Below are 57,671 nucleotides of genomic sequence, written 5' to 3'. Positions count from 1 at the left end.
AAACATATTTTGTAAATTGCTGACTATCAATCTTTGACCCAATCCAGTTACCAAGTGGTACAACGATAAAAAGTAGCGGAATAATGGCTGCCAAAAGTTTGACCACTTCCATGCTCCACATTCCTGATCCAAGTTTTCTTAATACGACTAAAGTTCCCACACAGACGAAGTGTCCTTGAAGGATGCCGCGCAATTTATCAGCATCCCATTTTTTAGCGGTTCCATAGACGACGATCGGTACGCCATGACTATTGAAAGATGCTCCTAAAATTCCCGAGATAATTCCAGCCACATAGTCGTATTTATCGCTAAGCTGCAAGCTTTTTTGACTAGGGTGTCTCAATGCATAGAGGTTGTAAACTCCGTACAAGATAATGAAACTTCCCAGGACTTTCATGATGATAATTGGTGAACCGAGTTTAATAATCAAAATACCTACAGGAATACCCAGCAATGAACCGAGAACAAGTCGTTTCAAGGTAGGCAAATCAATGTGCTGACGGTACTTGATTGCTACTGGAATAGCGACTAGAAGACCGAGTGCCCCAATTAAAGCAGTAGAGGTTTGGATATTAAACGAAATTAAGGCCAATAGAGGCATAGTTACGAGTGCTTCTCCGAAACCAAACACAGTTCTCATCAAGGCCCCAAACAGAGCAATCAGTACTACGAGTATGTAAGTCATTAAATAAATCTCTCCTTATTTTTTTACTAATCATAAATAAGAGTGACAACCTTTTTTAGCTGTCACTCTTATTTTGTAAGCTGATTTTTAATTAGAGAATTGGTGATAACAATCTGGAGAACCGTTGCTTGAAGTGGAGCCAAGCACCTTGTTCTTTGATTATATCTGGAGTCAAAAGAATCGAATCGTCCATATCTTTTTCAAAAGCCCGAGCAATTTGATGAGCTACCTTGGCATCATAAATAAAAGCGTTGGCCTCAAAGTTCAAGGAGTAACTTCTAAAGTCATGATTCATTGAACCAACGGAACAAATTTTGCCATCAAAGACAGAAGTCTTCGAATGTAAAAAGCCTTTTTGATAACTGTAGATTTTGATACCATAACTCGTCAGCAAGTTAGCGTAATACTGAGTAGCCCGATAGATAAAGGGATGATCAGGCATACAAGGAATCATGATCCGGACATCAACACCTGATCTGGCAGCAATCGTTAAAGCTGTAAACATAGGATCATCTGGGACTAAATAAGGTGACTGAATCCAGACACTCTTCTTAGCTGATACGATCATATCAATGAAGCCATCCTTAAGGATCTCTTCTCGACTATCAGGACCATCAGTAATGATTTGGATAGGTAAATTAGCGTCCGTATTAAATTTATCGGATGGGAAGTACTTTTCAGTAAAGGCTAACGGCTTAGCATTTCGGTCTAGTGAAGCATTCCAATCTCTGAAAAAACGTTCCTGCAATAGCAAGGTAGCCGGACCAAAGATCCTAGAATGGGTGTCTCGCCAATAACCGAATTTTTCAGTTGTATTAACATATTGATCACCAACATTGAAGCCACCGACCCAACCAAATTTACCATCAATGACAACAATTTTTCTGTGCAAGTGATAGTTGAGTCGAGTTTTGGCAATGACGTTTTTTGAAGTGATGAAAGGTAAGACCTCGCCACCAGCAGCTTGGAAAGTCTTGAAATATTTAGGCTTAGTCCCATTAGATCCCCATGGATCGTAGAGTAAGCGGACTTCCAGACCCTCTTTGGCTTTTTGCGTCAAAAGTTCTAGGAATTCATCCCCAATGTGACTTTTGATGAAAGCATAATATTCAACGTGGACGGTTTCTTTGGCGTTTTTAATGTCTTCAAACATCTTTTCAAATTTAGCTTTACCATCGAAGAAAAGTTCAATCTCGTTGTGACGTGTCAGAGGAGCTTCCTCAGTCTCATTAAAGAATCGAATGATATGTTCTGCATAGCGCGTTTCATCGTACCGTGAGGCGTTTTGAGGTCGCTTTTGAGCAGTGATCGCCATTTGCTTCAACTGACTTAAACTGTAGTGTTCCTGTTTGCTAATATTAAAGATTTTTTCTTGAGCAATCCCACGACCCAAGAAGGCGTAAATTAGGAATCCCACAATTGGTAACAAGACCAGCACTAAGATCCAAGCCCAAGTAGTAACAATATTACGAGGTCGATGGAAAACTGTAATCAAGGCTGAAATGGTATTGACTGTTAAGACAATGAGAACTAGCCAGATGATCCATACATCAATCATAAAATAAATTCCCCTCTATTATTCTTACTAGAAAGTTTACTTCAAAAAACTAATAAAATCTAATTTTTACGGCTTTTAAGAAAAATAAAAAAGCCGTTTGCACGGCTTTCATTAATTTCGATTGTTACCAAATATTAAAATTAAACGTAATAGCTGTAGAGCAGTTGAAATAACCGCTGCTACATATGTTAATGCAGCTGAGAATAAAACTTTTCTGACCATTGGCACTTCATCGCTGTCGAGAATGTCTCCTGAGCTTAAAATACTAATAGCTCGGTTGGAAGCATTGAATTCAACTGGTAAAGTTACGACTTGGAATAAGACGACTAGAGCAAAGAGCCAGATTCCGATGGTGATCAATGTGTGGTTCATTCCTAAAAGGGCACCAATAATGATCAAGGGAATTGATACATTCGATCCTAAATTGACGGCTGGGACTAGAGCAGCTCTCATTCGCATAGGAGCATAGCTGGTCTGATCTTGAATCGCATGTCCACATTCGTGAGCAGCGACACCGATGGCCGCAACTGAAGTTGAATCATAAGTCGATTCAGATAAATTTAAAGTCTTATTGCCAGGATTGTAATTATCGGTCAGTTTACCACCGACACGATTGATTTGAATATCTTGTAAGCCCGCACTATCCAGAATATATCTGGCGGCATCAGCACCGCTTTTACCACGATGACTGGTGAACTGATCATATTTTTGGAAATTATGATTTACGTACCAGGATGCCCAGAGACTGATGACTAAACCAATCAGAATCAATAAATAGCTCGGACCAAAACCATAACCATATCCGTACATATATGTTAACTCCTCTTTAATGTATTGTTGTTAGAAGTATTATATCCATTATTTGTGAAGTTTTCTTGAAAAAGATGATCAAGTTGATTAATTTTGATTGTTTTTAAAGCCAGTTGGTCTTTGACAAAGCTTAAAAGTCGATCGGCAATCTCTTGCTTTTCCGCATTCGTCAAAGTTTTAACAGTGACCATTAAGGCGGCAGAATGCTGATTCAAATCAAGGTCGCTCAAAGAGATCTCAGCTACGATTTCGTCATGGTGTTTCCGATTCAAAAACCAGTAGATACCTTCATTCCGCATGATAACTTTGGCGGTATTAGAAATATATTCTGTCGTCGGATCGATCTGCATACCCAAGAATTCACTTACAGCTTTTAAATTAAAATGGGTTGGAAAATCCCAAAAGAAATTTTGGGTGATGAAAGGTCGATAAGACTTCATTTTTATCTCAGACATTGAAACAACTTCTCCCTTTTACAAACAAATTACTCAACGAGCATACTCTTCTTAGCACTCTTGTGTAGCTTGTGGATGAATGGTTTGAGCTTTTCAGTCGTAAGTAGACCTAATAAGTAGAAGGCTACACCAAAGGCTATTAATATAATAATATCTTTCGTGGCATTAGGCCAATATATTCCACCGACAGCTTCACGGATCAAGTTGACCGCATAAGTAAATGGCAAGTACGGATTAATAAATCGGAAGAACCCATCTGACAAGACTACTGGGAAGTTTCCACCGGCACCAGAGATGGACAGAACTAAGATGATGATTCCTAGGCCTTTACCGACGGTCCCAAACATCTGAACTAGTGAGTAGAGAATGGAAATAAAGACTAGACTGACCAGCATACAGAATACTACCAGCAAGACTTTTTCCTTGGTATAAGCATGCAGAATGTATAAGTTACCCAGAGCTGCGGCAATGGCTTGAAGTTGATTCAAAAAGCCAAAGGTCAAGAAACGGCCATTAAATCTTTGCTTAAAGGTGTAACGCTGTTTTTGACGTTCATTGAGTTCAAAATGCACTGTGAAGACACTGGAAAGCAATAATGCACCGACCCAAATACATAGCGCCAAGTAGAATGGAGCACTAGCTGAACCGTAATTTGGTACGTCATACAAGTTATCCTGCTTCAACTTAACAGGGTTAGAGAAGAAGTCGGATTCCTTATTCGCATCGGATTTCATCAATTTGATCAAGGCGTCTAAATCGACATTCTTTTCGCCTTTCTTGAGCAAGGAAGCGGAATGATGAATATCTTTCTTCAACTGTGGCCAATCATTTTCGATGAAGTTGTTGGCAGTAGATAGAGCTTGTTCAAGTTCAGGTGTCTTGGAGTTGACCAAGTTCAAAGTTGTAGTCAATTCATTTTCGATCTGAGGCAATTGATATTGTACAAAGAACGTTGCTGTGGCCAATTTCTTTTTGAGGGTAGGGTAATCATTATTGTAGAAATCATTAGTTAAGTTGATTCCGGTAATAATATTACTCATATTGCCGTTCAGTAATTGATTGGCATCGTGTATTTCATTGCCCACGGCAGGTAATTGTTTTTGATACTTTTGCAGATAAGTTAAAGCTGTTTCTAGGATACCCTTGGTATTGTTCAAAAGACCAGGAACAGCAGGGATGATGTCCGTGTTGATATCGCTTAGAGTTGTTCCAGCATCTTTTAAGAAGGTCGAAATACTACTAATAGTGCTAGATACACTATCCATAATATTGAGACCCTTCAAGGTATTGATACCATCGGCTATCTTATCAGCCTGTGTTTGTAGATCAGCTAGTTTAGCCTGCAATTGAGTTGTATCCAAGCTGTCATAATTGTCCAAAATGTCATTAGCTTTGGCAGCTAAAGTATCATTCAAAGCAGACAAGTCATTTAAGTGTTGGATTGGCTTATCCAAAGCTGTAGTTGGATCTTTGCCAAGTTGTTGAGCAACATTGTTGTAAAGTGTTTGTAAGTCAGACAATGAAGAAGCAATCTGCTTACTTACAGTTGATAGTTGAGTTGCATCGTCAGCTACATTTTGAATTACAGTCTTTAATTGTTCTTTAAGTTGTTGATTGGTTGGGTCATCTTTGATCTTATCAATCAACTTACTGATATTTTGCATTGAGTTACTGATCTGAGTAGCAATATTAAAGATCATCGACAATCCTGTATCAATGGTAGTTTTGATCACTGGTATAGCCTGCTGGATCTTTGGAATCAGTTCATTGTTGGCTTTTTCAACAGCACTTTGCGCATCTTTACCAAGTTGTTGCACTTCAGGCATTACTTTTTGAACTTTTGTAATCACGGAAATACCATTTTCAACTTGATTTATGCTGTTGGTCATTAATCCAGAGATTTTTCCAAAGTCATTGTCGACTTCATTGATCTGTGAACCAGCGTTTTGAATTTCGGGGATTTTTGTCTTAAGGTCCTTGGCAGCAATCCCACCAGCATCTGCTAGAGGCAAGAAATTATTCAAATTAACCAATTTTTGTGCATCTTGATTCAATAGTGGCAAGTAACCGTACATATCGTTGGCTTCTTGTAACTTCTGGTTCAAGTTTGGAACTAAGGTGTTAGCCTTTTGGACTTTGTCCATAATACTTTGTAATTCAGGCATATTATCATTGGTCGTGATCAATAAAGCCGATAGACGTCTTAACATAGGTAGATTATGTTGTAGATCACCACCGGATTTGTTCAGTACGCTAGTTATCGTTTTACTGATAGTTCCGACAAACTCATCTGAGATAGTATTTTGTAACGTCGTTGCACCTGTCTCAGTCAGCTTCGGGGCAATGGCGTTTATCTTCTGATTAACTTTGAAGACCAGCGTAGGTTTCTTGATATTACCAGATAAGAAACTAATGATATCCTTCGAAAAGTTTTTAGGGATATAGATACCAGCATAGTAGGAACCGTCTTTTACCCCTTGATCAAGTTTTTCTTTGGAACTGACAAAAGTCCAGCCCAATTTGTGATTCTTTTTTAGATTGGAAATCAGTTGATCACCAATTTCGATTTTTTGACCTTGCAATTCAACAGCTTGATCATCTGAATAAACTGCGACTTTCAGGTCACTAGTGTTGGAATATGGGTCCCATAAGGCCCAGACGTTGAACCAACAATAAAGACATGGCAAAATGACCAGTGCCAACATGAGTAATGTCGCTGGTTTTGATTGTAATGTCCGTTTAATATCTAGTCTGAATAGCTCCCAAGCTTTGATAGAAATCCCCTCCAAATTCCTGTTAAAACTGAATGCCGTTATATAACGCTAGGATAACGGATTGTTGTAAATAAATCCATTAACAGTGTCTAAGATTTCCGAATCATCGTGAAGCATTGAATGCTCAGCGGTTGAGCCTTTAATTAAATATTCAGTGTACTCCTTGACCCTTGGTTTAAGGATGTAGGAGATGGATTTGGCTGAAGTCACTGAAATGTATTTGTCGCTGTTTGAGTGGTCATCAACATTACCAAAAATATTTATAACACGAAGATCATCTGAAACGTTATTACGGTTAACAAAGATTCTAAAATATGTTGGACTCATAAATGCTGGACGTCCATTTGGTTTGAGACGATTAATATTAGGTAAGTCGCCTAAACCAATAATTCCATTGAATGGTCCAGCAATGAGTACTAATTTCTTTAGCCTTGGCATGTATGAACGCATTTTTTCACGTAAACTTGTCAGTACTAAAGCTACGGCACCTAAAGAGTGCCCAATTGCGTCATAGGTTTCAAACTCGTGTTTTGTCCGTAAATCGAATAAGAGTTTTAATAACCAATATTCCATCTGGTTGCTGCCAACCCATTTATTTTGAAAAACCACTTGAACAATAGGATGTTCATCCTCAGTCCAGATTCCTTCATATGTGATTTTGCCACGCCAGTTGATGGTGGCTTTAAGGAACTGGTCTTTTTTCTTACCATTACAGTTCAAAGCTGATTCAATCATTTTCTGTGTCGTATAATCCCCACCCCGAAAACCGTGGATGTAGAGAATTGGCCATTGCCCATTTTTCATAAATTCACCCCAACAAGATATTATTATATAATTATTATTGAGAAATTTTAACCAAATGAGGTATGACAATTGCAAAAATATTATGCAGTAAGACGTGGAAAGAAACCAGGTATCTATTTGACCTGGGCAGAATGTAAAGCCCAAGTCGATGGATTTTCGGGTGCGAGATACAAAAGTTTCACTGATCGAGCCCAAGCTGAAGCCTTTTTGGGTGGCAAGGATTCTTACATTAAGAGTACAACGAAATCAAAATTGAAACCACAAACAGAAGCAAATAAGCGAAAAACTTTAGATATTGCAGATTTTGAAACTGTCGTTTATACCGATGGTGGTTCCAGAAATCATGGTAATTTTAAAGGTGGACACGTCATGACATCGGACAAAGGTGCCTGGGCCTACCATATCAGCAATCATGGTGAAACATTTGAAGGTACGGCAGGTGAATTTGGTGCAACTAATAACCGGATGGAGATAATGGCCCTAATCCAGAGTATTAAACGATTAAATGAATTAAAAATCAATCAACAAAATACGATATTTGTCTTAGATTCTCAATATGTATTGAATGCAATCACCAAGGGATGGCTCAACGGCTGGAAAAAACGCGGTTATAAAAAAGCTGATGGAAGTGTCCCTGCAAATGTTGAATTATGGAAAGAATTAGATGGGTTGTTACCAACTATTCCACAAAAGAGCTTTGAATGGACTAAAGGTCACGCACAGAATATCGGTAATAATCGAGTTGATGAATTGTTGAATGAGACGATGGATAAGATGTAATAGGAAATGATCAGATAACCGAGATTTCAGCAGTCAAATAAAAAAAGCCCACAAAGTTAAAATAACTTTGCGAGCATAAATTACTTTTAATGGAACAAACCGCTAAAGAAAGATACGATACTATCCCAAATTCTTTGTAAGAAGTTACGATTTTCTTGAGTATTTAAATTGTTGAAGATGTTTTTAGCTTTACTCATGATATCGTTACTCAATTTTGAAGCTTGTTCTTTAAAGTTGGAATTCTTCAAAGCTCCAGAATCTCTAATTTGGACCATCAAATTGATAATTTGTTGTTTTTGATTGTCAGTAATGATGTTTTGAAGATTATTCTTTTGTAAGTTGTTATTAACAATTGTAGTAATTTGGTTGACGGTAATATTGCTACCTTCTTTAGCCATGTCTGATTTAATACCAGCAACGGCATTGTTTAGTTGTTTGTCAGTATAACCATCGGTACCCTTATTGGCGTCAGTAATGCCACTCAAAACGTTCATTTCTTTTTGAGCTGCGTTAACTTGGCTCTGATTCAAAGAATCACCACTATTAGAATAAGCGGCATAGATACCAGCTAAGGCACCAGAACCATCGATTGGGGTAGCGGATGTTACATAAATATTGGCATCGCTGATACCTGCTGTAACAGCGGCATTCCGATATTGATCGGCAGTAATAGTTGTAATATTGTTTTTACCATTATAATCGACGATTTTGACATTGATACCAGAACCGGATGATGTCTTTTGAATCAAAGCAGATGACCAAACTCCAGAGTTACTTGTAAATGAATTACCACTTGGATTTAAGTATTTCACTAGAGTATCGCCGGTAACGGTAATTGTATTGTAATTGCTACCGCCGCTAATTTGTGAAGACAAGGCATTGATTGTTCCTTGCTTTTGGTCAGAAGTTAAAGATGTACCTAAGGTCATAACTGGCTGGTCGCTTAAACTATCAGCTTTAACATTTTGTGCTGAAAAAACTCCCAGTGTAATCACAGATAATAAACCTAATAAAATAATGTTTAATTTTTTCAAGGCTATATCCTCCTTAACGCTAATTAAACCAAAAATGTGTGAATAATTCGAGAATTTATAAAAAAAATTTCTTAAACCTAAAGCTGAAATGGTTTTCTGCTTGGGATTGTGCTATTCTATAGGTTCTAGGAATACGCTTAAATAAGAAAAAAATAAAGGATTAGGTGAATAACAATGAAAATTGTCGTTCTTTCAGGTGGAAGAAGTACGGAAAGAAATGTTTCTTTATCTTCCGGAGTTAAAATCACCAACGCACTTCGTGGCAAGGGTTATGAAGTAGCTTATATTGATTCATTTTTAGGTAAGGATGTTGCAGAAGATCAAATAGACGATCTCTTTACAACTGAACCAGAAAGCGAAAGCAAGTTGATCATTGATGACGAAGTTTTAACTGATGAAAAGATCAACGCTCTTAGAACTGACGGTACTAGAGGGTTACTTGGCCCCAACGTATTAAAGATTTGCCAACATGCTGATATTGTTTACATGGGCTTACATGGTGAAGATGGTGAAAATGGTAAGATGCAAGCTGTTTTCGATGTCTTTGATATCAGATATACCGGAAGTGGTACGTTAGCTTCTGGTTTAGCAATGGATAAGAAATATTCTAAAGAAATTTTTGTTCAAGACAATATCCCAACTGCTAAGTATACAACTACTAAGACAGCTAAGATTTTGTCAGAAGATATTCCATTCAACTACCCAATGGTTGTTAAACCTTCCAATGGTGGTTCAAGTGTCGGAACACATATCGTCGAGAATGCAACAGAATTGAGAGAATCAGTTGCTGATGCTTTGAGATTCGATAGCGAAGTTTTGATTGAAGAATATATCAAGGGCCGTGAATTTTCAGTTGCGATTGTTGATGGCTTGGTTCTTCCAGCGGTTGAAGTTACTGTTGATACTGGTTGGTATGACTTCCAACACAAGTTCCAAGAAAATAATGTTACACACTTTATCACACCACCAAATAACTTAGACGATGAAATTCATAGCAAGATGCAAGCTTTGACAAAGAAAACTTTCGAAGCTTTGGGCATGAGTAATTACGGCCGTGTCGACTTCTTACTTCGTGATGGTCAATTGTATGTCATGGAAGCTAACACACTTCCTGGTATGACACCATTGTCATTGATGCCAAGAGAAGCCGAAGCAGCTGGTATTTCATATGCTGACTTGTGTGAAAGAATCATTAAGAGCAAAGTTAAGTATTACGAAGATAGAAAATAAACGTAAGCCGTTAATTCAATTTTGAATTAGCGGTTTATTTTTTTGAGTGTAGAATAAAGAGGGAAAGATATTAAAAAAATTAGATTGCGAGGAAGTTTGCTTATGACAAGAAGAATTGGAATTATTGGTATGGGTAATGTTGGTGCAGCTTGTGCGCACTATATCGTTGCTGGTGGTTTTGTCGATGACTTAGTATTGATCGATCAGAACGAGAAGAAGGTTAAGGCAGATGCACTTGATTTTGAAGACGCTATGGCTAATTTGCCTTATCATACAAACATCTTTGTAAACGATTATTCACAATTAGACGATGCTGATATTATTATTTCAGCAGTCGGTCATATCAGTTTGATTGGTGGCGATCATCCTAATCGTTTTGGCGAACTAAAACCAACTGGAGAATCGGTAACTGATGTTGCTAATAAAATCAAACAGACTAAGTTCCATGGAATTATGGTAGTTATTAGTAATCCTAATGATGTTATGACTTCAATGTATCAACAAATCCTTGGTTTCCCTAAAGAACGTGTCATTGGTACGGGAACGCTTTTGGATTCAGCGAGAATGAAACGTGCAGTTGGTAACGCCTTTTCTGTCGATCCCCGTTCAGTTGAAGGTTATAATTTGGGCGAACATGGTAACTCACAATTTACTGCTTGGTCGACCGTAAAAGTTATGGACCAACCAATTGAAAAATTGGCTAAAGAGTCAGGATTAGATTTGGAAAAAATCAATGAAGATGTCAGAATGGGTGGCTTCACAGTCTTTGATGGTAAAGGCTACACCAACTATGGTATTTCTACAGCTGCTGTCCGCCTCTCATTAGCCATCTTAAATGATGCAAAAATCGAATTACCAGTTTCAAACTATCGTGAGGAATATGGCGTTTACTTATCATATCCAGCTATCGTTGGCCGTGAAGGTATTCTCAAGCAATTGCAATTGGACCTTCCTCAAGAAGAGCTAGATAAACTTCAATATTCAGCCGATTATATTAAGAAGAATCTTAAATAGAGAAGATTGCTTAATTTCAAAATATTATGAATTCCCAGTGGATAACAACTGCTGGGATTTTTTTGTTGCCAAAATGGCTACAATTTAACTAATTAAGTTAAATTAATTATTTTTTAATGAAATTAGAGTATAATGTCAAATACAACTTAAGTTTGAATGAGAGGTAATTTTATGACAAGAAAAGTAGCAATTATTGGAACAGGTAACGTTGGTGCAGCTTGTGCACATTATATCGTTTCAAGTGGTTCCGTTGATGACTTAGTAATGATTGATATTAATGAGAAAAAAGTGAAGGCGGATGCCTTGGATTTTGAAGATGCGATGGCCAATTTACCATTCCACACCAATATTTTTGTCAATGATTACTCTCAATTAGATGATACTGAAGTAATTATTTCAGCAGTCGGAAATATTAAACTGCAAGATCGTCAGACACCAGATCGGTTTGCGGAGCTTGATTTTACTAGTAAAGCAGTTGAAGACGTCGCCGAAAAAATTAAAGCTACTAAATTTCATGGCAAAATTGTGGTAATTAGTAATCCTAATGATGTGATGGTTTCTATTTATCAGAAAATTACTGGTCTACCAAAAGAATGTGTCATGGGAACAGGAACCTTGCTTGATTCTGCACGAATGAAACGCGCAGTTGGTGCAGCGTTACATGTTGATCCACGTTCGGTTGCAGGATATAACTTGGGTGAGCATGGTAATTCACAATTTACTGCTTGGTCAACGGTTAAGGTTCTCGATCATTCAATTACTGAATTGGCACAAAAAGACGGATTGGATTTGGATAAGTTAAATGAAGATATCCGAATGGGCGGTTTTACAGTTTTCAGTGGTAAAAAGTATACCAACTATGGTATTTCAACTGCAGCGGTCAAGTTAACAATGGCAATTTTGAATGACGCATACATTGAATTGCCTGTATCAAATTTCCGCCAAGAATATGGCGTTTACCTCTCATATCCAGCAATTGTAGGACGCAAAGGAATCGTTAAGCAAATTCAATTGGATTTACCTCAAGAAGAGTTAGATAAATTACAATACTCTGCTGACTTTATTAAGAGCAAGCTACCCGCTGAATTTAAATAGTGTTAGGTGAGCGTATCCGTTTGTATGTGTTCATATAATTTAAAATATTTTTAATATAGGTTTTTAAAATTAGTATATTCAAAAAGTAAAAGGCATATCGCTAGTATAAGAATATGCCTTTTTTTTGCCGTTATAACGGGGAATAAGAAAATACAAATATTATTTTTTTTGGATTATAGTCAAGCCTTGATGAAACGGGGATATGTTTAAACTGGTATCACTTTTTTTTGGTTTGCTTAAAAATACACCGTTGACATAACGGCGTTATTAATCTATTGTTCGAAATGTAAACGGTTACTAAAAGACTGGTGGTGCCATCCATGTTTATACGACAGATTCTTAATAACAATGTAATCTTAGTCGAGGATTCTAACCACATCGAAAAATTAATATGGGGAAGGGGTATAGGATTTCAAAATAAAAAAAATCAAAATTATGAGCTAGGGACCAACGATAAAGTTTATACAATACAAAATAGTGAAAAAAATGATGAATTTATTAATCAATTTAATCAATTACTGAAAAAAGTACCGTATGAATATTTCAAGGTCACCAGCAAAATTATTGATATTGCAAAAGAATATACTGGCAATAAATATGACGATTTTCTTTTAATTACCTTAACTGATCATATTTATTTTTCAGTTGGTAGAATGAAGGACGGAATATTTATCGGAAATCCTTTTTTAAATGACTTGAGAGTTCTTTATGAGAGAGAGTTTAATGCGGCAAAGGTAGGTCTCAAGCTTATTGAATAGGTTTCAGGGATAAGTATTCCAGACGATGAAGCTGGATACATTGCGATACATTTGATTGAAAGCAAAATTGAAAGTAATGATGAGCCGAGTGAAATTAAAACAGAGATACTTTTACAGAGAATTGAAGAGATAAGCAATCTTGTTTCTAAGAAAATTACAATAGACAAGAGTGATATTAGCTACAATCGTTTTTTAATTCACTTGAAGTACTTAATGATTCGTTGGGCAAGGGGAACTGATGAAACTGACGAATTGAGTGAATATGAATCAAAATTATATTCTGAAATGGTAAAACATGATCGTAGATTGAGAAAAATATTAAATCTTGTCGTAAAGTATTTTGAAGATCAATTAAACTTTTCACTGAATACATCAGAAAAACTATATCTTGCACTACATATAAAAAGATTATTCAAATAATGGGCTTGTAACTTTAAGTAGGCAATACCTTGTAATCAATTTTATTGGTTATTTGGTTTTGTCTCTTTTTTTGCTTTCAATTAATAAAAAAACAAGGAGGAAACTTCAATTGAGTAATAACAACGAAGCAGTAAACGAAGAAAAGATTAGCCGCAAAACGAAAATCTATGGTTTTTTTCAAGATCTAGGTAAGTCATTTATGTTCCCTATTGCCACTTTAGCAGCAATGGGAATTTTGGTTGGATTAGGTAGTTCTTTTACCGCTCCAGCAATGATGGCAAGAATGCCATTCTTTAAGATTCCAGCCGTTTACAGTATCTTTAGTTTTATGAACACTGTTGGAAGTTTTGGATTTACGTATTTACCTGTAATGTTTGCAATGTCGATACCTTTTGGATTAGCAAAGAAAAATAAAGGTGTTGGAGCAATTTCAGCTCTTGCAGGTTACATTTCTTTAAATATGGGTATTAATTTTATGCTTCAACAGCAACATCAATTAGTTAGTGCAGCTAAAATGCAGTCTGCTGGACAATCATTGGTCTTGGGTATACAGACATTAGAGATGGGCGTTTTGGGCGGTATCTTTGTTGGATTGATCGTTTATGCATTGTTAGAAAGATATCAAGAAATAAAACTACCAGATGCCTTTTCTTTCTTTGGTGGTATTAGATTTATTCCCATTATTAGTGTGATTGTATGTTCGATACTGGGATTAGGTGTGCCATTTGTTTGGCCAACTATTCAGGGATGGATTATTGGATTAGGCCATGTTATTCAAAATGCAGGTGTCTTCGGTCCGTTCTTGTATGGAATTGCCTTAGCTGTCTTAAAGTTAATGGGACTCCATCATATTTTGTTAGCAATGATTCGTTTCACGGATGCTGGTGGTACTGCAGTAGTTGCAGGAAAAACAGTTCATGGTGCCTTAAATATATTTTATGCTGAATTGAATGCAGGAGTTCCAATTTCTGGTAAAGCAACGGCGTTCTTATCACAAGGATTTATGCCAACTTTCATGTTTGGTTTACCAGCAATTTGTTTAGCAATTTATTTCACAGCTAAGTCTAAAAATCGTGACCGAATAAAAGGTATTCTGATTTCCGCAGCTTTAGTAGGTTTTGTATCTGGAATTTCTGAACCAACAGAATATCTCTTCCTATTCGTTTCACCAATTCTTTATGTATTCCATACAATTATGCAAGGTCTATCTTTGTCTGTTATGGCATTGTTAGGCGCTAGAATGGGTAATACCGATGGTGGTGTTATTGATTGGATCTTGTTTGGCTGGTTACAACCCGGATCTAAGTGGTGGATATTAATTCCAGTAGGGATAGTCTGGTTTGCAATATACTTCTTCGTTTTCCGTTGGTATATTTTAAGGAAAAATGTCAAAACACCAGGTAGGGAAGATGATGGAGCTGCGGTTATGACTAAAGGAAATGGAATCTATGATCCAAAGGTTATCTTAGGGGCTCTAGGTGGTGCTGGAAATATCACATCACTAGATAACTGTGTTACACGTTTGAGATTGATGTTAAAAGATCCTTCAAAAATGAATGAAGATACTTTGAAACAGTCAGGGGCTCTTGCAGTTGTTAAAGCTGATAAAGCCGTTCAGGTTGTATACGGTGCTCAAGTTCAAAGTGTAAAAGATGGTCTAGAGAAGGAAATGGGTATATAGGAGGAGCAACTTTAAAATGAAATATGATTTTGACGATATTGCAGACAGAGGCATTGACAATGCTAGAAAATGGGATAAAGAAATTGTTAATAAAAAATTTCCCGGACTTCCAGATGATTTTATTCCACTTTGGATTGCTGACATGGACTTTAAAGCTGCTCCAGAGATCAGAGATGCGCTAACTAGAATGTCACAAAATGGAGCATATGGCTATACATACGCTACTCAAGAATGGTTTCAAAGTGTTATCAATTGGCAGCTGAAAAAACATAATAATCACATTGAACAAGAATGGGTGACCTTAGGATATGGAACAGTTCCAAACATGCACTGTTTAGTTCAAACTTTAACTGAACCAGGTGATTATATAATAATGAATACACCTGTATATGGTCCGTTTGCTTATGCTGCCGAGCATAATGATAGACGAGTTATCACAGTTCCTTTGATTTTAAAAAAAGATCGTTATTATTTAGACTTTGATAGAATCGAAACAGAGATGAAGAAGAACCATCCAAAGATAATGATGTTTTGCTCTCCACATAATCCTAGTGGAAGAATTTGGAGTAAAGACGAGCTACTTAAAATAGCACAGCTATGTTTTGAAAATAATGTAGTTATGGTTAGTGACGAAGTTCATTCTGAGCATATTATGGAAGGACAATTTATTTCTGCACTCCAATTGCCAGAAAAATACCTGAATAATTTAGTTATGTTCACTTCCCCAAATAAAGCATTTAATCTTGGTGGACTTAAACTATCATACTCAATTATTCCAAATGAACAGTTAAGATCAGCACTTAGGATGCAATATATAAAAAATTCTGTTACCTCTCCTAATGTTCCGGGACAAATTGCAATGACTACTGCATATAATGAATGTGGTGAGTGGTTAACACAGTGTGAAGCTTATATAAAAAAGAATTTACAAATTTTCGAAAAGGCTTTGGAAAGCGATTTTCCAGAATGGAAATTATTAAAGGTAGAATCCTCATATTTACCATGGGTAGATATTTCAAATTCTGAATTCGATATGCATACTATTGCACAAAATATGGCAATGAATGCTGGTGTCGTTGTTGGTATAGGTGATGATTACGTGGCAGACGCCAATGACTTCTTGAGATTCAACCTAGGTACTTCCAGAGAACTTGTTGAAGAGTCAATGGAGAGGATGGCTAAGGAATGGAAAAGAATGAAACTAAATAGTCAAAGGGTGTTGAAAAATGTTTAATTTTTTTAAGAAGAAAAAAGGCAATGAACTAGCTGCTCCCATAGATGGAAAATTAATTTCAATTGAAAATGTATCGGACCAGGTTTTTTCTCAGAAAATAATGGGTGATGGTTTTGCGGTCGAGCCAGATTCAGATGTAGTAGTCTCACCAGTGAAAGGTGAAATTGTAAGCATTTTTCCAACAAAACATGCAATCTCTATAAAAGACACTAAAGATATGGAAATATTGCTTCATTTAGGGATTGATACTGTAGATCTGAATGGTAAGCCATTTGAAATGTTGGTAGAAGAAAAGCAACATGTCGAGGTTGGTGATCCGCTAGTAAGAATGAGTAGACAGGAAATTAAAGACAATAAAAAAGACGATACCGTCATACTAGTGCTACCTGGACAAAATAACCTTCACTTTGATCCAAGTATTACAGAGCGAGAAGTTAAAGCTGGTGATATGTTAACAACAGTTGGATAATTTTATATATCAAAAATTATCAATAAATAGATATAGCACTATATGAAAGAACGCATGCATAACGCTACGTTCTTTTTTCTTTATCTTGGTATATAAGACATTTGAGTGATTGTAAATTCATTAATGAAAAAAGATTATACTTATGAAAAATTGGTTAGACCAATTTCAAAGTGGTATCTTTTTATGAACCCATAATAAAAAATACCACTTAATTTTTACAACGTTATAAGTGTTGATATAAAAGGATTATTAAAATAAACCACTCAAAAAATGGTCTATTCCACATGTTGCCATGCTATTTGTAACCGTATACAATGGTCTTGTGGTTGATACCAGAAAGGATTCGATTCGTATGAAAATTACTCTTCAAGAACAGTTAATCAACTTGCTGACTAATTACATTCAAACTTTACCAGCAAATGCAAAGTTACCATCCGAACGCGAACTGGCAGAAAAATACGAATTATCGCGTACGACTGTTAGAGCTGCTCTAATGGAGCTAGAAATTACTGGCTTGATCAGACGTGTTCACGGAAAAGGCACATTTGTGAATAGAGTTGATTTAAATAGTGATTTGAATAGTAGTTACAGTTTCAACAAGCAGATGATTTCACTGGGGAAGAAACCACAAACCAAACTTCTTAGTTTTGAACGAAAGGAGGCTAACGCATACTTTGCTAAGAATTTGGAAACTGAAGTAGGTAGTCAAATCATTAAATTAAAGCGACTACGTTATGCTGATGGAATTCCTGTGATGCTGGAGCGCACCTATTTACCAGCTGATCACTTCAGTTTAATGACTGAATCGATGTTGAATAATCGCTCATTATATTCAGTTTTTTCAGAAGAGTTCAACGAACAGGTTTATTATGCCGATGAATATTTTCTCGCAGGCATCACGAGTGTTAATGATAGTAAATATTTAGACATAAAAGAGGGAACCCCTTGTTTGAACCTTCGGCGCCAGACGTATAATCCGCACAATCAAATTATTGAATTTACATTGAGTGTTGCAAGAAGCGATCAATTTGCTTATCACATTCGACACGATGTCAGTAATAAATCCTAAAGAAGAGTAAACATTTGGAGGTAGAAAGTTATGGGTATTATTGCAGTAAGAATTGATGAAAGATTAATTCACGGTCAAGTGGCCAATTTATGGACAACAAAATTACAAGCTTCAAGAATTATGGTAGTTGATAACGATATTATAAAGAACGACATTCAAAAGACTGCCCTTAAATTGGCTAAACCAGCTGGAGTTAACTTGAGTATTTTAGGAACAAAGAAATCTTCAGCTAACATTTTAGCTGGTAAGTACGACTCACAAAAAGTATTCCTTGTAGTAAAGAAACCTGAGACATTGGTTGAGATGATCAACGAAGGGGTTACATTCGACACTATTAATGTTGGAAATATGTCACAAAAGGATAATACTCAACATCTTACACAATCAATCAATGTTACTAGCGATGATTATGATGCATTCCAAAAAATCTTGGATGCTGGTGTAAAAATCACTGCCCAAATGGTTCCAAACGACGATGCAAAAGACTTCTCAGGTATCTTAAAGGAATTCAAGAAATAACCACATATTAATTGGGGGAAAAAACAATGGAATTTACAATCGTTCAAATATTACTTTTAACGGCATATTCTATGTACAACATCTATGATGAACTTCAAATGAACTCATCATTAAGTCAACCAGTCTGGGCCGGAATGATCTCTGGTTTAGTCATGGGGGATATGAAGACCGGTCTTATTATCGGTGCTGCTCTACAACTAACAGTTCTTGGTGTTGGTACTTTCGGTGGTGCTTCAAAGATCGATGCTAACTCAGGTACAGTTTTGGCTACAGCCTTTTCAATCGGTACAGGTATGAAAGCTGCTACAGCTGTTGCCGCTATCGGTGTACCAGTTGCTGCTTTGTTAACATCATTTGATATCTTAGCTAGATTTGCTAATACTTATTTCCAACACAAAGTTGATAAGGATATTGAAAACTTCAACTACAAGGGTATTGAAAGACATACTATCATGGGTGCACTTCCATGGTGTCTATCACGTGGTATCCCAGTATTTCTAGCTTTGGCATTGGGTCAAGGCGCTGTTAAGACAATGGTTACATATCTAAACGGTGATCTTCAATGGTTAAACACAGGTCTACAAACAGCCGGTGCTACATTACCTGCTGTCGGATTTGCTATCTTGCTACACTACTTACCAGTTAAGAAACACATCGCATACTTGATCCTAGGTTTCACAATTACAGCCTTGCTTTCAACATTATTCTCAAGTATCCAAGCACTTGGAACAGGTTTGACTGCTGCTAGCAAAGCATTTACAACAACCTTCAATTCTCTACCAATGTTAGCAATTGCCCTAATCGGTGGTGCCTTTGCCATTCTTGAATACAAGAAATCAATTGCTAAATTGAACGCCACACCAGCTGCTGGTTCAAAAGCCGGTTCTGATGACGAAGATGAAGAAGACGAAATTGAAGACGCTAATGGGGAGATAAACGGTGATGAAGAAGAATAAAGAATATACATTAACTAAAAAAGATTTCACTCAAATTAATAAGCGTAGTTTGTTCGGTTTCCAAATGGGTTGGAACTATGAAAGAATGCAAGCCTCTGGATATCTGTATACAATCTTGCCACAACTAAGAAAAATTTATGGTGACGGTACTCCTGAATTGAAGGAAGCTATGAAGACTCATAACCAATTCTTCAATACAAGTAATTTCTTTAACACAATCGTTACTGGTATCGATCTTGCCATTGAAGGTAAGGAAGGTGCCGACGGTCTTGATACTGTTGCTGGTATTAAAACTGGTTTAATGGGACCATTCGCTGCCATCGGTGATTCATTGTTCGCTGCTTTAATTCCAACTATCATGGGTGCTATTGCTGCTACAATGGCCGCACAAGGTAACCCAATTGGATTGTTCCTTTGGTTAGCTGTCAACATTGCAATCATGGTCTTTCGTTGGAAACAATTGCACTTTGCTTATACAAGAGGTACAAAACTTGTTTCAGAAATGCAAGGTCAATTGAACGCTTTAACAGATGCTGCTACATTGCTTGGTGTTTTCATTGTTGGTGCTCTAATTGCAAGTATGATCAACATTCAAGTTCCATTTATAGCTCATTTGGGTAAAGTTACACTTCCTGTTCAAAACAATATCGATATGATCTTACCAAAACTTGTTCCAGCTGTAGTTGTAGGTTTGGTTTACTGGTTACTAGGTAAGAAAGGTATGACATCTACAAAAGTTATCTTTATCGTTATTATCGCAGCTGTTGCTCTATCAGCAATCGGTGTACTTGGCAAAATCTAGGAGGATTTAACAATGGCATTAATCTTGATGAGTCATGGAAATATGGCAATCGAAACTTTAAAATCAGCTGAATTAATTATCGGAGAATTACCAGAGACATCAGCTTTGGGTCTTCAAAAATCTGACGGACCAGAAGATCTTAAGGCCAAAGCTGAAGCAGAAATCAAAAAGTATTATGACAAGGAACCAGTGTTCTTGATCGTAGATTTACTTGGTGGAACTCCAGGAAACGTCGCTGTCAATTTGACGCAAGAATATCCTAAGATGCAAGTTATTTCTGGCTTGAACTTGCCAATGGTCATTAATTACGCTAATCAAAAATTCATCGGCTCAGATATCAAAACAGCCGATCTAATGAAAGAGGCCAAAGACGGCATCGTTGATGTCAACGCCTTTATCAATGCTGATTCAGATGAGGATGATGAAGAGGATGAATAATCCTTACCGGTATACTTTACGATTAGCGATAGATAAAAATATTTATGATGCTGAAAAAAAACAAAATTTACTTGAATTTGTTAAAGAAGCACATATTTCCGACGTAGCTTTTTTTATCAATCAAGAAGAATTGTCAGACGCACATATAACTCTTGAAAAAGCCAAAGAATTAATCACTAATGTTGATGAAATCAGTCAACCTTTGAAAGAATTAGGTATAACGATCAGCTTGAATCCATGGACAACTATGAATCACTCCGACCGAGGAATTCATATTAAGCCGGAACTCGATATTAAGTCAATGGTTAATTATCAAGGTGTTAAAAGTATTTCAATGGCTTGTCCTGGATATCAAGGCTGGGCTGATTATATTAGTGATATCTATGCAATTTGGGCCAGCATTCAACCACATGAACTGTGGCTAGAAGATGACTTTAGACATTACAAGAATGCACCATTTAAATTGGGATGTTTTTGTGATGATCACATGAAACAATATAACGAGCTTTTAGGAACAGATTTGTCACGGGCAGATTTTGTTGAAAGAATGTTTACTGGTGGCGAAAACAAGTATCGCAATGCCTATTTGACTGTTGCCAGAAAAGAGATTTTACAAGTAGCTCACTTAATTGAACAAAAGGTCCATGCTGTTTCACCCACGACGACCTTAGGTTTAATGAGTTCATGGCCTGAAGTTCACGCACTGGAAGGTCGTGATTGGCAAAAGCTCTTGGATGAATTGAGTGGTGAAAACACTCCAGCGGTGTCACGTCCACATTTGCCAGCTTACAACGAAGTAAGTCCACAACAATATGCACGTGATTTTGAGAAATATACCGTTGCTACAAGAACAGAAATCGGTCAACGTCATAAAATCTATCCAGAAATGGAAAGCTTCTTGTATTCTCCATATGCAAAATCAAACAAGTTTACGCAATTTCAACTAGACACGACTAGTTTAGTTCATGCCAATGGCGTTTTACTCAACATGTTCAGCATGATGGGTGATGGAATCAATCCAACTTATCGTTATGCCTCCCTGTTAAACGATGATAAAGCATATTTAGACTTCTTAATGGAGAACGGCATTGATATTGAACATCGAAGTGGCGTAATAGTGCCGATGAATCAGGATGTTGCTAAAACTAAGATTGATCAAACAGGTACGCTTGAAGGATTGATGGCTTCGCAAACACAATGGCTAGAATTGCTTTCCACAATGGGAATCGCAACCAAGCCAGTAAATTATCTTGATCAGGAAATCAAAAATAAGTGTGTTGCGATAACTGGTAATTTCCTCAATACCTTGTCTGATGATCAAATCAAGCAGATCTTTACCCGTAATTTCGTCTTGTTAGATGGGGATGCGGTGATTATCTTGAATAATCGTCATTTGTTAGACTTGATCAATGCTACAGAGATTGAAGTCATCAAGAATCGTTCAGGACATCAATCGTTTGAACAATTCGATGGTGAAACTATTTCTGGTATCAATAATCCAAGATTGACGATGCTGACGCACACTGGCGACTACGTGAAAATTACTTATAAAGCCGGTGTCAACGTGCATTCATCTGCTTATGACCGCTTAGAGAATAAATTGGGTCCAGTTACAGTAACTGATGATAAATTTTATGTATTACCGATGACTGATTCGCCTAAGTACGGTTGGCAAGCTCAATATACTGACATCCGCGAAGGTGACTTGAAGAAGTTCTTTGAAGAAGAATTGAGTATAGCTCATTTGGTCGATATGTATAATTGCAAGTTAGTGATTGATGAAGATCAATCTCAGATGATCCTCAGTAATTGGTCGATCGATGACATCAAGGGTATTAATTTCTTCTTAAAGGATCGCAACGTTAAACAAGTTTCCATCACTTATCGAGGGGAAGACGGTACTGTTCAAAATGAAATTTTAGATGTTGAGTTAGATTCAAACGGAATCTATCACGTCGACTTCACAGTCAAAGAGTTGGCTGTCTTACACATCAAGTTCTTAGGTTAAAAATTATTTAGAGAAGGGATTCAATATCATGTTTACAAAAACAGATCAAGAATTAGAAAAAATGGGTGCTAAAATCACTACCCGTGAAATTCAACAACAACCAGATTTATGGAAGGAGGCTTTCCAAAACTATACCGACAAGAAATCAGAAATAGATGACTTTTTGAACAAGGTAACTTCTAGCTACCCTAACCAAAAAATCAGAGTCATCTTCACTGGTGCGGGTACATCGGCATATGTTGGCGATACCCTCAGACCATATTTAAATCGTGTTGGTGATACTGCCCACTTTGTTTTTGAAAGCGTTCCTACAACTGATATTGTATCTGCACTGCTAGATAATTTAAGAAGTGACGATCCAACTATTCTCGTATCATTCGCTAGAAGTGGTAATTCTCCAGAAAGTGTTGCCACAGTTGAACTTGCAGAAAAACTAGTTAAGAATTTGTATCAAATTACAATCACTTGTGCTCCAGAAGGTCATTTAGCCAAAAAGGCTGAAAACGAAGCCGGCAATTTATTGCTACTTCAACCAGCCCTTTCAAACGATAAGGGATTCGCCATGACCGGAAGCTTCTCTTGCATGACTTTGACGGCAGCTTTGATTTTTGATACAAATGCTGAAGACCAGAAAAAAGCTTGGGTCGACACAATGATCAAGATGGGCCAAGAAGTGATCAGTCGTGAAGATGAAATTCAAGCCTACGCTGATTTAGACTATGATCGAATCACTTACTTAGGTAGTGGCTCACTTTCAGGTCTAACACGTGAAGCTCAATTGAAGGTACTTGAATTGACAGCGGGCGCATTGACTACGATCTTCGATTCATCAATGGGATTCCGTCACGGTCCTAAATCATATGTTAACGGTAAGACAATCGTCTTTGATTTCATGAGCAACGATAAATATACTCGTCAATACGACGTTGATATCTTGGAAGAAATCAAAGCTGATGAAATTTGTAAGAAAGTCGTTGGAGTGGGGACTTCAACTGACAATGATTTCACTGGCGACAATTTCTTCATTGCAGCCGGTGACAAAGATCTTCCAGAACTTTATCAAGCTTTACCAGATGTTGTATTTGCCCAAACATTTGCTCTGTTGAATTCAATCAAAGTGAATAATACTCCAGATACACCATCAGCTAGTGGAACAGTTAATCGTGTTGTTAAAGGGGTTACCATTCACGATTACGAATAGTTACTAATGAGTTTGAAAGGTTGGAACATTAATTTGTTTCAGCCTTTTATATAGCAATAAATTATGAGGAGACGTTTAAATGTCATATTATATTCAAGCCAAAAAATTCTTTTTGAAAAATGCAACTGAAAATGGTGGTTATCTAGAAGTTACCGACGATGGTAAATTCGGTGAGTTTTATCCAGCCGGAACTGAAAAGCCAGCGGGCAAAATTGTTGATTATTCCGATAAATTCATTGCCCCAGGTTTAGTAGATACACATATTCATGGTTTAGTAGGCCATGATGTGATGGACGATGATTTTGATAAGTTGAATGAAATGTCAGAAGGATTGTTGAAGGCTGGTGTTACTTCATGGTTACCAACCACTTTGACAGCCTCACATGATCAACTGTTGAGCATTTGTCACACTATCGGTGATAATTATCAAAAAGTTACAGGTGCAAAAGTACAAGGAATTCATTTTGAAGGACCTTTCTATACAGAAAAACACAAGGGTGCCCAAAATCCTAAGTACTTCCGAGATCCTGATGCTGAAGAATTTAAAGATTGGCAAGATGCTGCTCACGGAATGATTAGAAAGATTTCAATTGCTCCAGAACGTAAAGGTGCTCCTGAATTCGTTAAGGCTGTTGCCTCTGATAAAGTTGCGGTCTATCTGGGCCACAGTGATGCTACCTTTGAACAAGCTAAAGCCTGTGTCGAAGCTGGTGCGACTGGATTTACACATACTTATAACGGGATGAGCGGTTTGAACCATCGTCTACCAGGTATGGTCGGTGCAGCTCTTTCAATGAAATTAGTTGATGACGAGTTGATCTGTGATGGTCACCATGTCAATCCATACGCTGCAAGAATCGTTATTGAAAAGAAGACTCCTGAACATGTTGCTTTGATTACTGACTGTATGCGTGCCGGTTTAATGCCTGACGGAGATTACATCTTAGGTGAATTGCCAGTTGTCGTAGCTGACGGTACAGCCAAGTTGAAAGAAGCTCCCCACAGTTTAGCTGGTTCAATTCTGATGTTGAATGAAGCTATCAAGAATGTTGTTGATTGGAATATCGCGACTGATGAAGAAGCCGTTGAAATGGCTAGCTACACAGCTGCTAAGAGTTCTAAGATCCTTGATAAATGTGGGATCATTGCTGGCGGTCGTGACGCTGACTTTATCGTCTTGAATGATGATATGTCCTTGTCAGAAACATACTTAGACGGTGTTTCAAGATACCAAGCTTAATCTGTTGATTGATTTTTAATAGACGAAAAGTATCCTCTGATTCTTTAGAATCAGGGGATATTTTTCAGTTAAAACGCTTTATTACGGTGGTATAGACCGGTGAACAATGGTATAATGAAAACGTTAAAATTAGTAAGGAGACTGGATAATGTCATATTATATTCATGCTAAGAAGTTCTTTTTAAAAAACACAACTGAAAACGGTGGCTATCTTGAAGTCACTGATGATGGTAAATTTGGTAAATTCTTTACTGCTGCTGAGGAAAAACCAGAGGGCAAGATTGTCGATTATTCTGACAAGTTTATTGCACCTGGTTTAGTAGATACACATATTCATGGTCTAGTTGGACACGACGTGATGGACGATGATTTTGAAAAACTCAACGAAATGTCAGAAGGATTGTTGAGAGCTGGTGTTACTTCATGGTTGCCAACAACTTTGACAGCTTCACATGAGCAACTAAAGCACATTTGCCAAACAATCGGGGATAATTATCAAAAAGCAACCGGTGCTAAGATTCAAGGTATCCACTTTGAAGGACCTTTCTACACTGAAAAACACAAGGGTGCTCAAAATCCTAAGTACTTCAGAGATCCTGATGCGGAAGAATTCAAAGACTGGCAAGATGCTGCTCATGGTATGATCAAGAAGATTTCAATTGCCCCAGAACGTAAGGGTGCTCCTGAATTCGTTAAGGCTGTTGCTTCAAACGATGTTGCAGTTTACCTTGGTCACAGTGATGCTACTTTTGAACAAGCTAAAGCCTGTGTTGAAGCTGGTGCTACTGGTTTCACACATACCTACAACGGAATGAGTGGCTTAAACCACCGTCTTCCAGGTATGGTCGGTGCAGCTCTTTCAATGAACCTAGTTGATGACGAATTGATCTGTGATGGTCATCACGTTAACCCATATGCTGCAAGAGTTGTTATCGAAAAGAAGACTCCTGAACATGTTGCTTTGATTACTGATTGTATGCGTGCTGGCTTGATGCCTGATGGTGATTACGTTCTTGGTGAATTACCAGTTGTCGTTGCTGATGGTACAGCTAGATTAAAGGACGAAACTCATAACTTGGCTGGTTCAATCTTGATGTTAAATGAAGCTATCAAGAATGTTGTCGACTGGAACATTGCTACTGATGAAGAAGCCGTTGAAATGGCCAGCTACACAGCCGCTAAGAGTTCAAAGATCCTTGATAAATGTGGTGTGATTGCTGATGGCCGTGATGCCGACTTTATCGTGTTGGATGACGATATGACATTATCAGAAACATACTTAGATGGTGTTTCAAGATACCAAGCTTAGAAATTATCGCTATACCGATAGTTATTTTTTAAAATACTTTAAAACCGGGAATACACCTTGTAAACTCGGTTTTTTTGTTACAGGTCTTTTGTTGTATACTCTACTTATTGGAGGATTACTATGAATAAAAAGATAATTGCTCATAGAGGAATACCAACCTTAGCACCAGAAAATACGATGGCTGCATTCAATGTCGTTGTCAATCACGATGTCAAGTGGATTGAGACAGACTTGAGCATTACTAAAGATGAAAAAGTTTTTGTTATTCATGATGACAAATTAAATAGAACAACTAATCAATCAGGTTCGATTGAAACAGTCGATAGTGAAACAGTCCAAAGTGCCGATGCTGGCTATTGGTTTGCTGAAAAGTTTCGTGGTGAGAAGGTCCCTACTTTAGATCAATTAATTGATTTTCTTAATATCCATAAGATAAATGCCAACATTGAGCTAAAAGGTGTTGTAGGGGACAATGCCAATTACTTAGCCGATAGATTGGTTGAAGTTTTTGCGAAGGCTTTAGAGAGATTAGATGATCATGTCGAGCTGATCATCTCTAGTTTCAATCCCATCATGTTAGAAAAAATGTATCAGTTGAGACCGGACTTAAAATATGCGGTATTATTCAGCAGAGTGACACTAGGGGAAGACTGGAATTTAGTTATGCAAGCTTGCCATGCTCAAATTGTGCATCCAGAGAGTGCTGGCTTAACTGAAGCTAAGATTCAAAAAATGAAGGATTATGGTTACGAGATCAATGTTTGGACTGTCGATGACATTAATCGAGCTCGTCAATTGCTTAATTGGGGTGTCGATGGTGTTATTACCAACATTGCTGATCGGATGAGTTTTTTAGAAGAATAAACAAAAACACCTCGGGATTTCAGTAATGACTGAAAAGATCCCGAGGCTTTTTTGTCTAGACGAAATTGTCTTTTGGAGGATTCATTATGAGAACTAATAGCTTACTGGTTTTTAAAGGGGCAGAAGCTACTCCAAATACAATGATTTTAAATCAACAATGATCAAAACCGCAAAATCAACAACTACTCTTGATCTTGCCTCATCTCAATTCAACGTGTTTCAGAACTTATCCCATTCAATACGATCCACCTAGATTACGATACTTTTAATCGATGACGTCTTGGTAGATGTATGCTCACGATCGTGAGACTTCGAAGAAGGGGAACTATTGGTTACATTTCCTTTCTTCTTATGGACAAGTATAAACAGAATTGATTAATATCCAACGAAGGTGCTATATATCATACTGATTGTACAATATGTTTAAACAGATTGTGTAAAACACCAATCTAGTTTTGATGTATAAGTCCCAGCAGGGACATTAGCGTTTTTAACATGCAATAATATGCCCTCGTTTTTGTTCCAACTAAGGGATTTTACTGGCTGTCCTTTGAACGTTGTATAAATATTGGTCTCATTGTTCAAGGGTTGTGGAGCCTGATCTGATTTATAAAAATACAAGTTAGCTGGCAGCTGGGTATTTTGATCCAGTGACTGAGTTTCAGGTAGATATTTCATGAAGGGAGTTTCTTGCTTTAGAGATAAGGTAGTGGCGTTTTTATCACGACGCTGATCGATAATGGTTGCAACTTCGTTAGGGCTGTTGGTTTCAGCCGTTCGATATTTAATCGTGTTCGTATCAAAAAATTCCAGTGGTTCAAAATTGATATTTTGGGGATACAAGATAATTCCATTGGAAATGTAGTTTAGTCTTAGTTCGTCGCCAAGCGTTTGATATGAGTTGTCGGAACTATCTACACCGATAAAGAAAGGCTTGGAGGAAAAATTCTGGTGATCAATAATACCTTGAGTAATTGTATTGATTTTTATTTTTTTGGTTGTGTTTGGATCGAATTTATTCAGTTGAATCTTAACTTTTTGAAAGTTATTAACTGCATTTAAAGTGAGACCAAAATCCTTTATTTCTTTATCATCAACGGTAATTTTACTAATTTGAGAAGTTAAATTTAAGTAGATAAAAAAATAGCTATTACTAAAATCGATATTACCGTTATTATCCAAATCAATTTCATATTGAATCTCATCACCGTTAGTGACCTTATTCAAAGTTTGCGTACCATTGTCATCACTGTTAAAAGATAGATTAGTAATGGAACTAGTTACTTTTACATCAGGATCAAGTCTTGGCAAAACTGTTAAAAGACCATCACTGGTGGTTAGTGTTTTATTTTTAAATTCGATAACGGCAAAGTATTTCTCGCCATTATTTTTTTCAGATAAAGTTTCAGTTGTATATTTAAACTGGTTGGAGTTGTAATTGCGGAGACCGACGATTTTGCCGCCCTCTCGTTTGAACCAAGAAACCTTGACATCCTCGTCATCACGGTCTTCTTGTTGATCAAATCCTTGGATGGTGAAAGTTGCTTTGGTCCCGGACCGAGCTTTTTGGTCATATAAACCACCACCAACGTTCATCAGTTTAGTCTTGGTAACAGTACTGCCATCGGAATTAATAGCTGTGGCTGTAATGAAAAAACTGCCTTCTTTGCCAGTCTTGGCAGTTACCTTACCATTATCATCGATCGTGGCCAGATCATCAGGACTAATACTCCAATTAACCGGCACAGTAGAATCAGATGGAACCAAGTGGGCACTTGCAAAGGCTTCGTTTTTGCCAAAGTTATTATTAGTGTTGTACAAGTAGTCAGTGTCGACATTAATATCACTAATAGCAGTTGCTTTTATTTCTTTCGGTAGGACATGTACAGTAGCGATTTCCGAGTAATTTTTTTTCAGAGAAAATGAAACCAGTGTACTTGTCGAAAATCTGAAAGCGATAAGTGCCAGTTTGTTCGGGCGGAAATTTTAAAGTTGCATCTTTATATTTCGAAATGATTTCAGGTGGTTGGTTTTCAAAAGACATGTACCAAGTGTGACTCAGCGGTTAAAAAGGATTTTCAATAACGCTGAATGATGGTCGAACTGAGCTTGTAGTGATTTGGACGTAGTCACCCAATGTGACATAGTAATCTGACCCGGGTTCAATATTGAAACCTCCGGTAGTCCAAAAGCCACGGTACTTGACTGGTCGAGGACTGGGGGCAGGGAAACTTGCTTGAGATGCAGCCGCTTTTATCACGGCACTATGAGCCAATAAAAGAATTAGAATAATGGCAATCGGGATGATTAGGTAATGAATTTTCGCTAATTTAAATTGCATTTTTAATCCCCCTTCAAGTTATCTATACCAATAATAAATAGTATATAGAAATTTAGAAAGTCGATAAAGCATTTTTTTTGAAAAAAAGTTATTGAATAATGAATAAAAATATTGATTATTAAAAATAAAATCACCTTTATTTAGCTATGAATTAGCCAAGTAAAAATATAAAGAGAATTTTACGACTAAAAAACCCTTCAACGATTTGGATTTCGTTGAAGGGTTTGATTAAACTGCTTCTTTATCAATCTGCAAAAGCAGGCAACATTTGGTTAAATACTTTCCGTAAAATTCCAATTAAGTGTGGCTTGATAGGAACCGCCCAATGTAAATTTGTTATTAACATAGAGCAGCAGACCGTCTTCTTCCATCCAACCGATCGAATTCAGCTCTTCTCCAGAGTTAGTTTCAGAAATTAAAACTGGTGCATTCAGTATATCGGTAAAGGAGCCATTTTCGTAATAACGCATTACCGCTTGAAGAGTTTCTCCATTTTCATTGATGAAATCAGTTACTTGTGAGACGTAAACTTTCAAAGCCGTTTTATCCCTTCTTTGATCTTCGACATTGACAATATTATTTGGCGAATTTAACTCGGCCGGGCGTTTTTGTAACAAATCTTGGTTACTAGGACCTACCCAACCATAATCAATATCAGCAATGTCAGTGGAAAAACTATCAATGGCATAATTGATTGTTTCTTGCACTCCTTCTTGACGATAAATTTGCTCATCTGAAGTGGAGCCATAAGCATAATTGGTGAAATTAAATTCCTCTGATGCAGAAATTCCAGCGACAGTTGTAAAGACATCGATTGCTGCAGTTTCTTGTTTACCGATAGTACCAATTTTAATGACTAAATTGTCGGTATTATTATCATCGTCATGAATGATACTGTAGTCTTCTTTTTCTACGGGTACACCATTTAATCTAACATCATTGACGATAGTTTTATTATGTAGTGGAATGACATAATTACCATCGATCAATTCGGCATCGGGACTCTTATTGTAAATATTGTCATGGTAGCTTATTTGATCACCGTTGACGACGTTATTCAAGAGGTTATCTGTATCATCGGAATGATTATAGGTAAGATTTTGAATCTTATTGGTAATCTCCAGTTCAGGCCCAGAAGGGATGACAGTTAGTAGTGCTTTGTTAGTAGTCAGTTTTTTACTAACACTTCCTGACTTCAATGTGATCACGGCCTGATAATAGGCACCGTCATCGTCCATAGTAGTCGGATTGGTTGTATAGAAGTCGTCTTTTCCAGAAGCAACTTGCGTACGCTTGGTAGAACCTGGTTCATATCGGTACCAAGCAATGGTAATTGTCCCCGTGTTCTCGTCGTCTCCATCACCACCGGTATTACCCATGAGGGTATAGGTAGCACTTTGACCAGACTTAACAGTTTGATCATCTAAACCACCACCAATTCTTACTTTGGCAGTGCCAGATACACTAGAGCCGTCATCATTGGTCATTGTACCAGTTACCGTTACGACACCATCTCGATCTTTCTTATTAGCCGTGATTAGACCGTCTTCATCAATTGTGGCTAAACTAGTATCGTCGATGGACCAGGAGATAACCCCGGTAGCGTTTTCAGGCGTTGGAACGGCATGAGCATAAGTCGTATTAGATATTTCATCACTCGTATTGTATAAATAGTCATCATCTGTTGTAACGTCCAGTTTAATCGCATTTACTTCTTCAGGGAGAGTATGTACCGCTGCGACCTCTGAATAAAGATGTCTTTTTATGGTCGGAATCGTATAGTATTGGGTATCTAGTTGATACCAAACGGTTCCCTCTTCGGTAGGCGTTATAGTTAAATTTTTCTTTTTACCGGAATCGCCCTTGGGAACTTCAGTCCAATTTTTTCCATCAGTAGTTTTCCACCATTGATAATGTGGCGTATCAAAAAGACCTAAAATAACAGCCCAAATTGACCGGCCAGCACTGGTTCGTAATGTGACCGGTTTGTTAACTACGGTGTATGAATTAGCATTAGGTTGTAAACCATAACCACTAGTCATCCAAATTCCAATGAATTTCTTGGGTGGTTTAGTTGGTTTGAATTGGGGGGTTACTTCAATATCTTCCTTAGTATCTTGAGCCTTTATCTCATCAGGTAATGAAGTTGAAAGGTTGAGTAAAATAATTGGGATTATAAGCAAAAGTAAGAATTTAAATGTTTTAATATATTTTCGATGTCGCAAAATTAGCACCTCCAATATCTTGGGACAAAACACATTATATCGGAGTATTAATATTATATTTGTTCAAAAAATATAAGAACATTTATGATAAAATGAAAGTTAATTTATGCACAAAGTATTAATTCTTAATTTTGTATACGGTAAGTAAACAAACTAACTATCAAAAGTGAGTATACGAAATGTCGATAGGAAATGTGACACAAAAAGTCCATCAAATCAATCGTTGACTTGATGGACTTTTTAATTAAATAGATGTGTAATTGTTCATTAATCGTGAACACACATAATGAATATCACAATTGCTTTTATTTGATATAGTAATAATTAATATTATTTAACAACTGGACGTAATGTATATGACATTATCAGTGAAACTATGGATGTGATCAATAATACATAAAAGCTTGTTCCAAAGGAGCCATTAGTTGTAACAGCCACTTGACCGGTAATTGCTGTCGAGTTAACGATGCCAGCGTAAAGTGCAGCATAGAGAGCGGCGTAAAGGATTGTTGGAAGCATGGTAAAGATTCTGACTAAACGAATGCTACCGCGTGATCTAAAGCAGGCTGCAATCAGAGCAATGACTGGTGACAAGAAACAGATCAATCGAATTGCTGAGAATCCATTGGTTATCCAGGTTGGCTGAGCCGCACCAAGATTAGCTGTATAGTTGGCTGCAGTTGCAATTGTACTGGAAAGAGAAACGCTGTTTAAGAATGGTCCACCAATGGTTGCAATAAAACCGATAATTGAAGCGGCGATGATGATTTTCTGACTAGTGGTTTTCTTATGACTAACAATTCTTTCGGCAGCAGCAGCTTTTTTATCGATTTTCCTCTGTTGATGCTTGGAAATTGTGGGTTCATTTTCTGATCTAGGAGCTTGAGTTTGATCATCAGTGTTATTTTTCTTCAAAGAAGTTTCATGCTTTAAGGCTTTGTTAGCACCTGTCTCATTGCCGTGGCCCAATTGTGAAAGTAAGAACCACAAGATGATGACGATTGCCAAAGCAATAAAACCATAATTCCTTTTGACTACTAAAAGAATTGCCGTGACGATTACAGCTAAAATGCTGATATAAGCGTTGTTTTTGGCAAACTTCAACATGTTATGTAAGAAGCCATCGTTAGGGTCAGTTTCTTGTGCCTCACGTTTTGCTTCGGCAGCTCTTTTTTCGCTTTCAGTTGGTTCGAAAGGATTTCCCATTGGCTCTTTGATAGGATCTTCAAAACTCTTATGAGGAGTAGTATTTTCAGTTCGTTCTGCTTTCTTATAAGGTTTTTGAGAGATAGGGTTAAAATCATTTTTACTATATATTTGTGTTTTATCATCTAAGGGTTCTTCTGATTTGGGTTGATTGAACGATGAATTGTTAGAATGATTTGAACTCGTATATGTTTTCATTGCTTCCTCTGGATCGGCTCGAGGGGTGAATGAAGACTTAGATTCATTAGTTGATGGTGTTGAAGTAGGGTGGTTGAATGAACCATATTCGCGCTTTTGTGCGGGTGCTTGTTGCAAGGGAGCTTTAGTTTGACTAGTTGGTTCTTCCTCATTTAGTTCATTTTCAATTTCAGATAATGACCGAATTTTATCATCATCTTTGACATTACTTGAATCTTCAGTTTTTTTATTTTTTAGGGCCCAACCACAGTTATCACAGAATTTTTGATCTGGGTCGACTTTATGCCCACAATTTGGACAAAACATTATTCGCATTCCTCCATTATGTTGACAAACCAAGTATACAAGACAACTCTTTCCATAGGAAGAGATTAAATGAAAGTTCACAGAAAGGTCACATGTTGTATATCCGAAACTCAATTATACAAAATTTTCTTAAAGTTTGCTAAAGAACACTAAGCAGCTTCCGAACTTAAATATAAAAAAGGACCCAATTCAAAATAAGAATTAGGTCCTCGTTGAGTTTAAACATGGTAATTATTCATCTGTTAATGAGTCACGTGGGTCCAATTTAGCTGCTCGTCTAGATGGAGCAAGAGCGGCCAGTAAACTAATAACGACACTGACTAAGATGCCAAAGATAAAGTTACCGGGTGAAATTGAGACGATTGTAGCTTTGAAAGCACCTTGAGCAATGGAATTAGCTCCCATTTGGGCTAACCAATCAAGAAAGATTCAGAAATAAACATATTCCGGATATCTTTCTTTCTGGCACCGATAGCTCGTAAGATACCGATTTCTTGCGTACGTTCGGAAACACTGATGTAAAGTACAACAATAATCATGATTGCTGAGACGATCAAGGAGATTCCGGCAATGGCTGCCAATACATCAAAGGCTAATCTCAAGTAAGTATTCAAGGAGTCAATAATGGCCCCAACACCGGTGATCGTGTAACGATTTTGTTTCTTATTATCGATCGTCGTCTTGTAAGACTTGATCTTAGTTTGAACATCTTTGACATTCAAAGTATTGTTAACTGTCAAAGTAACGAAGTTTGGTTGTAAATCAACGTTGCTTGATTTAGCCGCCGATTCTAAGGTGTTAAAACTAATAGCTGAAGAGCCCGAGGTGATGATTCCAGAAACTTTGAGATTCATCGTAATTTGGGTAGGCTGATTATTCTTATTCAGACTAGTAATGTACAACTTAACTGTCTTACCAACGATATCTTTGTAATTCTTCTTATCTAACTTTTGAGCATCCGATTTTAAGAGAATAATTTCATTGTTACCCGGTTTTTTACCTTGGGTAATATCATTAGTTTTTTCAGTAGCGTTCCAAGTTTGGAAAAATTGCATCGAAACGTTCTTGGTATTGTAATTAACCTTAGGCGATTGGGCAAAATAAGCCTTTTCAACCTTCTTAACATTTTTGATACCTTTTAAGCGGTCAATATCCGCATTAGTCATGTTGATACTGTTGGCGTCAGTATTGTCACGAGAGACGTTCTTGGTAACTTGAATAGCATCGGGATTGACCTGCTTAGCCATTTCTCCGTTGATGTAGCTAGTGATACCAGAACCCAAACCTAACATAAAAATAACGGAGAAGATACCAATTGCGGCACCAAGGATGATCAAAATATTGCGCCCCTTAGTGTAGCGCATGTGTTCCCAAGCTAAACGGAAAGTATCATTAAAACTTAAGTGAGTGATCTTTTTTTTGTCCGAAGTTTCATTGGGAATTGTGTAGGAATCACGCAGTTGCTCGTCGGAGTCAATCTTTCCATCTTGTAAATGGACCACTCTGGTACCATAGTCGGCAACCATTTGTGAGTGGGTAACGGCAATTACTAATTTTCCTTCTTTGGCAATGTTGTCGAGGATCTTGAGCACTTCCTCGGTATTTTGTGAATCAAGTGCTCCAGTCGGTTCATCTGCGATGATGATCTCAGGATCGTTCGCTAAAGCATGGGCGATAGCAACACGCTGTTTTTGACCACCGGATAATTGGTTGGGATGTTTCTCCAAATGTTCAGAAAGACCAACCTTAGCTAAAAGCGACTTAGCTCTATCGGTTCTTTCTGATCAAGAAAGAGCTGACATTTCCAACGGTACCATGACATTTTCGAGGATCGTCAAGTGGCTGATCAAATGAAAACTTTGAAAGACAAAGCCGACAGTGTGGCTACGATAATTGTCCAGAGCCTTATCTGAACCTTTTTTCAAAGATTGACCGTTGACGAGGACATCACCTTCAAATTGGGAATCCAAACCACCAATGGTGTTCAGCAGGGTAGTTTTACCGCCACCAGATTCACCGAGAATTGAGACGAATTCACCGCGGTCTAATTTTAGATTAATACCCTTTAAAACTGGAAATTCTTGTTTGTTTAACGTAAAAGATTTTTTTACGTCCTTTAGTTCCAGTAAGCTCATTTGTTTACCCCGTTCATATTTATTTGGTCCAAAGTATAAGCCTTATGCTACTAAGTGTAAAATGATTTCATTTTTGAAGGAAATTTATTGCTTAAAAAATTTTTCAAAAGACAAAAAAACCTCATACATTGGGAGGTGTATGAGGAAAACGATTGCTGGTTTTGTATTAGTCAAACTATAAGGTATGAAATGTTGCAAAGTGGTAATGGGCAAGGGGAAGCAGGTTAGATTTTGTAAGAGGTGAGGTTCGTTCCCCCTTGCTGAAATAATTATAGCGAAAAACAAATTAACTTTGCCAACCTAGTTTGATATAAATAGATATTAACGTCTTGATTATTCAGTATAAATAGCTTTGAGACGGGCTAATTTGGCTTTATCAATTCCAAGTGCTTTGTCCAAGTAGTTTTCAAAAGTTCCATAGTAATGGTCTATGGCCTCAAAGACTGAACTGATACTCTCTAAATCAGCCTTGGTCATATTCATTTGATTGACATCTTGATTGCCATCTTTATCGTTGAGAATCTTCGCGATTGTTTGGCGATTTTCGTACATCAAGTTGGTTAGCAGATAGTCCTTGGTAATCGTTTCATTATCCACTCCAATCGCCTTTAAAATCAGTAAAGCGCCGATACCAGTCCGATCTTTACCAGCGGCGCAGTGAAAGAGCAATGCTTGCTTATCTTGATCATTGTGTAAAAGTAAATCGAATAATAATTTATACGCTGCTTGACCGTGAGTATCTAAAACGACACTTTGATAAATCATTCCCAGATAATTAAAGCTTCCTTGGTTAATAATGCCGGCTAATTTGTCACCGTTACCTTTTAGTGGATAAACTGGGTCCGAATAGATCTTGTAAAAATCAGACGTCGTATCAGCCCAAGTTCGTTGTTCATCATTGGAACGAAAATCAACAACATATTTCAATCCGTAATTTTTAAGGTAGGCTAAAGATTTTCCTGTTAAATTACTTATATCCCCTGAACGTAAGAGTTTATTATATTTAATTGTCGTACCATCAGCAGTGGGATATCCGCCAAGTTCACGTAAATTTATTGCCCCTTCAAGATTTAGGATGCGTTTCATTTTTTCTCCTCCCCGAGTCGTTGCGTATTTTAGGTCATTAGAAGTAAAATAATATTAAGGTGATATATGGTGAAGAATAAACTTTCAATTATTATGACAGCTTATAATGTAGCTGATTATATTTCTAGCTCGATTGAATCAGTGATTGCTCAGACTAATGAGAATTTCAATCTGATCATTGTCGACGATTGCTCAACAGATCAAACCCAGAAGATAATCCGAACCTATGAAAAAAAGTATGATTGGATATCTGTTGTTTGCCATCAAGAAAATTTAGGAGTTTCAGCAGCTAGAAATACTGGACTCGCAAAAGCAAGTGGTGAATTTGTAACCTTTATTGATGGAGACGATTGGGTGGAACCTAATTACGTCGACCACTTTTTGACAACTTTTAAAGATAAAGATGTCGATATGGTTACTTGTGGATTTTTCAATCAAACAGAGACTGGCAAAACTAAAAACAAAGTTGTTAAACGTCAATCATCGATTGTTGGAAGAGATGAAGTCGTCAAACAGATCATTAAGATGACCGGTTCAGTGATGGGCTATACATGGAACAAAGCCTATATACGCTCCATCATTCAAGACAATGACTTATCATTTCAGACCGACTTGGATTTGATGGAAGATCAAGTTTTCAATGTTGAGTATGCGACACTAGCACGTAAGTTTTACATTGACAACGTTCCACTGTATCATTATATTTCTCGCAAGGGCAGTATTACGCAGAAGTTTGCAATGGAAAATGTTCGTGATGTCGGTGTAGCTAGAATGAAAGTTTACAAGACTATTCGAGATAGTTCTCGAAATGAAAAAGATTAGATTTTGTATATATTAATGAGGGTGGGTCTGGTTGTAAAACCAGGCTCTTTTTTTGATGTGCAATGGTGGATGTGGATAGCTGGTTCACTGCCGGCTTCCGTTCGGCTCTGAGGGGTCTGGAACGCCATGGGCATCGCTTTGAACCAATTGAAGTACGCAATTGTTTCAAAGTCGAGCCTTGTTCTAAGTGTGCTTCGCCCACTAAGAACAATTTCATGGCTTAGACCCCTCAGAGCTCTCACTACAGCCTGGGGTGTTAAAACATGTTGGGATAACTCTCAAGTGAATAAGTTCAAGAACTAATGCTAGTTCAAAGGCTAAAGATAAGGGTCAAAAGATTGGATTCTTAAAGAAACTGATGTCTTTTGGCGTTTATGAATATTGATGTATGTAAACATGGGTTAATATATCATAGTGTGATTTTAGAGTGTGTAAATATTAGTTTAATATTTTTCCCTGTTCTTGGTCTTTTGTCCTTAAGCACCAAGGCTTTTCCAGCTTCCACTCCGACCAAGCAAAATAAGGAGTGTAGGATTCCTATAAATATCACTAACAAATAAACTATGCAGTAACCCTAGTCAGGAGCGGAAGTTCTGGGGGATATCAGTGGTGAAATTTTACTTAATTGGCGTCCTTTGCCAATTTAGTAAAAGGACGAGCTTGAAGACAAGCGGTTTTCTTGGCTCCAAGTCGGCCCACCACGTTCCATATCCCCCAGAACTGGAGCGGATGACGGCAGTGAACCAAAACCACTGCAATATTAAAACCTATTGTTAAGAATAACATTGAACCCCATAGTTTTGCTTTCAAAAAATAACTGAAAAACATATCAAAATTTTGCTATAATTGGGTCATCTTGGGGAGTTGCAGGCGATACCCATTAAAGATTGCCGTTGATGTGAAAGGAATTCCTATGAGAATAAACGTTTTACAACATACTCCTAATGAAAGACCAGGAATGATTCAGGATTGGTCTCAAAAAAATGGCTATGAAATGTATATCTATCATCCCTATCAATTTGGACACCTACCAACTGCTGACCAAACAGATATGTTGGTGATTTTAGGCGGTCCTATGAGTCCGAATGACGATTTTGCTTGGATCGAACAAGAACGTGTCTTGATCCAACAATTGATGGCCGCAGATAAGCCAATTTTTGGTGTCTGTTTTGGAGCACAACAGGTCGTGAAAACTTTGGGCTATCAAATTTCTAAAGCACCAGCTAAGGAGGTTGGTTTCGCACCGGTTTATCGTCGGGATGTGAAATTTTTGAATATTCCTGAAGAGTTGAATGTCTTACATTGGCATGAAGAAATGTTTGAAATACCTAAAGAGGCTCAATTATTGTTTTCTAGCGATGCCGTTGAAAATCAAGGTTTTATTTTGAATCACCGAGTGGTCGGCTTGCAATTTCATTTGGAACCTAAGCCCGACAATGTGCGTGAGATGGTAGTGAACGATTTTTCGTATCTGGAAGGTTCGGTTTTGCATCAGAGCCAATCAGACATCTTACAGGCCAAGATTTCTGATGATAACAAACAGACGCTCTATAAGTTGTTAGACTACATTAGTCAAAGAACCAAATCATAAAAAAAGCACTGTAATAAGCAATTTCAAACCGTTAAAAAATTAGTTAACGATTGATTGCTATTACAATGCTTTTTTTACTTTGTGAGAATTTCTGAGATTTGTTGTTTTGCCTTTTCAGCTGTCCAATGTCCATTATTGGCGTTTGAATAATGATACATAGTAGCAACTGGACGTTTTGCAAATTTTTCTAATGGTTTATAAGTTTTGCCACCTAAAGCGATCAAGACGGCATCTTCGGGAATACCTAATTCATCTAGATGTTTTTCCAAGGCAGCGACATTTTTTTGATCAAGCTCAACGTTTGTACTGTCACTTTCAATCACTGTTGAAAGATCGGTCATAAATGTCCCCCATAAATCAGTGTTATATAGAGCAGCTGCCAAACGATAATCAGCACTCTTCTTTTGACCATGGAAGTTTAAGAACGATTCAGTAGATTGATTGGCTGCGGCATTGCCAGGATTCATACCGACGATAACAGCCTTTGTTTGTTGTAAATAATCTTCCAGATTTGCGGGTAGCATCTCACTTGGAAAATGATTTTCTTGATAGGAATCTTTGAATAAGTCCTCAATCGTCTTTGCGTCTTTACCGGATAAATCTCCAGCAGGAATATTCCAGAATGCCCAACTGTCGACTGAAGTAAATTTTGAATCTGCCATAATTTAGTAACCCTCCAATATTTTTTGTAAATAAATTATTTAACAAGGTCACTTTAAGCCTTGGTACTGTCACTATGTGTCATTCTGAGATTGCAGTTAACTTTTTTTGAAAAAATATACAAAAACCTTATTAAATAAGCATTTTCAATATTTTTTTTAGTATATAATTGTGTAATCGGGAAATTTAATGAAGGGAAAATGTCTTCGGGGGTGTCAAAATGGACGAAGTCGATCAAAGAAAGTTACCTAAAAGCTTGATTCGGATAATTGATATTATAATGCGACTTTTACAAGGTGAAAAAATCAATTCTGAGACGGTTGCTAATTTATACGGCGTCAATAAACGAACAATTTATCGAGACTTGCAAGTTATTCGTGAAAATTCCATCTTTAACTCTAATTATCAGATGCAGTTTGATCCAAAGCAGAAGATTCATTTTGTAGTCAATGAAGGCAAGATCAGTACTAAGGAAGTTTTGACAATAAGTCAAATTGTTAGAGGATCGCGAGCTTTATCAAAAGCTGAACTGACCAAAGTGATCAAACACTTACAAGAGTTAGTTGACGCCAAGGATCAGCCCAAAATCGAAAAATTGTTGAATCGGGAATATCTACCGTTCAAAACTAACGGACATCTTTTGGAATATATTGACGACTTTACGAGATTTGTCGAATCCCAGACGCAAGTGGAGTTCACTTATCAGGGAAGTCGACCTAATAGTGATACGAAGAAGGTTCGCCGTGCTGTTCCCATGAGTCTCTACTTTGCGGATTTTTATTTTTACGTCACGATGTTTTCTGAAGAAAAAGGAGCTCGAGTCTATCGATTGGACCGAATCCTTTCTTACACTTCACTCAAAAAAGCAGTTAATGTTCCGAGGATAAATTGGCAAGATGGAGCATCTGTTAGAAACTTCACCTACTTGTTAAATGGGGGACCTAAGAGTTATTTTAAGCTTCAATATAAGGCCTATCCTTGGACGGCTTTGGACAAGTTGCCAAATTCTCGAGTCGTTAGTCATGAGGCTGATGGGAGCGTCATAATTGAGGGCTATATGTATACTCAAGGATTGAAACATTGGGTCTTAGGTCAAGGGACTTTTGTCAAAGTTATCGAGCCACATTCTTTAATTGAGGAAGTAAAACAAGAATTACAGGCTTCATTAGATCAATACAAAAACTAGGGGGTTCAACACTAATGCGCAATCAGATCTATATTCGTTTTAGTGCCATTTTTTTCATCTTTTTTCTAGGTTGGGCGCTAACTTACACCATGATTACCATTTGGTTTGGTCAGGTGTTACATCTAAGCGGTGCTGGAATTGGGACGCTATTTAGTATCAATGCGATTTTTACGATGACGTTGCAATTTTTATATGGATATTTATTAGATAAATTTGGGACACGTAAAAATATTTTGATTTATTTAGGCGGAGTTTTATTATTAACCGGGCCCTTTTTCATTTATGTCTATAAACCTTTATTACAAACTAATTTTTTACTCGGTGGTATTTTAGGCGGTATCTTTTTAGGTGGAAGTTATTTAGCTTCCATGGGGGCAGTTGAATCTTATGTTGAAAAAATCAGTCGCAAATATGACTTTGAGTATGGAAAGGTCAGAATGTGGGGTTCATTAGGAACTGCCATTGGTGCTTTTTTTGCGGGACATATTTTTAATTTTAACCCCAATTTTAATTTCTGGATTGGAACGATTGCTGCAGCGTTTGTTCTCTTGATTCTATTCTCAACCAGAATCGATGTGACTGAAATAGAAATCAAGGATTCAAAGACGGTCAAAGTGCGTGATATTTTTGAGCTGATTAAATTGAAGAACTTTTGGATATTTGTCTTCTTTATTTTAGGAGTTGCATCAATGAATACCATTTATGATCAGCAGTTTCCTCGCTTTTTTGCACAACAATTTGCGACCGTAGTGCAAGGGAACCAAATGTACGGTTACTTAAATTCGGCACAAACATTTTTGGAAGTCGGAATGATGTTTTTGGCACCAATGATTGTTAATAAAATTGGTGTCCGTACGTCGATGCTTTTGGTGGGGGCAATCTTTGCAGTTAGAATCGTTTTAACTGGCTTAGCCGCTGGTCCAATTCTTATTTCCATCGTCAAACTATGGATTTGCCTTTGATGTATATTGCCATTTTTAAATATATTCATTTGAACTTTGAAACTAGATTATCTTCAATTCTTTATTTAGTTGGTTTTCAGTTCATGTCACAGTTTGGCGTGATTATGTTCTCACGTATGACAGGAAGAATGTATGACTTATTGGGATATCAAACGACTTATTTGTATTTAGGCATTATTGTCAGTTTATTTGTGGTAATAGCATTTTTTACCTTGAATAAGGATTCTGAAGCCTTGAATAAATAATCATTATTTAATGAAGTATCCTTTGATTCATTTTCGAATCAAAGGATATTTTTTTGTGGTTTATTTGAAAAAAATTCGAATCGACTCCATAACGACATAATGTGTCGCTCCAACATGCTAATCTGAAAAACGTAAAGAGAGTTTAGGGTTTTAGAACGTGATTGGGGTTGAAAATAGATGAATAGTACTGAACGAATTGTTGATGTTTTATTGAGACTTTTAAATGGTGAAAAAGTTTTTTTAGATGATATGGAGTCAAATTATGGTGTGTCTGATCGAACTAGCAGACGTGACTTGACAACTATCAAAGCAAATAAAAATTTTTCTAAAAGGTACATTTTGAATTATCGAGGGTCGACTAAAGAGTATTTTGTGACAAATAAGGAATCTCTCACTAGCCACGAAACTCTGGCGATACTAAATATTTTGATCAGCAGTAAAGCTTTGGGAGCTATGGAGCTGGAGACAATAATTAGTAAACTTTTGAAGTCGATGAATTCAGAAGAACAAATGAAGGTTAAAAAGTTGTTAGCCATTACACCTGAAAATTATGTTTCTGCAGCTGAAAAAGCTATGATATTGCCAATCGGTAAATTTTCTGATTTGATCATCGAGCAGAAAGAAATTTATTTTGACTATGATGATGGAGTATCCAAGCCGTTGAAAAGAAAAGATGGCCTGCCTTTAGGTCTATATTTCAATGCAGGTCATTTTTATATTTTGATGTATCTAGTTAAGGAGCAAACGAATGTATCATATAAGTTGGAAGGGTTTAAGAAGATTATTGTACAAAGAAATTCCATCAAGTTAAACCAAGATATTGATGTTAGTCGAATTATCCAAGCAGAGCAAAAGTAAATAATTATCGAAAGCAGGAGTGGAAATGACGGAAAAACAACTTGATCTTTATCCATATATTGATGCCGATGACTTAGATGTTAATGTTCTTTATTATCGAACCAGTCCAGTTGAGCCGATAGAAAAGGACTCTACTGCGACGTTATTTTCAGATGAACGGCGACGCTTGACAGAGAGCGAAGATAGATTCCAATTATACAATCAGTCTGGCGAATTATATGTTGATAAGGTATCATTCGATGAACTCTTTGAAAAAATAATTGAGATTCGAGAAAATGGACTTCCAGAAATTGACGATAACGATGAAGACATCAATCAAGATTTGATTATGAAGTTGGTGGATGATCTTGCGGCAAAAGGAATCACCGTTTGGGGAAACAATCAAGGTGGTTACGATAGTTGGGATGTTTTAGATGATATATTATTAAGTAATGCGGTTTCCGATCACCAGAAAACAGGACAAAAGCAACTAACTACTGTAGTAGCGGCTGACGGTCGAACTTATAAGATCGATTTTGGCGATCATCAAACATTAGTCCGAAATCCACAAAAGTCCAATCTATCCGACCATGATTATAGTGATTACTATGAAGTAAGAGACGCAAACGGATCAATAATGGTCAGTGAAGTCCCATTGCGTAGCTTGGCATTAGTTTTGTTAGCGATTGATCATGATTTTTCATCTCAACAAGTTAAGCAAGAGTTCTTGTGGCCTAGATTATCCGCTAATCAAGTGGGCGATTCGAGACTAGTTTGGGAACGAAATTTCAGTTCAGATATGAAGCAAATCAAAACTATCCAAGACTTGAATCAAATTAAAAGTTTGACGATCGTTGAAGATCAAGATCATATGATTGAAAAATATCGTTTTGTTGATCAGACAGAGAGATGGATCGGAAAAATTGCTTTTCCAGCTGACGATTTATTGGCGGTCTTTGATAATTTGTATTATGACATGCGAGTCGATTCCAAAGATGTCGGCAAGTCTTTGTCAGACTTTATAATAGATCTTGGCAAAAAGAATAATTTGATGATATTCAGACAACAGCAAACCTTACTCAATATTAGAAACGTCAAGCGCCTCTTGGTCAATCCTGATGGCAGTTATGACCTTGGCATATCTAAAAATCCTGAAGATTCGAAAGTAAATTTTGTGACGAATACTTTTGCTTTGGTTGACCAAGATTCTAGACTTCCATACAAAGATAATTTATCAATCGAGATGTTGGTAGCTTATCTTTGGCGAAAAGCTGATAAATAAAAAAACAAGGACAGCAAAAATTGCCGTTCTTGTTTTACTTTTTAATAATCAAATTTTTTTCTTTAAGTGATAAGGAATAACGCTTTTATCATCATCTTTAACTGCCGATTTTTCATCTTTAGCAAAGTAAACGGCAAAACTCTTGTTGTCACTGACATCTTGAGCAATGATGAGGGATGATTCATAAGGATCTTTTGCTTTATAAATTTGTGCTCCACGGACTGCTTCACCGTAATCTCTTGAATTAGCAATTGCGTCGCCCGGGTTAAAAAATACCATTTCGTCCATAAGTAACACATCCTTTCTCTTTATTACTATTATACCTTTTTAAGAGTAAATAGCGCAGTTATCGTCCTTCTTTAATAAAGCTAAGAAATTAGATATACTGTGCATATTGGAGGGTAAAAATATGACGGATGTTGAACAATATATTAAAGATAATATCTTTGGAAAGCCGCAATTAAAGCCTGACGAAAAGAAAAAATTTCTCGGTAACTTTGCGGAACGGGTTGCAATCGCTCTAACAGTCTCCCAGCTAAAGAATGAGGCTAATCAAGCGACTGTTGAAAGCGTTATGAAAAAATATCCACAGTATCATCTGTATTTAAATGGAAAAATTGATTCATATATACTGGATAATTACCTTCGTTTGAGTGTAAAATTAAAGTATAAGTTTACAATAGTTTCACAATCGGGAATGCGGAATCGGGACCAGAAGATGACAGATAATGATATGGGCCTGGTGATCGCAAACGAGGGTAAACCTGTTGATAGACCAGTGCTTATATAAATTTGGAGGACAATATGTCTAATAACGCATTAGATAAAATTGCTTTGCTTTCTTTAAATGGTAATAAACCATTAGCCAAAAGAATTTCGGATTACATGGGAATTCCTTTATTGGATGCCTCGGTCTCACACTTCAGTGATGGGGAGATCAACATTCAAATTAACGAGAGTATCCGTGGACGCGATGTTTACATTATTCATTCCGTTTCAGATCCCGTTAACGATAATTTCATGGAATTGATGATTGCCGTTGACGCTTTAAGACGTGCCAGTGCTGATAAGATCACTTGCGTCTTGCCATACTTTGCCTATACTCGTTCAGATAGAAAATCTCGTTCCAGAGAACCTATCTCAGCTAAACTATTTGCCAACATGGTAGAAATGGGTAGCGTTGATCGAGTAATTGCACTTGATATGCATGCTGATCAAATTCAAGGTTTCTTTGATATTCCAGTTGACCATTTGCGTGCCATGCCTATCTTTGCCAGCTACTTTGAAAAGAAGATCAAGAATCCAGATGATTTTGTCTTCGTAGCACCAGACCACAATTCAACTAAACGAGCTCGTTCACTTGCAGAAGTCTTTGGTTCACAAATTGCTATTGTTGACCAAAGATCGACCGAAGATGAGGATGTTGTGCCAGATATTATCGGTGATGTCGATGGTAAGCAATGTGTTATTGTCGATGACTTGATCGATACAGGTACTAGAATGATCAATAGTGCCAAGGCAGTTAAAGTTGCCGGTGCTAAAACAATCTCTGCTGCAGCAACGCACCCAATTTTTTCAAAGAACGCTGCTAAGAAATTAGAAGATTCAATTTTGATGGAAGTTTTAGTTTCTGATTCGATTGTTGTTCCTGATGACTGTCGTTTTGATAAATTAAAGATTTTGTCAGTCACAGATCTTCTCGGCGATGCTATTCGAATGACAGAAGCAAATGAATCAATCGACTCATTGTTTGAAGTTCGTGAGAGCTTTACAGAGATCAAATAAAGTTTTGATTAACACAGATTGCGGAAGAAAGATACTTTTGATAAAGAGTATCTTCCTTCCGTTTTTATTTGCTTAAGTTCCAACTGGTATTCAGAGTCAAAAGTAAATTTATAAAAAAAACTTGACTAAAATAATAGTAAGCGCTAACACATTGTAAGTAAACAAAAAGCGTGTTACTGATTCGATCAGGCATAAACCTACTAATTTGAGATACACTATAAGTGTGTAGTCAATTAGTAGGTATTTTTTTTGGAGGGTAAATTATTGAAATTTGTTAAGAATTATAATAATAATGCAGCCCTTGTAGTCGATGATGAAAACGTTGAGTGGATAATTGTTGGTAAGGGCATTGGTTTTGGTAAAAAAAAGGGTGATTTGGTGGACGCATCAAAGATCTCACAAAAATTCAAATCTGAAAATACTAAAGATGTGGATACTTTAGATCAATATGATGAATCAATTATCAATGTGACCTCTGATATTGTTAGTGATGTTGAAAAATTTCTGAACGTTAAATTCAGTGATTATCAATATTTAATATTGGCTGATCACATCAATTATGCCTATGAACGAGCCATAGAACACATTGAGTTTACAGACAGAGCAGTTAGTTGGGAAGTAAAAAAATTATTTCCAAAAGAATATGAAGCTTCCAACCGCGCCTTGGAAATTCTTTTACAGGATCTAGGTGTGATGTTTCCCAAGGGTGAATTGGTTTTTCTTACATATCATTTTGTTAATTTGGAAAATGAGAAAGAGAGTCTTCAAGATACCATTCAAATTTCAAAAATGATTGCGGATATTATCAATATCATTCAGTTGAGTTACCATATGACTTTAGATGATGAGTCGTTTAACTATAGTCGGTTGGTTTCACATTTAAGGTACTTCTTGATTAGGAAAATCAAGTCGGAACATTCAACTGATGAACAGTTGGATCCTAGTCTTTTGAAATTAATGATTTTAAAATATCCTGAAGAAAATAAAACTGTTCAAAAGATTGCGATATATTTACGAAATACTAAAGGATGGGTTCTTTCCCAAAATGATCAAGTATATTTGATCTTGCATGTTTGGCGAGTGACTCATCGAGAATGAAATAAATTAAAAAGCGTGTTACTGTTCGGCAGGCATAAGCTCAAGATTTATATCACTTTTTGGAGTGGTGTAATGTCTTGAGCTTTTTTGTTGGAAAAGGAGGATATTATGACGAAAGATTATACTAGTTTGGCTACAAAAATAGTTAAACTTGTTGGTGGCAAGGAAAACGTTATTAGCGTTGTTCATTGTGCAACTAGATTACGGTTTAAATTAAAGAATGAAAAAAAGGCCAATACTGAAGAACTAAAGGATACAGATGGTGTTGTGACTGTTGTTCAAAGCGGTGGACAATATCAGGTAGTTATCGGAAATGAAGTTGCTGATGTTTACGATAAGGTAATCAAAGTTGGTGGCTTTGCCGACGGAGGAGTTGTCCCCGATGATTATGAAGAATCTGACAAAAATATGAGTCTGTTAGATAAATTCATTGACTTGATCTCTGGCATTTTTGCACCAGCACTGGGAATTTTGGCAGCGACAGGGATGATTAAAGGTTTAGCCACGATTTTATTGACAGCAGGATTAATCACTAAAACCTCTGGTACATACGTAATTTTATATGCAATTGGTGATTCATTCTTCTACTTTTTACCAGTTGTATTAGGATTTTCCGCTTCTAAAAAATTTAGAGTTGATCCATTTATTGGGATGACGATTGGTGCTTCACTAGTTTACCCAACGATTGTTGCATTAAATCCAACGGCAGTAACTGGAAAACCGCTATTCACACTATTTTCTGGGTCAATGCTTGCTTCCCCAATTCACATTACTTTCTTAAAAATACCAGTAATTATGATGAATTATACTTCTTCGGTTATTCCAATTATTGTAGCAGTTTGGATTGCCGCTAAAGTGGAAAGATATTTTAAGAAGATAGTTCCAAGTGTTGTAAAAACTTTCTTAGTACCATTCTTTACATTACTTGTTGTCGTACCATTGACACTGCTAGTAGTTGGACCTATTACTTCATGGATTAGTGATGCTTTAGCTGCTGGTGCTTCAGCTTTATATGGACTCAGTCCTATCATTACAGGTGCTGTACTTGGTGGTTTGTGGCAAGTACTTGTTATTTTTGGCCTACATTGGGGCTTGGTTCCACTACAAATGCTCAATCTGCAAAATTTACATAGTGATCCCATTTTAGTTTTGACGATTGGTGCTTCATTTGCTCAAATCGGCGCTGTTTTAGCTGTTATTTTAAAAGTAAAGAACAAGAAAATTAAAGGATTAGGTTGGTCCGCCTTCTTGTCAGGGATTTTTGGTATTACTGAACCAGCTATTTACGGTATTACACTTCCTCGTAAAAAAGTGTTTGCCATGAGTTGTATTGGTGCCGCCATTGGCGGTGCTATCTTAGGACTATTTGGTACCAGATATTATATGACTGGGGGCTTAGGAGTATTTACATTACCTAGTTTGATTGGTCCTAAAGGAATCGATATGGGATTCTATGGAGCATTAATTGCATTTGCAGTTTCATTTATTTCAGGATTGGTTTTATCTTTGATGTTTGGATTTAGTAAAGAAGATCTCAAAGAAGAAAATAAAATCACTGAAACTACTACAAATTCTGATTCTGAACTTGCAACTGCTATGGTAAGCGCTGGTACAAGCAATACAACTAGTGCACCGGAAACAGTTGAAAAAGAACCTGTCGAACCAGAAACAATCCTCAGCCCAATTAAAGGTGTCACCGTACCTTTGAGTGATGTAAAAGATGAAGTTTTTGCTTCGGAATCGCTTGGTAAAGGGGTGGCTATTCTACCCGATGAAGGAAAAGTTTATTCACCAGTTGATGGTAAAGTAACTGTTGTCTTCCCAACTAAACATGCTATTGGTATTAATTCAGACAATGGAGCTGAATTATTGATCCATATCGGTATGGATACGGTTCAATTGGAAGGTAAAGGTTTTACCAGTCATGTGGAACAGAATCAAATGGTTCATAAAGGTGATTTATTGATGGAATTTGATGTCGATGGCATTACTAGCCAGGGATATGATGTAACGACACCTATTATCATCACGAATACTAAGAATTATAATAAAGTAGACATAGTCGCTAGTGGTCAAGTAAATCACGGTGACGAAGTTATTAAATTATCATAAGGCTATTAAAAAATTAAAGGGTAAAGGAGCAATTAAAATGACAGAATTTCCAAAGAACTTTTTATGGGGTGGCGCTACAGCCGCTAATCAATACGAAGGGGCCTGGAATGTTGATGGTAAAGGAATTAGTACCGCTGACCTATTGTTAGGTGGAACTTATGACAAGCCACGTATCTTTACTAAAGAAGTAAAAGATGGAGCCTATTATCCATCTCACGAAGGCAGTGATTTTTATCACCACTATCAAGAGGATATCAAGCTATTGGCAGGCATGGGCTATAAGACATATCGGATGTCGGTTGCTTGGACGAGAATCTTTCCTAATGGAGACGATGCCACACCTAATCAAAAAGGACTAGATTTTTATCGTCATGTTTTTGAAGAATGTCATAAATATGGTATCGAACCACTAGTTACGATCTCACATTATGAAATGCCTTATCATTTAACAGAAGCCTATGGTGGCTGGGGTAGTCGTAAGGTCATCGACTTTTATGTTAAATATGCTCAAACACTCTTTAATGAATATAAGGGCTTGGTCAAATATTGGTTAACGTTTAACGAAATCAATATTGGTATGATGTTTGGTGGTTACATGTCACTAGGCTTGCCGATTAAAGATGGGGCAGCTCCTTTTAATCCCAACATGTCTGACGAAGATATTCAAAATAATCTTCAAGGATTACACCACCAATTCGTAGCCAGCGCTTTAGCAGTTAAAATTGGTCACAAGATTGATTCAAACAATATGATTGGCTGTATGATTGCCGGTAATGTCAATTATCCTTTAACTTCAAATCCTGATGATGTCTTGAAAGCTCAATTGGCTAATGAAATCAATAATTATTACTGTGGCGATGTCCAAGTTCGTGGGGCTTATCCTCATTTTGCACAACGCTTCTGGAATGAGCATAACGTTAAACTAAACATTACCGCAGAAGATTCAGAAGTTTTAAAAGAAGGTACTGTTGATTACTATACTTTCAGTTACTATTCATCTAACGCCTTGACTACCGATGAATCAAAAGGTTCAGCTGCTGGTAATTTTTCAACGGGAGTTAAAAATCCTTACTTGAAATACAGCGAATGGGGCTGGGCAATGGATCCAAAAGGCCTCCGTTGGTATCTAAATGATGTTTATGGACGCTATGGTATTCCAGTGATGGTAGTTGAAAATGGCTTGGGAGCTCGAGATAAAGTCGAAACCGATGGTTCAATCAATGATGATTACCGCATCGAGTATCTCAAAGGTCACATTGAACAAATGAAAGAAGCTATCAAAGATGGTGTTGATTTGATCGGTTACACGCCTTGGGGTTGTATTGATTTAGTTTCTGCCGGTACTGGCCAAATGGCAAAGCGTTACGGTTTCGTCTATGTTGATCGTGATGATGAGCAAAAAGGTGACTTCAGCCGTACGCCAAAGAAGAGTTATTATTGGTACAAACAAGTTATCGAATCAAACGGTGAAAACATTCAAAATAATTAATTAGAAAATTAGATATCACTTAATTCACAACTAAAAATAGTCCTAGTTAACCATCGAAAAATGGCTTACTAGGACTATTTGGATACAAAGATTTTAGTTAAATTAGAGTTGCGTTTCCAACTTCTTGTTATTTTTGACAACGTATTCATTTTTATTTTGGAGATTGGGTAAGATCTTGTTACGTAACTGGTTATTTTCAAAGACGATTTCGTCATAAGGGTGTGTTTTTAAGTAACGGGTCACGCACTTAGTAAAATAATTAAATGTTGCCAAGTCACGTTGGAATGGTTTCTTGTGGAACTTTTCAAATAGTTGGTTGAGAAGATTGTCAACAAGTTTGATATGCTTAGGAATCTCAATTGATTGAGTATTGGCAGTGTACCAAATCTTTTGGCGACCAGGCGTGAAGATGATTTCAGCATCATTAACGTAGGGAATCTTGTTGATATCCAGAGCTACGGCAATTACTTTTTTTGACATGAAAAAGACTCCTTTCATTTACTGTAAAATCATCATATCATAAGAAGATTTATAGAATTTAAAGAATGCTTGATGTTTTTGTGAACTTGTCAAAGGAATATTATTAAACCAATTTTTTTAAATGCTGGACAATTTGTAAAATGATACTGACAAATTCATAAGCTTGAAAATTGCATCAATCGAATTAAGCTTTCATAATTGAAGTGAAATCTCAAAGCTGAGAGGTAGATCTTTATGAAAGAAAATGTCCCGAAAATAACGTTACGAGTTGCAATCATTGTTTTGGTGATATTATCCGTTTTATTCTATTCATTGAATCAACCCAATGCTATCTTAGCAATGTTTGCGGTGGTGGTCTTATCCGTCATCTATTTAGGCGGCATGGAAAAGAATCACGAAAAAGCTATGCACCATCGACGCCATTCGGAGTAAAAGGTTCCCCAGTTGCATTAAGAGCTTGATAAAAGTAGACTGAAGTTGATTAAGGGGTGATTGTATGCGACAGATGGTAAAAATGTTGATAGTAGTTCTGGTGGCGGCCTTAATAGTCGCAATTATTTCAACTTTGAAACTCAATGGAATCGTACAGAGTGTTATCTATGCGGTTTTGATTGGGTTGGTCGTCTATGCAATTGACCTTATTTTACGATTAGATAAATAAATACCCATTTTTGATTCCATTCAAAAAGCCCGCTGATTTCTAAATTTAGAATCAGGGGGCTCTTTTAAAAAATTTATTTCCAATTGATTCTTGAGAAGACTCGTCGACCTAAGACTTCACGCATAAACATAAATAATGGCCAAGCAATCAATGACAAAGCAACGTATAAATAAGCGTAATGCCAGTCTAAAATGCTCTGTAATCCAAAGGTATTACCACTGAAAATGAAGGTAATGATGAATAGCACAATTGAGAGAGCAATCATGACTTTTTTGCGGGTAATCAAAGGATTACTGATGGATATTAACGCACAATAACCGATGATACCGATAGTAAAGACTGATAGAGTAGAAGTTGTGTTGTAGTTGAAATTGAAATGATTTCCCAGGATTGAGATTGCCATGATCAGTAAAATATTGCAGATTGCTGATGGTAAGGCGACTTCCATAACGTTGCGCATGAAACGACCAGCTGGTGGAGTGTAGTTAGGTTCCAAAGCGAGTATGAAAGTTGGTATTCCAACGGTCAAGGCATTGATTGGTGTCAATTGTGATGGCTGGAAAGGATAACCGGTTCCTAAAACGATAAAGATGATTGATAAAACCACCGAGTAGATCGTCTTGATTAGAAATAATGAGGCCACGCGCTCAACGTTATTGATAACTCGACGACCTTCATTGAGCATAAAAATCATTGAATCGAAGTTGCGATTCAAAAGCACAAAGTCGGCCGTTGCCTCAGCCGCATCACTTTCACCCGCAATGGCAACGCTACAGTCTGATTGACGCATAGCTAAAACGTCGTTGACGCCATCACCGGTCATACCAACTGTCAAACCATTGTCTTGCATAGCCTTGATCAAATCGGCTTTTTGAGCAGGACGTACACGGCCAAAAATCTTATATTTTTTGACTAGATCGTGATAGTCTGTTTCATCAGAGATAGTACCCATGTCAACGTAGTCATGACCTGAAGAAATTCCGGCTTGGACGGCTACGTTAGCAACAGTGACGGGGTTATCACCCGAAATAATTCGCAATTTTATACCTTGATTCTTCAAGTAACTAAAAGTATCCGGAGCTTGTTTACGAACTTCGTCAGAGATCAATAGTAGTCCTTGAAGTTTTTCATCAGCTAACACAGCAATGACACGAAAGCCTTCTTGAGCAGCCGTTTCAACGGTCTGTTTGACCTCTGTAGTCGGATTCTCAATGATAAATTCAGGAGCACCCATGATATAGCGGGTATTGTCGGTGGCAATAAAACCAGAATACTTTGTTTCCGATGAAAATGGTATGACTTCCTTGATATCTTTTTGTAACGGCGCAACACCTAAGTTTTTGACCGCCAAAGCAGTGGCATTGGTTTCTTTAGTAGCGTCAACGATTTTTTGAGCGATGGCTTGGACGTTACTTTCTGAAGTTTGATAAGCCACAGTTTTTTTGATAGTCAATTTACCAGTGGTGATTGTACCCGTTTTGTCGAGGCATAAAACGTCGACGCGGGCTAAGGTCTCAATAGCGCTTAGTGAACGGACGAGGATCTGCCGTTTAGTTAAATTATAGGCACCAGTTGCTAGAGCAACAGAAGTCAAGAGTACTAGACCTTCGGGAATCATCCCAATCACAGAAGCGGAAGTTCCTAAAATGGCTTTGGAAATATCGCCATTTTTTAGAAATGAACGAAAGAATAAAAGAAGTCCGACGGGAATAATTGTGTATGTTAAAATCTTAATAATATTGTTAATGATTTTCATTAGGACACTGACGTTGCGTTTTTCTTTGCCGACAGCAGAAGAAATTTTTGAAACAAAGCTTTCCCGTCCTACTTGTGTCAATTGAACTTTAGCTTGACCAGCGACAACGAAACTGCCGGAATAGATTTCATCATCAATCTGTTTACTGATGGTGTCAGCTTCACCGGTGATACTTGATTCGTTGGTCTGCAAACCGTTAGTGTAGCGGACGATACCATCTGCTGGAATCGTATCGCCACGTTTGAGCGTAACGATATCGTCTTCAACTAAGCTGGCAATATCAACTTCTTGATCTTTTCCATCCCGTGTAACGGTAAAAGTTGCTGCATGAACGAGACTGATCTTATCGATGGTAATTTTTGCACGGATTTCTTGATAGCTACCGATAATGATATTAGCGATCACTGGTCCTAAGAAGAAGAGATTTCGATATGAACCAGTCCAAGCAATTAATAAGGCGATGATTAAGTTTAAAAAGTTGAACAAAGTGAATAAGTTGTCAGCCAAAATTTTAGGGATTGGCCGCGATAATTTTTTGATTTGAACGTTACTTAGTCCCGCTTGAGTCTGTGAGGCAACTTGTGTCGCAGTTAAACCCGCATCGAGACTGGTGTATTCTTGAGGACGTTTTATTTTTGCCATACTCTACCTACGACTGTTAGTTATTTTCGATTGAATGCTATATAATCTTTACATAACTTAAATTTAACACAAAAGGATGAAGCTAATTTGAACAATTTGTTTTTTGATTTGGATGGAACGATTATTAATTCAGAAATTGGAATTATGAAGAGTTTAAAGTATATGTACAATAAAACTTTAGGCTATGTGCCGCATGATGATGCCACGTTACATACTTTTATCGGACCAACGATTGGGGCTTCATTACAAAAATATGACCACGTTGCAGCAGATGATCCATTTATTAACCAAAGTATAAATGCTTTTAGGGAATATTATCAAGCGCAAGGCTGGGAAGAATATACAGTCTTCGATGGGATTTATGATATGATGGAGTCCTTAAAGTCGGCTGATAAAGAAATCTTTATTGCCACTTCTAAACCGGAGATTTTTGCAAAAAGAATTATCGATCAATTAAATATGAAACAATATGTTAGACACGTTTTTGGTGCGGCTGAAGATGAGTCAGTTCGTTCTTTGAAAGAAGACGTCATTTCTTACGGGATTAAGAAAACTTCAGTTGATTTGGATACTAAAAACCTTGTTATGGTTGGGGATCGTAGCAGTGATATTGTCGGGGCACACAAGAATAATCTCAAGGCTATTGGTGTCACTTATGGCTTTGGTGATTACGATGAACTAAAAGCTGCTAATTCTGAATGGATCGTTAAGAATCCACAGGAGATTGCTAAACTAGCTATGGAGAATTAGAAATTATGAGCAAGTCATCATCGTACAACAGACACGGTTTTACATTAGTTTTATTATCGATTTGTTTAATGGTAATTGTTTTTTTCGGTATTACACTTTCGACAGTTTTAAACGCGAATTATGTCAAAAAAGTCGTTAATAGTGAGAGTAATGTTACCTTAATTAAAAATTATACTAATCAAAGATTAGGTCGCTTGGTGAACAGTTATTCGGCTTCAGCCAACCTTTCAGCGGTCAATCTGACTAATAGTGATGTAAAGAAAATCATCGATACTTCCGTGGACGAAGTGTATAGTGGTGACTCTAAATTAACAGTAGGTAGCGCTATTTTGGCGACTATCAGTACTAAATTAAAAAAAGAAGCTCAAGACTACGGACTTAATATCGACAGTGAGATTGATACGGTCATCAACAGCAATGAGGCGATCATGAATCAAATTGTCGATAATGACCTGGGGCAAATCGAAAAGGTCATCAGTCAAATTCAGACGATCAAACGACTGATCAAGGCCATTATGATGATTGCGGCAGTAGTCTTTATTTTGTTGGCGATTCGATTGCGGGTCAAAGTCGGTTCCAACATGTTATTCTTCCATCATTTAGGAACAGTGGGAATCTGTACCTCGATTTTGTTAGCCGCTTTGTTGGGAGCAACTTATTATCCTCTGCAAGATATGATCGTAAGCAACATCGATTACAATATTCGAGATGTCTTATATAATGTACTAAATGGCATTTTGCTCAGCTATATTTCCATTATCTTCATGGTTTTCATCGTGAGTTTATTGGATTGGGGCAGCACGACCAAATATAAGTATTAAAAGAGGAATCCGCTATGAAAATCGAAATTACTGAACCAGCACAGGCAAAACTACAAAAATACGTCGATGCAGGCAAGAAGATTTTACTTGATCTTGATGATGGATTTGGTAAATTCTCCAATGAGGGTACTTGTGCTTTGCTAACCAAATTTCGAATTATGGTAGTTGACACTGATGAGGATTTGAGTGATTATTCGACACATTTGGAAAGTGAATTGGGAACGATCTACTTTAAAAACAGTGCTAAAGAATTTTTAGACGACAGTATGTCACTAAAAGTTGATCCAAAGACCCAACTCATAATTTTCTCCAACTCTAAAGAGATCATCGATAAGAGCGTTAATATCATCGATTACGATTTGGTGAAAAACAATTAAAAAATATTGAGGGAGCTTAAAGACATTTGTCTTTAGGCTCCCTTTTCTCGTCAAGGCGGAAATACTATGAAGAAAATAATAGCTCAACATAAATTCTTGTTAACTTTATTATTATTTATATTTGTCAGTCTAGCCTCAATCTATTTAACGGGTTTAAATGGTCATATTTGGACTTTTCTAGGGATGAATAACGATGGGCGATTCCATGTTGTTCGAATGGAAGGTCTCTATGAATCCATGCGGGATGGAGTTTATTTGCCAGCCGTCAATATGACCTTTATGGACGGTTTTGGTTATATTTCTAATATCTTTTATTCCAATTTGTGGCTTTATCCAGTAGCGCTCTTGAGAATGGCAGGTTTATCGATAGCAGAGTCATTTGTTGCCTATTATGTGATTTTGAACTTTTGTACCTTGTTGATTTCCTTCTGGTCGTTTTATCAAGTCAGCCACAGGTATGATAAAAGTTTAGTGTTTAGCTTGATTTATAGTCTCTCAATCTATCGTATTTTTGATATGGTGCGACGTTTTGACATTGGGGAGACTTTGACTTTTACATTCTTACCCTTGGTTGTTTTAGGAGTCTACGCAATTTTTTACGGCAATCGGCAAAAGTGGATCTATTTAGCCATCGGAATGTCAGCGGTAATCTATTCCCACGCCTTATCACCAATTTTGATAGTGATTTTTATCTTAATGGTGATGGTGTTGAGAAGTAAGACTCTTATCAGAGAACCGAGGCGACTATTGTCGTTGTTATATGCGAGCTTAACGTCATTAGCCTTAACCTTAGCGTATTTTTTACCAATTTATGAGCAATTGAAAACGACTCAGTTTAAACTGACTCACGATCCGTTGTTATATATTTCTCAGGGGAGTATGGGACTAAGCGATTTGTGGCATTGGAGTTTGACTAGTGATCTCTACAATCAGAACATTGGGGCGCTATTTTTATTAGTTATTTTAATTATTCCTTTTACAGTTTGGTTCGTAAAAAATCCACCGATTCGAGACTTTGCAATTATTGCAGAAATATTGTTTTTTATGACGACTAATTTATTTCCTTGGCAGCTTTTTGTTAATACGCCTCTAAATATGATTCAATTTCCGTGGCGCTTTTTCATGATTATTTCGATTTTAATAGCTATTATTTTGGCAAGTGATCCAATCAATTGGTTCAAACAGACCTGGAAGAAAGTTTTATTAGTTGGAATTGCGTTTGGATTGACCATTGGTTCAGAACAAATGTTGATCAAGAATCATCCCGATGAATATCAATTATATTCACAATTCAATGATTTAAATAAGTTTAGTATCGGTGCCGGACAAGAGTACTTACCTAAGTCTGCGCAACTAAATGCATTGGCCGCAACTTCACATTTGCCGCAATTACAAAGTGGAACCGCAGAGA

The 57,671-nt window shown here is 37.1% G+C and carries 51 protein-coding genes and 2 pseudogenes (2 of these 53 cut by a window edge); 36 read left to right on the top strand and 17 right to left on the bottom strand.

The genetic code is table 11. From position 1 onward, the window contains the following. From ACYT32_RS00790 to ACYT32_RS00765, 6 genes are all read right to left on the bottom strand, one after another. A protein-coding gene (locus ACYT32_RS00790) for a sulfite exporter TauE/SafE family protein (RefSeq protein WP_395264033.1) crosses the window boundary here: on the bottom strand, window positions 1-685 show its 5' portion. The gene continues 50 nt to the left of window position 1, outside the view; 685 of the gene's 735 nt are visible here — the first part of the coding sequence; it begins with the start codon at window positions 683-685; the stop codon falls past the left edge of the window. Between the two features lie 91 nt (window positions 686-776). Then, window positions 777-2,243 (bottom strand): cardiolipin synthase, encoded by a 1,467-nt coding sequence (gene cls, locus ACYT32_RS00785; protein ID WP_395264032.1) that lies wholly within the window; start codon window positions 2,241-2,243, stop codon window positions 777-779. Between the two features lie 111 nt (window positions 2,244-2,354). Further along, a complete protein-coding gene (locus tag ACYT32_RS00780; protein ID WP_395264031.1) occupies window positions 2,355-3,053 on the bottom strand; it encodes a zinc metallopeptidase in 699 nt (232 codons plus the stop codon). Window positions 3,054-3,058: 5 nt separating this feature from the next. Beyond that, window positions 3,059-3,508 (bottom strand): hypothetical protein, encoded by a 450-nt coding sequence (locus ACYT32_RS00775; protein ID WP_395264030.1) that lies wholly within the window; start codon window positions 3,506-3,508, stop codon window positions 3,059-3,061. A 29-nt stretch (window positions 3,509-3,537) separates the two neighbouring features. Continuing rightward, on the bottom strand, window positions 3,538-6,297 hold the full coding sequence (locus tag ACYT32_RS00770; protein WP_395264029.1) for a YhgE/Pip family protein: 2,760 nt from the start codon (window positions 6,295-6,297) through the stop codon (window positions 3,538-3,540). A 33-nt stretch (window positions 6,298-6,330) separates the two neighbouring features. Beyond that, window positions 6,331-7,086, bottom strand: coding sequence for an alpha/beta hydrolase (locus ACYT32_RS00765; protein ID WP_395264028.1), 756 nt, complete (start codon window positions 7,084-7,086; stop codon window positions 6,331-6,333). A 69-nt stretch (window positions 7,087-7,155) separates the two neighbouring features. Here ACYT32_RS00765 and ACYT32_RS00760 point away from each other — a divergent pair, with 69 nt between their 5' ends. Next, window positions 7,156-7,866 carry a ribonuclease H family protein gene (locus tag ACYT32_RS00760; protein ID WP_395264027.1) on the top strand — a complete coding sequence of 237 codons (711 nt, stop codon included), beginning with the start codon at window positions 7,156-7,158 and terminating at the stop codon, window positions 7,864-7,866. A gap of 86 nt (window positions 7,867-7,952) precedes the next feature. Here ACYT32_RS00760 and ACYT32_RS00755 read toward each other — a convergent pair whose 3' ends face one another. Beyond that, the gene (locus ACYT32_RS00755) at window positions 7,953-8,900 is read right to left on the bottom strand and encodes a DUF1002 domain-containing protein (protein ID WP_395264026.1); all 948 of its coding nucleotides are present in this window, start codon (window positions 8,898-8,900) and stop codon (window positions 7,953-7,955) included. Between the two features lie 174 nt (window positions 8,901-9,074). Here ACYT32_RS00755 and ACYT32_RS00750 point away from each other — a divergent pair, with 174 nt between their 5' ends. The 18 genes from ACYT32_RS00750 to ACYT32_RS00665 all read left to right on the top strand — a co-directional run bounded on the left by ACYT32_RS00750 (window position 9,075) and on the right by ACYT32_RS00665 (window position 27,207). Further along, on the top strand, window positions 9,075-10,130 hold the full coding sequence (locus ACYT32_RS00750; RefSeq protein WP_395264025.1) for a D-alanine--D-alanine ligase: 1,056 nt from the start codon (window positions 9,075-9,077) through the stop codon (window positions 10,128-10,130). A gap of 102 nt (window positions 10,131-10,232) precedes the next feature. Further along, window positions 10,233-11,144 carry an L-lactate dehydrogenase gene (locus ACYT32_RS00745; protein WP_395264024.1) on the top strand — a complete coding sequence of 304 codons (912 nt, stop codon included), beginning with the start codon at window positions 10,233-10,235 and terminating at the stop codon, window positions 11,142-11,144. Window positions 11,145-11,315: 171 nt separating this feature from the next. Continuing rightward, the gene (locus ACYT32_RS00740) at window positions 11,316-12,239 is read left to right on the top strand and encodes an L-lactate dehydrogenase (RefSeq protein WP_395264023.1); all 924 of its coding nucleotides are present in this window, start codon (window positions 11,316-11,318) and stop codon (window positions 12,237-12,239) included. 320 nt (window positions 12,240-12,559) lie between these two features. After that, window positions 12,560-12,997 (top strand): CAT RNA binding domain-containing protein, encoded by a 438-nt coding sequence (locus ACYT32_RS00735; RefSeq protein WP_395264022.1) that lies wholly within the window; start codon window positions 12,560-12,562, stop codon window positions 12,995-12,997. Window positions 12,998-13,048: 51 nt separating this feature from the next. Further along, window positions 13,049-13,417 (top strand): PRD domain-containing protein, encoded by a 369-nt coding sequence (locus tag ACYT32_RS00730; protein ID WP_395264021.1) that lies wholly within the window; start codon window positions 13,049-13,051, stop codon window positions 13,415-13,417. 199 nt (window positions 13,418-13,616) lie between these two features. Next, window positions 13,617-15,098 carry a PTS transporter subunit EIIC gene (locus tag ACYT32_RS00725; protein ID WP_395264168.1) on the top strand — a complete coding sequence of 494 codons (1,482 nt, stop codon included), beginning with the start codon at window positions 13,617-13,619 and terminating at the stop codon, window positions 15,096-15,098. A 16-nt stretch (window positions 15,099-15,114) separates the two neighbouring features. After that, entirely contained in the window at window positions 15,115-16,332 is a 1,218-nt protein-coding gene (locus tag ACYT32_RS00720; protein ID WP_395264020.1) for a MalY/PatB family protein, read from the top strand. Then, window positions 16,325-16,801, top strand: coding sequence for a PTS sugar transporter subunit IIA (locus ACYT32_RS00715; RefSeq protein WP_395264019.1), 477 nt, complete (start codon window positions 16,325-16,327; stop codon window positions 16,799-16,801). Before ACYT32_RS00720 ends, ACYT32_RS00715 begins: the two co-directional genes overlap by 8 nt. Before the next feature lie 352 nt (window positions 16,802-17,153). Then, the gene (locus ACYT32_RS00710; RefSeq protein WP_395264167.1) at window positions 17,154-17,870 is read left to right on the top strand and encodes a GntR family transcriptional regulator; all 717 of its coding nucleotides are present in this window, start codon (window positions 17,154-17,156) and stop codon (window positions 17,868-17,870) included. Between the two features lie 30 nt (window positions 17,871-17,900). Then, window positions 17,901-18,389 (top strand): PTS system mannose/fructose/N-acetylgalactosamine-transporter subunit IIB, encoded by a 489-nt coding sequence (locus tag ACYT32_RS00705; RefSeq protein ID WP_395264018.1) that lies wholly within the window; start codon window positions 17,901-17,903, stop codon window positions 18,387-18,389. A gap of 26 nt (window positions 18,390-18,415) precedes the next feature. Then, on the top strand, window positions 18,416-19,345 hold the full coding sequence (locus ACYT32_RS00700; protein WP_395264017.1) for a PTS mannose/fructose/sorbose/N-acetylgalactosamine transporter subunit IIC: 930 nt from the start codon (window positions 18,416-18,418) through the stop codon (window positions 19,343-19,345). Next, window positions 19,332-20,147, top strand: coding sequence for a PTS system mannose/fructose/sorbose family transporter subunit IID (locus ACYT32_RS00695; protein WP_395264016.1), 816 nt, complete (start codon window positions 19,332-19,334; stop codon window positions 20,145-20,147). The genes ACYT32_RS00700 and ACYT32_RS00695 overlap by 14 nt, the downstream gene beginning before the upstream one ends. Window positions 20,148-20,159: 12 nt before the next feature. Next, on the top strand, window positions 20,160-20,585 hold the full coding sequence (locus ACYT32_RS00690) for a PTS sugar transporter subunit IIA (RefSeq protein ID WP_395264015.1): 426 nt from the start codon (window positions 20,160-20,162) through the stop codon (window positions 20,583-20,585). Next, window positions 20,578-22,593, top strand: coding sequence for a hypothetical protein (locus tag ACYT32_RS00685; RefSeq protein ID WP_395264014.1), 2,016 nt, complete (start codon window positions 20,578-20,580; stop codon window positions 22,591-22,593). The genes ACYT32_RS00690 and ACYT32_RS00685 overlap by 8 nt, the downstream gene beginning before the upstream one ends. A 28-nt stretch (window positions 22,594-22,621) precedes the next feature. Continuing rightward, window positions 22,622-23,794, top strand: coding sequence for an SIS domain-containing protein (locus ACYT32_RS00680; protein WP_395264013.1), 1,173 nt, complete (start codon window positions 22,622-22,624; stop codon window positions 23,792-23,794). 79 nt (window positions 23,795-23,873) lie between these two features. Further along, complete coding sequence (nagA, locus tag ACYT32_RS00675) at window positions 23,874-25,034, top strand: N-acetylglucosamine-6-phosphate deacetylase (protein ID WP_395264012.1); 1,161 nt, start codon at window positions 23,874-23,876, stop codon at window positions 25,032-25,034. Between the two features lie 148 nt (window positions 25,035-25,182). Beyond that, a complete protein-coding gene (nagA, locus tag ACYT32_RS00670) occupies window positions 25,183-26,343 on the top strand; it encodes an N-acetylglucosamine-6-phosphate deacetylase (protein WP_395264011.1) in 1,161 nt (386 codons plus the stop codon). A gap of 120 nt (window positions 26,344-26,463) precedes the next feature. Continuing rightward, window positions 26,464-27,207 (top strand): glycerophosphodiester phosphodiesterase family protein, encoded by a 744-nt coding sequence (locus ACYT32_RS00665; RefSeq protein WP_395264010.1) that lies wholly within the window; start codon window positions 26,464-26,466, stop codon window positions 27,205-27,207. Window positions 27,208-27,630: 423 nt separating this feature from the next. Here the strand turns inward: ACYT32_RS00665 and ACYT32_RS00660 are convergent, their stop codons facing one another. The 6 genes and pseudogenes from ACYT32_RS00660 to ACYT32_RS00635 form a co-directional block, all read right to left on the bottom strand. Continuing rightward, window positions 27,631-29,028 carry a hypothetical protein gene (locus tag ACYT32_RS00660; RefSeq protein ID WP_395264009.1) on the bottom strand — a complete coding sequence of 466 codons (1,398 nt, stop codon included), beginning with the start codon at window positions 29,026-29,028 and terminating at the stop codon, window positions 27,631-27,633. 244 nt (window positions 29,029-29,272) lie between these two features. After that, on the bottom strand, window positions 29,273-29,548 hold the full coding sequence (locus tag ACYT32_RS00655; protein ID WP_395264008.1) for a hypothetical protein: 276 nt from the start codon (window positions 29,546-29,548) through the stop codon (window positions 29,273-29,275). Window positions 29,549-29,820: 272 nt separating this feature from the next. Next, the gene (locus ACYT32_RS00650; protein ID WP_395264007.1) at window positions 29,821-31,773 is read right to left on the bottom strand and encodes an Ig-like domain-containing protein; all 1,953 of its coding nucleotides are present in this window, start codon (window positions 31,771-31,773) and stop codon (window positions 29,821-29,823) included. Window positions 31,774-32,103: 330 nt separating this feature from the next. Further along, a complete protein-coding gene (locus ACYT32_RS00645) occupies window positions 32,104-33,483 on the bottom strand; it encodes a zinc ribbon domain-containing protein (protein ID WP_395264006.1) in 1,380 nt (459 codons plus the stop codon). A gap of 231 nt (window positions 33,484-33,714) precedes the next feature. After that, window positions 33,715-35,618: pseudogene (locus ACYT32_RS00640) on the bottom strand (ABC transporter ATP-binding protein/permease). A 333-nt stretch (window positions 35,619-35,951) separates the two neighbouring features. Continuing rightward, window positions 35,952-36,704 (bottom strand): tyrosine-protein phosphatase, encoded by a 753-nt coding sequence (locus ACYT32_RS00635; RefSeq protein ID WP_395264005.1) that lies wholly within the window; start codon window positions 36,702-36,704, stop codon window positions 35,952-35,954. Window positions 36,705-36,773: 69 nt separating this feature from the next. Here ACYT32_RS00635 and ACYT32_RS00630 point away from each other — a divergent pair, with 69 nt between their 5' ends. Together ACYT32_RS00630 and ACYT32_RS00625 are read left to right on the top strand one after the other, a co-directional pair. Further along, complete coding sequence (locus ACYT32_RS00630) at window positions 36,774-37,526, top strand: glycosyltransferase family 2 protein (protein WP_461793340.1); 753 nt, start codon at window positions 36,774-36,776, stop codon at window positions 37,524-37,526. A 913-nt stretch (window positions 37,527-38,439) separates the two neighbouring features. After that, on the top strand, window positions 38,440-39,117 hold the full coding sequence (locus ACYT32_RS00625; RefSeq protein ID WP_395264003.1) for a type 1 glutamine amidotransferase: 678 nt from the start codon (window positions 38,440-38,442) through the stop codon (window positions 39,115-39,117). Between the two features lie 74 nt (window positions 39,118-39,191). Here ACYT32_RS00625 and ACYT32_RS00620 read toward each other — a convergent pair whose 3' ends face one another. Further along, on the bottom strand, window positions 39,192-39,779 hold the full coding sequence (locus ACYT32_RS00620) for a hypothetical protein (protein ID WP_395264002.1): 588 nt from the start codon (window positions 39,777-39,779) through the stop codon (window positions 39,192-39,194). A 218-nt stretch (window positions 39,780-39,997) separates the two neighbouring features. Between ACYT32_RS00620 and ACYT32_RS00615 the strand changes: the two genes are divergently transcribed. The 4 genes and pseudogenes from ACYT32_RS00615 to ACYT32_RS00600 all read left to right on the top strand — a co-directional run bounded on the left by ACYT32_RS00615 (window position 39,998) and on the right by ACYT32_RS00600 (window position 44,289). Beyond that, complete coding sequence (locus ACYT32_RS00615; protein ID WP_395264001.1) at window positions 39,998-40,963, top strand: helix-turn-helix transcriptional regulator; 966 nt, start codon at window positions 39,998-40,000, stop codon at window positions 40,961-40,963. A 14-nt stretch (window positions 40,964-40,977) separates the two neighbouring features. Then, window positions 40,978-42,170, top strand: a pseudogene (locus ACYT32_RS00610) (oligosaccharide MFS transporter). Between the two features lie 177 nt (window positions 42,171-42,347). Next, window positions 42,348-43,028 carry a hypothetical protein gene (locus ACYT32_RS00605; RefSeq protein ID WP_395264000.1) on the top strand — a complete coding sequence of 227 codons (681 nt, stop codon included), beginning with the start codon at window positions 42,348-42,350 and terminating at the stop codon, window positions 43,026-43,028. Window positions 43,029-43,053: 25 nt separating this feature from the next. Continuing rightward, window positions 43,054-44,289 carry a hypothetical protein gene (locus ACYT32_RS00600; protein ID WP_395263999.1) on the top strand — a complete coding sequence of 412 codons (1,236 nt, stop codon included), beginning with the start codon at window positions 43,054-43,056 and terminating at the stop codon, window positions 44,287-44,289. Window positions 44,290-44,337: 48 nt separating this feature from the next. Here ACYT32_RS00600 and ACYT32_RS00595 read toward each other — a convergent pair whose 3' ends face one another. Then, window positions 44,338-44,577 (bottom strand): hypothetical protein, encoded by a 240-nt coding sequence (locus tag ACYT32_RS00595; RefSeq protein ID WP_395263998.1) that lies wholly within the window; start codon window positions 44,575-44,577, stop codon window positions 44,338-44,340. A gap of 121 nt (window positions 44,578-44,698) precedes the next feature. On the opposite strand from ACYT32_RS00595, the gene ACYT32_RS00590 reads away from it, so the two are divergent. The 5 genes from ACYT32_RS00590 (at window position 44,699) to ACYT32_RS00570 (ending at window position 50,773) form a co-directional block, all read left to right on the top strand. Continuing rightward, window positions 44,699-45,079, top strand: a complete 381-nt coding sequence (locus tag ACYT32_RS00590) for a YueI family protein (RefSeq protein ID WP_395263997.1) — start codon at window positions 44,699-44,701, stop codon at window positions 45,077-45,079. Between the two features lie 14 nt (window positions 45,080-45,093). Beyond that, complete coding sequence (locus tag ACYT32_RS00585) at window positions 45,094-46,074, top strand: ribose-phosphate diphosphokinase (protein ID WP_395263996.1); 981 nt, start codon at window positions 45,094-45,096, stop codon at window positions 46,072-46,074. A 264-nt stretch (window positions 46,075-46,338) separates the two neighbouring features. Beyond that, entirely contained in the window at window positions 46,339-47,172 is an 834-nt protein-coding gene (locus ACYT32_RS00580; protein ID WP_395263995.1) for a PRD domain-containing protein, read from the top strand. Window positions 47,173-47,280: 108 nt separating this feature from the next. Next, entirely contained in the window at window positions 47,281-49,284 is a 2,004-nt protein-coding gene (locus ACYT32_RS00575) for a beta-glucoside-specific PTS transporter subunit IIABC (protein ID WP_395263994.1), read from the top strand. A gap of 37 nt (window positions 49,285-49,321) precedes the next feature. Further along, entirely contained in the window at window positions 49,322-50,773 is a 1,452-nt protein-coding gene (locus tag ACYT32_RS00570; RefSeq protein ID WP_395263993.1) for a glycoside hydrolase family 1 protein, read from the top strand. Between the two features lie 102 nt (window positions 50,774-50,875). Here ACYT32_RS00570 and ACYT32_RS00565 read toward each other — a convergent pair whose 3' ends face one another. Further along, a complete protein-coding gene (locus ACYT32_RS00565; RefSeq protein ID WP_395263992.1) occupies window positions 50,876-51,253 on the bottom strand; it encodes a hypothetical protein in 378 nt (125 codons plus the stop codon). A 234-nt stretch (window positions 51,254-51,487) separates the two neighbouring features. On the opposite strand from ACYT32_RS00565, the gene ACYT32_RS00560 reads away from it, so the two are divergent. Both ACYT32_RS00560 and ACYT32_RS00555 read left to right on the top strand, forming a co-directional pair. Next, window positions 51,488-51,685 carry a hypothetical protein gene (locus ACYT32_RS00560; RefSeq protein ID WP_395263991.1) on the top strand — a complete coding sequence of 66 codons (198 nt, stop codon included), beginning with the start codon at window positions 51,488-51,490 and terminating at the stop codon, window positions 51,683-51,685. Between the two features lie 64 nt (window positions 51,686-51,749). Beyond that, window positions 51,750-51,914: a hypothetical protein gene (locus ACYT32_RS00555; protein ID WP_395263990.1), complete on the top strand. Its 165-nt coding sequence runs from the start codon at window positions 51,750-51,752 to the stop codon at window positions 51,912-51,914. Between the two features lie 73 nt (window positions 51,915-51,987). Here ACYT32_RS00555 and ACYT32_RS00550 read toward each other — a convergent pair whose 3' ends face one another. Further along, entirely contained in the window at window positions 51,988-54,312 is a 2,325-nt protein-coding gene (locus tag ACYT32_RS00550; RefSeq protein WP_395263989.1) for an HAD-IC family P-type ATPase, read from the bottom strand. Between the two features lie 87 nt (window positions 54,313-54,399). Between ACYT32_RS00550 and ACYT32_RS00545 the strand changes: the two genes are divergently transcribed. From ACYT32_RS00545 to ACYT32_RS00530, 4 genes are all read left to right on the top strand, one after another. Next, on the top strand, window positions 54,400-55,062 hold the full coding sequence (locus ACYT32_RS00545) for an HAD hydrolase-like protein (protein WP_395263988.1): 663 nt from the start codon (window positions 54,400-54,402) through the stop codon (window positions 55,060-55,062). 5 nt (window positions 55,063-55,067) lie between these two features. Then, window positions 55,068-55,883, top strand: a complete 816-nt coding sequence (locus tag ACYT32_RS00540) for a hypothetical protein (RefSeq protein ID WP_461793339.1) — start codon at window positions 55,068-55,070, stop codon at window positions 55,881-55,883. Window positions 55,884-55,897: 14 nt separating this feature from the next. Then, window positions 55,898-56,260 (top strand): iron-sulfur cluster biosynthesis family protein, encoded by a 363-nt coding sequence (locus tag ACYT32_RS00535; protein ID WP_395263986.1) that lies wholly within the window; start codon window positions 55,898-55,900, stop codon window positions 56,258-56,260. A 66-nt stretch (window positions 56,261-56,326) separates the two neighbouring features. Continuing rightward, on the top strand, window positions 56,327-57,671 hold the 5' portion of the coding sequence (locus ACYT32_RS00530) for a hypothetical protein (RefSeq protein WP_395263985.1). Its footprint extends 335 nt past the window's final position; only the first 1,345 of its 1,680 coding nucleotides appear in the window; the start codon lies at window positions 56,327-56,329; its stop codon lies beyond the right edge, outside the window.

This window comes from Companilactobacillus sp. FL22-3 (assembly GCF_054881455.1).
The sequence above is the reverse complement of the archived record's forward strand: the minus strand, read 5'-3'. Positions and strand labels throughout refer to the sequence as shown.

What these genes read in the sequence shown, in the direction of transcription:
- ACYT32_RS00710 (WP_395264167.1), top strand. Translation starts at nt 17,154, where the DNA reads ATGAAAATTACTCTTCAAGAACAGTTAATCAACTTGCTGACTAATTAC.
- ACYT32_RS00700 (WP_395264017.1), top strand. Translation starts at nt 18,416, where the DNA reads ATGGAATTTACAATCGTTCAAATATTACTTTTAACGGCATATTCTATG.
- ACYT32_RS00625 (WP_395264003.1), top strand. Translation starts at nt 38,440, where the DNA reads ATGAGAATAAACGTTTTACAACATACTCCTAATGAAAGACCAGGAATG.
- ACYT32_RS00635 (WP_395264005.1), bottom strand. Translation starts at nt 36,704, where the DNA reads ATGAAACGCATCCTAAATCTTGAAGGGGCAATAAATTTACGTGAACTT.
- nagA (WP_395264012.1), top strand. Translation starts at nt 23,874, where the DNA reads ATGTCATATTATATTCAAGCCAAAAAATTCTTTTTGAAAAATGCAACT.
- ACYT32_RS00555 (WP_395263990.1), top strand. Translation starts at nt 51,750, where the DNA reads ATGCGACAGATGGTAAAAATGTTGATAGTAGTTCTGGTGGCGGCCTTA.
- ACYT32_RS00570 (WP_395263993.1), top strand. Translation starts at nt 49,322, where the DNA reads ATGACAGAATTTCCAAAGAACTTTTTATGGGGTGGCGCTACAGCCGCT.
- ACYT32_RS00685 (WP_395264014.1), top strand. Translation starts at nt 20,578, where the DNA reads ATGAATAATCCTTACCGGTATACTTTACGATTAGCGATAGATAAAAAT.
- ACYT32_RS00535 (WP_395263986.1), top strand. Translation starts at nt 55,898, where the DNA reads ATGAAAATCGAAATTACTGAACCAGCACAGGCAAAACTACAAAAATAC.
- ACYT32_RS00690 (WP_395264015.1), top strand. Translation starts at nt 20,160, where the DNA reads ATGGCATTAATCTTGATGAGTCATGGAAATATGGCAATCGAAACTTTA.
- ACYT32_RS00745 (WP_395264024.1), top strand. Translation starts at nt 10,233, where the DNA reads ATGACAAGAAGAATTGGAATTATTGGTATGGGTAATGTTGGTGCAGCT.
- ACYT32_RS00560 (WP_395263991.1), top strand. Translation starts at nt 51,488, where the DNA reads ATGAAAGAAAATGTCCCGAAAATAACGTTACGAGTTGCAATCATTGTT.
- ACYT32_RS00655 (WP_395264008.1), bottom strand. Translation starts at nt 29,548, where the DNA reads ATGCAATTTAAATTAGCGAAAATTCATTACCTAATCATCCCGATTGCC.
- ACYT32_RS00575 (WP_395263994.1), top strand. Translation starts at nt 47,281, where the DNA reads ATGACGAAAGATTATACTAGTTTGGCTACAAAAATAGTTAAACTTGTT.
- ACYT32_RS00765 (WP_395264028.1), bottom strand. Translation starts at nt 7,086, where the DNA reads ATGAAAAATGGGCAATGGCCAATTCTCTACATCCACGGTTTTCGGGGT.
- ACYT32_RS00665 (WP_395264010.1), top strand. Translation starts at nt 26,464, where the DNA reads ATGAATAAAAAGATAATTGCTCATAGAGGAATACCAACCTTAGCACCA.
- ACYT32_RS00740 (WP_395264023.1), top strand. Translation starts at nt 11,316, where the DNA reads ATGACAAGAAAAGTAGCAATTATTGGAACAGGTAACGTTGGTGCAGCT.
- ACYT32_RS00585 (WP_395263996.1), top strand. Translation starts at nt 45,094, where the DNA reads ATGTCTAATAACGCATTAGATAAAATTGCTTTGCTTTCTTTAAATGGT.
- ACYT32_RS00720 (WP_395264020.1), top strand. Translation starts at nt 15,115, where the DNA reads ATGAAATATGATTTTGACGATATTGCAGACAGAGGCATTGACAATGCT.
- ACYT32_RS00715 (WP_395264019.1), top strand. Translation starts at nt 16,325, where the DNA reads ATGTTTAATTTTTTTAAGAAGAAAAAAGGCAATGAACTAGCTGCTCCC.
- ACYT32_RS00735 (WP_395264022.1), top strand. Translation starts at nt 12,560, where the DNA reads ATGTTTATACGACAGATTCTTAATAACAATGTAATCTTAGTCGAGGAT.
- ACYT32_RS00775 (WP_395264030.1), bottom strand. Translation starts at nt 3,508, where the DNA reads ATGTCTGAGATAAAAATGAAGTCTTATCGACCTTTCATCACCCAAAAT.
- ACYT32_RS00540 (WP_461793339.1), top strand. Translation starts at nt 55,068, where the DNA reads ATGAGCAAGTCATCATCGTACAACAGACACGGTTTTACATTAGTTTTA.
- ACYT32_RS00565 (WP_395263992.1), bottom strand. Translation starts at nt 51,253, where the DNA reads ATGTCAAAAAAAGTAATTGCCGTAGCTCTGGATATCAACAAGATTCCC.
- ACYT32_RS00595 (WP_395263998.1), bottom strand. Translation starts at nt 44,577, where the DNA reads ATGGACGAAATGGTATTTTTTAACCCGGGCGACGCAATTGCTAATTCA.
- ACYT32_RS00605 (WP_395264000.1), top strand. Translation starts at nt 42,348, where the DNA reads ATGAATAGTACTGAACGAATTGTTGATGTTTTATTGAGACTTTTAAAT.
- ACYT32_RS00780 (WP_395264031.1), bottom strand. Translation starts at nt 3,053, where the DNA reads ATGTACGGATATGGTTATGGTTTTGGTCCGAGCTATTTATTGATTCTG.
- ACYT32_RS00615 (WP_395264001.1), top strand. Translation starts at nt 39,998, where the DNA reads ATGGACGAAGTCGATCAAAGAAAGTTACCTAAAAGCTTGATTCGGATA.
- ACYT32_RS00550 (WP_395263989.1), bottom strand. Translation starts at nt 54,312, where the DNA reads ATGGCAAAAATAAAACGTCCTCAAGAATACACCAGTCTCGATGCGGGT.
- ACYT32_RS00680 (WP_395264013.1), top strand. Translation starts at nt 22,622, where the DNA reads ATGTTTACAAAAACAGATCAAGAATTAGAAAAAATGGGTGCTAAAATC.
- ACYT32_RS00645 (WP_395264006.1), bottom strand. Translation starts at nt 33,483, where the DNA reads ATGTTTTGTCCAAATTGTGGGCATAAAGTCGACCCAGATCAAAAATTC.
- ACYT32_RS00620 (WP_395264002.1), bottom strand. Translation starts at nt 39,779, where the DNA reads ATGGCAGATTCAAAATTTACTTCAGTCGACAGTTGGGCATTCTGGAAT.
- cls (WP_395264032.1), bottom strand. Translation starts at nt 2,243, where the DNA reads ATGATTGATGTATGGATCATCTGGCTAGTTCTCATTGTCTTAACAGTC.
- ACYT32_RS00695 (WP_395264016.1), top strand. Translation starts at nt 19,332, where the DNA reads ATGAAGAAGAATAAAGAATATACATTAACTAAAAAAGATTTCACTCAA.
- ACYT32_RS00600 (WP_395263999.1), top strand. Translation starts at nt 43,054, where the DNA reads ATGACGGAAAAACAACTTGATCTTTATCCATATATTGATGCCGATGAC.
- ACYT32_RS00705 (WP_395264018.1), top strand. Translation starts at nt 17,901, where the DNA reads ATGGGTATTATTGCAGTAAGAATTGATGAAAGATTAATTCACGGTCAA.
- ACYT32_RS00750 (WP_395264025.1), top strand. Translation starts at nt 9,075, where the DNA reads ATGAAAATTGTCGTTCTTTCAGGTGGAAGAAGTACGGAAAGAAATGTT.
- ACYT32_RS00725 (WP_395264168.1), top strand. Translation starts at nt 13,617, where the DNA reads ATGTTCCCTATTGCCACTTTAGCAGCAATGGGAATTTTGGTTGGATTA.
- nagA (WP_395264011.1), top strand. Translation starts at nt 25,183, where the DNA reads ATGTCATATTATATTCATGCTAAGAAGTTCTTTTTAAAAAACACAACT.
- ACYT32_RS00590 (WP_395263997.1), top strand. Translation starts at nt 44,699, where the DNA reads ATGACGGATGTTGAACAATATATTAAAGATAATATCTTTGGAAAGCCG.